This is a genomic window from Streptococcus sp. 23.2 (genome assembly GCF_016648665.1).
GTDB classification, from domain to species: Bacteria; Bacillota; Bacilli; order Lactobacillales; family Streptococcaceae; genus Streptococcus; species Streptococcus salivarius_E.
Genome location: NZ_JACLQJ010000010.1, coordinates 1 through 57,671, shown reverse-complemented (window position 1 = coordinate 57,671; position 57,671 = coordinate 1). Strand labels below are relative to the sequence as shown.

The window sequence follows — 57,671 nt, the reverse complement described above, 5'->3', positions numbered from 1 at the left end:
GAGTGGAAGCATGGCCAAGTTGGTGGCTAACTAAAACTTGAGACTTGGTAGCATCATAAAGACGTGTTGCCAGAGTGTGTCGTAGTTTATGGGGAGTCACACGTATCTTGAAATCCTGAGAATATTTGGCAACCATTTTTTCGATACTTGAAGCATCAATACGGTTTGGAACCCCTCGATATTCCGTTAAAAATAGGGCAAGGTCTTGCTTTTCAGCCTTATAGCGTTTATCACGGATACTAAGATAATTTTCAAGATAAGGTTTTGCAAAACTTGCTACATTAACTGAGTCTCGTTTGCCACCTTTTCGAGTAACATCAATGACCATCATTTTCAGATTGATATCTTTAAGGTCCAGGTTAACAGCCTCAGAAAGTCGAACCCCTGAAGCCAGTAGCAAGGCTATTATCGCTAAATCACGTTCTTTATTCTTGTAAAACGAAGATTTTGCGCGATTTGAGAGCTTAACTTCGTATTCATTTTCGACATAATCAAGAAATTCCATGGTTTCATCGCCTAGAAAGAGTTTCTGCTTGATATTCTCAGCACGTGCAGCTAGAGTTTCTTTCTTTTTCTTAGTAGAAACTTTTTTCATGACGTTACGATAGAAATATGGCTCACCGTCAGGACCCTCGACCTCCTCAGTTAAATACTTATAGAGACTAGATAGAGCTGAAAGCGTACGGTTAATGGTTGTTTGAGAAACTCCCTGTTTCTTGGAATAGGTATTTAAGGACGGACGTTCACGTAGAAAGAGCACAAATGACTCCATGTCTTTTTTAGTTAGATTTTCCAGGGTTTTGATGTCAATTGAGGCAATATCATGAGCATCTGAAATACCTGAGTCAATCAACCAGTCAAAAAAGCGTTTATATTCCTTTAGGTATTCGTATAAGGTCGTAAAAGAATATGGAACCGATAGTTTAGACTGATAATACTCCAAGACAAACCAAGGCATAAGAGATTTGTATTCTTCAATTTTTTCGAGTAAGAGTTCACGTTTCATTTGTTTTTTTCTCCAATATTACTTAATAGAAGTATATCACACCCTTATCTTTCTTTCAAGAAAATTACAGTTTTTCGGAAAGATGTTATAAGATGTTTTTCACTTAGCGGCTTTATAGGTTTACTATTCAGATATACACAATACCACACTAAATCAATCATAAACCAATTTTTGAAAATATCTTTATTGTTCTTTGACTTTGAAAAATCTTTATAACGTATTTTTTACTTATAGAATTTTTCCCAAGAAAAAACAACCTGGAGTCTTCCAGATTGTTCAAACAATGAATTAAGCTACGATAGCTTTTGCAACCTCCTCGGTTGTCATACGTGAGAAATAATGTGTTGTGTCAATGGTTTTAAGTTTAGCCAAGACATCTTCGTACTCGTAAGGTACACCGACCAGCAACTCTTCAATATCAGATACATCCCCGATACCAAAGAAATCTCCGTAAATCTTAACAGATTTAATAATTGAATTCTCAACATTGGCGTAAGTTGAGATCTTACCAGCTGGGTAACGAACGTTACGCTCTACTGTGTATTCTGGTGATTGACCGTATGTCCAGTCCCAAGTATTGAATTGCTTCTCATAAGACTCTTGGATTTTAGCTAATTCATCCTCAGAAAGGACGTATTCAGTCATATCAGGGTAAAATTCCTTCATTTTTTCCAAGATCTTATCTGAGAATTCATTTACAGTGATTTTTTCTGGCAATTCGTCTACGATGTTTGTCACACGAGCACGTACAGATTTAACACCTTTTGATTCAATTTTGTCTTTGCTGACTTTGAGGGCTTGGCCAAGAACTGACATATCAACGTCAAAGAGCAAGCAACCATGGTGCATCATACGACCTTTATAGTATGCTTGAGCATTTCCACAGAACTTTTTACCATCGATTTCAAGGTCATTACGGCCAGTAAACTCAGCCTTAACTCCCAAATCAGCAAGTGTTGCGATTACAGGTTGAGAGAAAGTCTTAAAGTCAAATGCCCCTTCATCTGCCTTATTAGAGATGATAGTATAGTTGAGGTTATTCAAATCGTGATAAACAGCGCCACCACCAGACAAACGACGAACGACCTTAATACCATGAGCATCTGTATATTCTTTGTTAATCTCTTGAATGGTATTTTGGTGTTTACCAACAATGATAGCTGGACGGTTAATCCAAAGAATGAACAGTTCATCTTCATTCACCAATTCACGAAAGGCATAGGCTTCCAAAGCAATATTATAGGCAGGATCATTTGATGTGTTTACAATATATTTCATGAGGTCTCCTCTTGTAATGTGATACTTATATTATAAAGGAAAACGGTGACAAAGTACACGAAGACGCCTTAGGTATAAGGATTTTCATGATATAATAGTAAAAAATATATGGGGAGTTTTGGAATGATACAAAATCCTAGTAAATTAAGTCTCTTTTTCTCGAGGGTAACCAGTAAAATAAATAAAAAGGTCAAAATAGCATTTGCTCTGCTTCTTTTTGTTGCTCTTGGAATGTTTCTCTATAATGCCTACCAAAGAGCTTATAAGCCTTATCTCTACGATAAAAACAATTACTATTACAAAGCCTATAATTACAGCGTCAAGAAGATAATACCTCGAAGAAAAGTTGTCAAAGATATTGAGATTGAGGTCCTACACTTCGGAAAAGACGATTTCCCTGATAATCTGTCTACATATAAGGTCGGCCATTATATTGATAAAGGAATTGATCCCCGCAGACTTTTATTGCATATCACTTTTACTGATAAGACCAAAATCATTTTACCATTTGGACAGGTGACTTCTACTGAAAACTTTTTCGACCGTTATGAACGCTATTTTGACCGTAAAGTTTTTGAGGTTGGTCCGGGTTTTGATGAAGAATGGTTTTCGAATGCAGAGAATTACAGACAAATGATTCGACGTTTCCCTGGATTACATGATAAAACAATGGATGCCGACTTCGAGTTATATCTAAGGGACTTCCTGTTTATGATAGTTCCTGGCGATACCCTTTATCAAACTGGGGCTGTGAAAGATGGTGTCAGTGAATACCACTTTCAGTTGAAAAATCCTAAATCAGGAAAAATGCAAAGCTATATTATCTACGGAAATGAAGGAGACATCCCACTCTGGGATTGGCAGGCTCCCTTTGTTACCTTTGATAAGGATTTTGCTAACAAAGAAAGAATTCAGGAATTCTTCGATGACTACGAAATTAGAGAGTATGGAAATTATTGGAATGGCATCTACCATATACAATTCCCTCACTTAAATTCATTTAGAGGTGACAGGTACAACTTTTATAAAATGGCCTTTTACTCAGATGAATTTACAAATTTCCCGCTAAGCCTTGATCTAACAGGTAAGAGCGAGGATTTTAAGATTACCATTACAGATTCTTACTTACAAGAAGAATCCAGAAATGCAAAAAATGAAATCCATTATCTAAAATACTCAACATCTAAAACTTATGATTCATCAAATAAAGAAGCCTATATGAATGATATACTGAATTATCACTCATAGGTAACATAACATTATTTATGTAAATACAGCTAATTTATCTATTGGCTGTTTTTTTCATACAAAAAAACAAGACCATTTCTGATCTTGTTTTCCTTCTATGCAACTAGAATATTATTTTGTGTGCCAGATGTCTTTGTCATACTGTTCGATTGTACGGTCAGATGAGAAGAATCCTGCTTCAGCAATGTTGTAAACAACTTTTTTGTTCCATGCATCTTGATCTTCGTAAGCTGCGTATACTTCTTCTTTCTTGTCGATGTATTCAGCCAAGTCAATCAACGTCATGAACCAGTCTTTAGAGATAAGTTCTTTGTGGAGACGTTCCAAGCGTTCTTTATCTCCAACTTTAACGAGGTCTTCGCTTACGATAAAGTCAACAGCTGCTTTGATGTTAGCATCTTTTTCGTAGTAATCACGTGGTACATAACCTTCTTTTTCATAAAGGTCGATGATTGTATCAGAATCTTTACCAAATGTGAAGATGTTTTCTGGTCCTACCAATTCAGCAATCTCAACGTTGGCACCGTCCATTGTACCAAGTGTAAGGGCACCGTTAAGCATGAATTTCATGTTACCTGTACCTGAAGCTTCTTTAGAAGCCAATGAGATTTGTTCTGAGATATCTGTTGCTGGGATGAGGTGTTCAGCAACTGTTACGTTGTAGTTTTCAACCAAGTGAACGTTGAGGTATTTGCTTACTTCTGGATCATTGTTGATGAGTTCAGAAAGTGACAAGATCAAGTGGATGATGTCTTGAGCAATAACGTAGGCAGGAGCTGCTTTACCACCAAAGATGATAGTGATTTTACGTTTTGGAAGGTTTCCTTTTTTGATTTCCAAGTATTTGTGGATGACATACAAAGCGTTCATTTGTTGACGTTTGTATTCGTGGAAACGTTTGATTTGTGTATCAACGATTGAGTTTTCATCAAGCTCAATACCTTTGTTGGCTTTAAGATAACGTTTAAGTGACAACTTGTTATCATATTTGATTTCAGCCAAACGTTTGTGAACTGCTGGATCATCAGCAAAGGCAGCTAATTTTTCCAATTGAGTTGCGTCAGTAAGGTAACCATCACCAATCAATTCTTTGATGTAGTCAGCAAGTTCTTGGTTTGAGAATTCCAACCAACGACGGAATGTAATACCGTTTGTTTTGTTGTTGAAGCGTTCTGGGTAAAGGTCGTAGAATGGTTTCAACTCAGAAGCTTTAAGGATTTCTGTGTGAAGTGCTGCTACACCGTTAACGCTTGTAGAGAAGTGGATGTCCATGTGAGCCATGTGAACACGGTTGTGTTCGTCAATGATTTGAACACGTGGATCTTCGTATTTTTCACGAATGATAGCATCCAATTTCTTGATGATAACAACAAGGTGTGGAACGACTTCTTCAAGGTAGTCAAGAGGCCATTTTTCAAGGGCTTCAGCCAAGATAGTGTGGTTTGTGTAACCAACCATTTTGCTTACGATAGCTACTGCTTCATCAAATTCAAATCCATGTTTTTCTGTCAAAAGACGGATCAATTCTGGAATTACCATTGATGGGTGAGTATCGTTGATTTGTACATAAGCGTAATCTGGAAGGTCGTGAAGGTTAGAACCACGTTCGATAGCTTCGTCAATCAAAAGTTGAGCAGCGTTTGATACCATGAAGTATTGTTGGTAAATACGCAAGAGCTCACCTTTACGAGTTGAGTCGTCTGGGTAAAGGAAAAGTGTCAAGTTCTTTTGGATTTCGTCTTGATCAAAAGTGATTCCTTTTTCAATCAAATCATAATCCAAACCGTTGATATCGAAGAGGTTAAGGTAGTTCTTAGTTTCTTTCTTGTAACCCAAGATATCCAAGCGGTCCAAACGTGATTTCAATGTGAAGTTTTTGAATGGAACATCATAAGAGATATCAGTTGGTACCAACCATGATTGATCTTCAATCCAGTAGTTTGGTTCTGCATCTTGTTTGTTATCTTTGAAGACTTGTTTGAAAAGACCACAGTGGTAGTTAAGCCCAACACCTTCACCGTTGATGCCAAGTGTTGCCATAGAGTCGATGAAACATGAAGCCAAACGACCCAAACCACCGTTACCAAGAGATGGTTCTGGTTCAACGTCTTCAACTTCGCTGATTGATTTACCAGCAGCAGCCAATTCAGCTTTAACATCTTTGTAGATGCCAAGGTTGATCAAGTTGTTAGACAAAAGTTTACCAATCAAGAACTCAGCTGAGATGTAGTAAACTTTACGTTTGCTATCGTTTTTAGGTTTTGGAGCAGCTGCTTCTTTTACGAATTCCAACAAAAGATAGTAGATTTCTTCGTTTGAAAGGTCCTTAAGATTTTTGTTTTTTGCTTCAACATATTGTGTAAATGTAGCCATTTTAGTTATTACCTCGATTATATCTTTCTGTAATGTCTGTCAAAAATTCTTTCTTGTCGACAGTGATTTCACCTGGAAGCATACGCCATTTCCAGTTTTCACCAACTGTGTTAGGGAAGTTTGTACGGCTATTTTCAGGTTTATCAAGGATATCCTGCATAGTCGCAATAGCTGTGTTGCTTACTGTAGCAAAGAGTGTGCGAAGGAGAGCACGTGTAATTGGTTCACCTTGACGACGGTTAATGTAAGCATCAGTGTAATCACGTTGCTCTTGCGTCAAGTTGTCGTACCAACCGTTGATTACTTCGTTATCGTGTGTACCTGTGTAAGCAACTGAATGTTGTGTGTATACGTGAGGAATGTCAATGCTGTTTCCAGTAGTATCGTAGAAACCAAATTGAACAATCTTCATTCCAGGGTAACCACAGTCTGCAAGAAGTTTACGTGTCTTATCATCAATGTTACCAAGATCTTCAGCAATGATTTTAAGATCACCCAATTCTTCTTTAACAACTTTGAAAAGGTCGTAACCAGGTCCTGGAACCCATTTACCATTTTCAGCTGTTTCATCTCCGCCAGGAATTTCCCAGAAGTCAGAGAAACCTTTGAAGTGGTCAATACGCAAGTAATCATAAAGTTTGAATGATTCTTGAATACGGAATACCCACCAAGAATAATTTTCAGCTTTATGTTTATCCCAAGCGTAGATTGGGTTACCCCAAAGTTGACCAGTAGCTGAGAAGTTATCTGGTGGAACTCCGGCAATGTAACGTGGTTTACATTCGGCATCTAGTTTGAAGAGGTGTGGTTGAGTCCAAACTTCAACACTATCAGCTGAGATGTAAATTGGCATGTCACCAATGATTTGAATACCATTTTTGTTAGCATAGGCTTTAAGTTCTGCCCATTGGCTAAAGAAGAGGTATTGCACTACTTGGTGGTAAGTGATGACATCAGCAAGTTCTTTCCGAAGTTTTTCAAGAGTTGCCTCATCGCGTTTAACTGCTTTTTTGTCATCCCAATCTTGAAGCGCTTTGTTATCAAAGTGTTCTTTGATAGCCATGAAATCAGCATAATCTGCTAACCAGTTAGCATTTTTAGTTTTAAAAGCTTCGAATTTTTTAGCTTCTTTTTTATCTGCCAAGATAGCTTTTACTGCTTTTTCAAGGATTGGGCGACGTGCTTCATAAACTTTAGCATAGTCGATAAACTCTGGATCTGATCCAAAGTCAGCGCCTTTAACATCAGCTTTAGTTAGAAACTTGTCACGAATAAGGAAATCCAAATCGATGAAGTGTGTATTCCCCGCTACCGCAGAGAATGATTGATAAGGTGAGTCCCCATAACTTGTTGTAGTAAGTGGCAAGATCTGCCAGTAAGTTTGTTTTGTTTCTTTCAAGAAATCAACAAAGTCATAGGCTGCTTGACCGAAAGATCCGATCCCGTAGTCACCTGGAAGTGATGTGATGTGCATCAATACACCGCTTGCTCGTTTGTTCATAAAGTTTACCTCAAATTATTTTTTACACTTATGATTATAATGCAAGCGTTTGCATTAGTCAAGAATTTTTAGCAAAAAAATAGAAATTTTTTTATTTTTTTTTGAATAATTGTTCGCAAAACAAACGCTTACAATTTGAGAGAGTGTTTTTAAGCCGAGGCTTCTAGTGAATTCCGGAAAATAGTCATCTTACATAAAATAAAAAAGTAGCCGGCTAATTTACTAACCAACTACTTAGATTCTCCTTAAGATATTATGAATGCGTTAAGACGCTTTCTCTTTCTATAAGTTTAAATGGAATGATGACTTTCTGTGACTTGTTCTTAGTTGACTTAAGGAGTCCATTAAGACTTTGTACACTTTCTTTAGCAAGTTCTTGGATATTAATATCAAAAGTGGTCAAGAACGGATGCATGATTTCTGCAAAAGTAGAATTATTGAAGGAAATGATAGCATAATCTTCAGGTACTCTAATTCCTTGATTGTTTAGCCATTGAATGAGACGAAGGGCGATAAGGTCATCCTTGACAATCAAAGCTGTCGGAGAAAATCTATCTAATTCCTTCTTTAGCTTATCGATTGTTTTAGATGAAAATACAAGTTCAGGTAAGATTTCTAATTCTAGTTCATCTGCTGCTTCTTTATAACCTCGATAACGTTCCTGTCCTACTTGACCAAAAAGGTCATCCGTAATAAAACCTATTTTTTTATGACCATGAGATGATAAATAAGTCACTGCTTCCTTACCTAAGGCCTTATTGTCATTATCGATGTAGGTAACCTTATCTTTTGTATCACCTGCAGCTCCAATGACGACAAAAGGAACTTTTTCTTTTAGGAGATAGGATTTAACAGGATCATTCTTCTCAGAGTAGAGAATAATGAAACCATCAGCTCGTTTTTGGCGATGCATGAGTTCGACTTGTTTAACTAATTCATCCAAACTAGCACCTGTGGCAATACTGACGACCTGAGAATTGCGACTTGCTTCTTCATTAATTGCTGTTAGAATTTCCATATAGAAGGGTTGACTGATATTTTCTCTATGCGCCAAAGGAGGAAGAATCACACCTAAACTATGAGTTAAGCCAGTTGCCAACATCTGAGCTGCAAGATTGGGGACATAACCTAATTCATCCATAGCCGCCCGCACCTTGTTTTTTGTTTCTTCAGAAATGGCTGGATTATCTTTTAAGGTCCTACTAACCGTTGAAGGACTTACTCCTGCTTTTTGGGCAACATCCTTAATTGTAGCCATTATTTTCCTCTCATTCTCATAAATATTTATAGTCGTAAAATACAAGAACAATTATAACCGAAACAATTTAGTTTTGCAATCGTTTGCACAAAGTTAAAAATTTTTTTATAAAATACTTGACAAATGATGAAAGCGATTGCATAATGGTTATCGTAAACTAAATTTCTGGAGGAAATAGAAATGAAAAAATGGCAAAAGGTATTACTTGGTAGTGCTGGACTTCTCGTGGCTGGGTCGCTCTTGGTGGCTTGTGGGTCAAACTCAAGCAAGAGCTCAAGTTCAGATAGCAAGACCTTGAAACTTTGGGTACCAACTGGAGCTAAGAAATCTTACTCAGACACAGTAGCACAGTTTGAAAAGAAATCTGGTTACAAAGTTGATATGGTAGAAATGGAAGATCCAAATGCCCAAGAAAACTTGACTAAGGATGCTTCTACTGCTGCAGATGTCTTCTCACTTCCACATGACCAACTCGGTAAATTGGTAGACGCTGGGGCTATCCAAGAAATCCCAGAGCAATACTCAAAAGAAATTGCTGAACAAGATACTGAACAAGCTGCTGTAGGTGCTCAATACAAAGGTAAAACTTACGCCTTCCCATACGGTATCGAAACTCAAGTTACATACTACAACAAATCTAAACTTAATGAAGAAGATGTGAAATCATATGAAACAATCACTTCTAAAGCTAAATTTGGTAGCAACTTGAAAGAAGTTAACGCTTATGTAACTGCTCCTCTCTTCCTTTCAGTTGGTGACACACTCTTTGGTCCTAACGGTGAAGATGTGAAAGGTACTAACTGGGGTAACGAAGCTGGTGTGAATGTTCTTAAGTTTATCGCAGCTCAAAAAGACAACAAAGGATTTGTTAATGTTGATTCAGCTAACATGATGGCTAAATTCGAAGATGGTTCTGTTGATGCTTTCCAATCAGGACCATGGGACTACGCTGCAGCTGCTAAAGCTGTCGGTAAAGACAATCTTGGTATTGCTGTTTACCCAACAGTTAATATCGGTGGTCAAGACGTTCAACAAAAAGCCTTCATGGGTGTAAAACTTTACGCAGTTAACCAAACACCATCTAAAGGTAACGCTGAACGTATTGCTGCTTCTTACCAATTGGCACAAGCTTTGACAAGCAAAGACAGTCAAAATAACCAATTCACTAATGAAGACCGTCACATCATCCCAGCCAACAAAGAAGTTCAAGCTTCTGAAGCTGTTCAAAAGGATGCACTTGCACAAGCTGTAATTACTATGGGTTCATCTGAGCAGTACACAACTGTTATGCCTAAACTTAGCCAAATGTCAGTCTTCTGGACTGAAAGTGCTGCTCTTATGAGTGACGCTTATAACGGTAAAATCAAGGAAGACCAATTCCTTACTAAATTACAACAATTTGATAAAGATTTGGCAGCGGCTAAATAAGAATCCTAACAATGACAAGGTAAAGAGGTGGGTCAAGTTCCTATCCTCTTTATCTTTTATTGTAGACAAAATAGAAACCATCACTAATCACACATTTATCTGAGGAGATATCTATGTCACAAACAATCTACGACACAACTCCTATGCGCCAAGTCTTCAAAGAAGGAACATGGGATGTCAAATTATCCTTTCTGGTAATGGGATTTGCAAACTTGGTTAACAAACAGTTTACCAAGGGATTGCTTTTCCTCCTTTCTGAGATTGCCTTCTTAGTAGCATTCGTTATCCAAATTGTCCCAGCTCTTCAAGGAATGCTTACTTTGGGAACTCAAGAACAAGGTGAGGCCGTTAAAGAAGTTAATGGCGTTAAACTTACAGTTCAGGTTGCTGGAGATAATTCAATGCTTATGTTGATTTTTGGACTTGCCTCATTAATCTTCTGTGCAGTCTTCGCTTATATTTACTGGTGTAATCTTAAGAGTGCTCGTCATCTCATGGCTCTCAAACAGTCTGGACGTAAAGTTCCTAACTTTATCGAAGACTTCAAGACCTTGGCTGATGGCCGTTTCCACATGGGTCTTATGACTGTCCCACTGATTGGAGTTTTGCTCTTCACAATCTTGCCTCTGATCTACATGATCTGTTTGGCCTTTACTAACTTTGACCACAATCACCCAGCACCTAAATCACTCTTTGACTGGGTTGGTTTCTCAAGTTTTGGTGAAGTTTTACAAGGTCGAATGGCTGGTACTTTCTTCCCACTTTTGACTTGGACCTTGATTTGGGCCGTTGCTGCAACAGCAACTACTTTCTTCTTCGGTATTGTCCTTGCCCTCTTGCTCAACACTAAGGGCCTTAAATTCAAGAAAGTATGGCGTACACTCTTTGTTATCACTATCGCCGTTCCTCAGTTTGTATCACTTCTTTTGATGCGTAACTTCCTTAATGACCATGGACCTTTGAATGGTTTGCTTCAAACCTTGCATATCACTAATGGACCTATTCCATTCTTAACTGATCCTCTCTGGGCGAAGTTATCTATTATCTTTGTTAATATGTGGATTGGTATTCCATTTACAATGTTGGTCGCAACTGGTATCATCATGAACTTGCCAACTGAGCAGATTGAAGCAGCTGAAATTGATGGAGCAAGTAAATTCCAAATTTTCAAGAGTATCACTTTCCCACAAATTCTCTTGATTATGGCACCATCATTGATTCAACAATTCATCGGTAATATCAATAACTTCAACGTTATCTACTTCCTTACTGGTGGTGGACCTAAAAATTCTGAATACTATCAAGCGGGTTCAACTGACCTCTTGGTAACTTGGCTCTACAAACTGACTGTTAGCGCTAAAGACTATAACTTGGCATCTGTTATCGGTATCTTGATTTTCGCCATCTCTGCAACATTCAGTCTCTTGGCCTACACAAGATCATCTTCATTCAAGGAAGGGGCTGCTAAATAATGAAACGTAAGAAAAATCTTTACCTAACTGGTACTTATATTCTATTGACAGTTCTAGCTGTTATCTGGTTGATTCCTATTATCTGGATCTTCCTTACAAGTTTCCGTGGTGAAGGAGCCAATGCGGTGCCTTACTTCTTCCCTAAGACTTACACATTTAATAACTACATCAAACTGTTTACCAGCGATGCTTATCCATTTGGAAAATGGTTCATCAATACCTTCATCGTTGCCACATGTACATGTATCCTCTCAACTTTGATTACCGTTGGGATGGCCTACTCACTTAGCCGTATTAAATTCAAGCACAGAAATGGCTTCTTGAAATTGGCACTTGTACTTAACATGTTCCCTGGTTTCATGTCTATGATTGCGGTCTACTATATTTTGAAGGCCCTTAATTTGACACAAACCTTGACATCTTTGGTTTTGGTTTATTCTGCTGGGGCAGCACTTGGTTTCTACATTGCGAAAGGTTTCTTTGATACCATTCCTTACTCATTGGATGAATCAGCAATGATTGATGGGGCAACTCGTCTTCAAATCTTTACCAAGATTACCTTGCCACTTTCTAAACCAATCATCGTCTACACTGCCCTCATGGCCTTCATGGGACCTTGGGTAGACTTCATCTTTGCATCTGTTATCCTCGGTGACGTTAAAGATAAATATACCGTTGCCCTTGGACTCTTCCAAATGCTTAACCAAGACGCTATCAATGAATGGTTCCTTCCATTTACCGCAGGTGCTATTATCATCGCCATCCCAATCACTCTTCTCTTTATCTTCATGCAGAAATACTATGTTGAAGGTGTAACCGGCGGATCAGTTAAATAATAAAGGATAAAGGATAAATGATATGACAACTCTTAAACTGGATAAAATTTACAAAAAATACCCAAATGCAACTCACTACTCTGTTGAAGATTTCAGTATCGACATCAAAGACAAGGAATTCATCGTTTTCGTAGGTCCTTCAGGATGTGGTAAATCAACAACTCTCCGTATGGTTGCTGGACTTGAAGAAATCACTGAAGGTAAACTCTATATTGATGGTGAAGTAGTTAATGACAAATCACCAAAAGACCGTGACATTGCCATGGTATTCCAAAACTACGCACTTTACCCTCATATGACTGTTTATGAAAATATGGCCTTTGGTCTTAAACTTCGTAAATATAAAAAAGACGATATCGACAAACGTGTGCGTGAAGCTGCTGCTAGCCTTGGATTGACTGAGTTCTTAGATCGTAAGCCGGCAGACCTTTCTGGTGGTCAACGTCAGCGTGTAGCTATGGGACGTGCCATCGTTCGTGATGCTAAAGTCTTCCTCATGGATGAACCTCTCTCAAACTTGGATGCTAAACTTCGTGTCACTATGCGTGCTGAAATTGCTAAAATTACTCGTAATATTGGCGCAACAACCATCTATGTTACTCACGACCAAACAGAAGCCATGACTCTTGCTGACCGTATCGTTATCATGAGTTCTACTAAAAATCCTGATGGTTCTGGTACTATCGGTCGTATCGAACAAATTGGTACACCTCAGGAACTTTACAATGAACCAGCCAACAAATTTGTTGCTGGATTTATCGGAAGTCCTGCTATGAACTTCTTCAATGTTAAGGTTGATGGCAACCGTATCACTAACTCTGAAGGCTTGGATATTGCAATTTCTGAAGGTCAAGCTAAAATCTTGAAAGAAACAGGTTATCAAGGCAAAGAAGTTATCTTTGGTATCCGTCCTGAAGATGTTTCAAGCCGTCCAATCGTTCAAGAAGTATATCCAGATGCCAATATAGATGCTGAAGTCGTCGTTTCAGAGCTTCTTGGTGCAGAAACAATGCTTTACCTAAAACTTGGAGGAACTGAATTTGCTGCCCGTGTTGATGCGCGTGACTTCCACAATCCAGGTGAAAAAGTAAACCTTACTTTCAGCGTTGCAAAAGGTCATTTCTTCGACGCTGAAACAGAAAGACGTATCAGTTTGTAAGATAAAAAAATCAGCTCAAGAGGGCTGTTTTTTTGTATGGCATGATCAAACTACCTTTTAACATTTACTTCCTGACACTCACTAAACAACTCTCTCAATCTATGATATAATATCCCTTGGCACCTCGACACCGCCTACGAAGGGAGGTGAGTTTGCCTATGATGGATTTACTATTCAAAACTATCATCGGACCTATTGTGGTCGGTGTTATCCTTCGTCTGATCGACAAGTGGTTAAACAAGGATAGATAGTGCTAAAAAAGACCCCGAGCTTATGTGGATGTTAGCTTGGGGTCTTTTCTTGCCTATGATATAGACTTACTATTCAATACAGGTGTATTATGTCATAAAAGCTTAGAATTGTCAAGAAAATAGAGTATCTAGGAACTAGTCTTTCTTCCCAGTCTCTTGATCCTTTTTATCTTCATCAGTCTTATTTACAGCTGCTTTAAATTCGGCTAGCATTTTACCGATGGATTGGCCGAGTTCTGGCAAGCGTTTAGGACCAAATATGAGGAGGGCTCCTAGGACAATAATGATAAGTCCTGGGGCTCCGATATCACGTAGAATTCCCATGAGATTTCCTTTCTATTTATCTTTATATTTTCTTTGTTTACGTTTATAAATGAGCTTACTTAGAGTTACGCTAACTTCATAAAGCAAGATTAAGGGTGCCGTCATGGCCAGGTCACTGATAAAGTCAGCTGGTGTTAGAATGACTGCCAAAACCAAGAGAATAAAGTAAGCATAGCGTCTATAGTGTGTCAGAAAAACTGGTGTTATTATGCCGATAGATGTCAAAAAACTCACAACTATGGGAAGTTCAAAGAGAACAGCCAAAGGCACTGTCGTATGCAGTAAGAAACTAAGGTAGTTCTGTGCTGTAATTTGTGTATTAAAGAGCCCTTCGCCTAGTTTTAAAAGTACTTCTAAGATAGCTGGACTAACAAAATAATAACCAAAAGCCAAACCCAATACAAAACAGACAAAAGTTGCTGGGATATAAGCAAAGATAGCACGCGCTTCATTGTCCCTCAAACCTGGTTTCACAAACTGCCAAATCTGGTAGGTGGTGAAAGGCAAAGTGACCGTAAAAGCCATGAGACTAGCCAAGTTAATGTAAATCCAAAGAATATCGTTAGGCCCTAGAACTAATAAAGGCTTGTCAAATCCTCTGGTTAGATAAGCATAGAGTTGCCCAGCAAACAACAGAGTAATACAAAAAACTAGGAAAAAGCACAACACTACTGCAATGAAACGTCTCCGAAATTCCACCAGATGCTCAACAATAGTCATCTCATCTTTATTTCTTGCCATGCTGTTTCACCGTCACAAAGACAACAATAGCAATAAAGATAAGTTGTGGAATCAAGACTTCCCAGCTTGGATAGATACCAGCCCAATCAATGGTTGGGAAACCACTAATCAAATGATTAGACATCATATTAGTCAACTGAAGGGCATGAAGACTGACACCGAGCATCTTGAAGGCCAAGGCATAAATCAACCAAGTCAAAATAAAGAAAATGCGGTGTGGTTTAATATAGTGACTCGCTTTAGTCATAGCCACAGCAATGATAACAAGAACTGCAATGGCTGAAGCAATACCAATCAAGAAATTAGCTGTCGTGATACGTGGGACAATACCGACATAGAAAAGTATAGTCTCGGCACCCTCACGAAAGACAGCCAAGAAACTGAGTGCAAACATGGACACAAAGCTTCCAGTAGCCGTCACCGTCTTCATCTGGCGGTCCATAAAGTCATTCCACTGTTTGACTGAAGACTTGCGATGGAGCCAAATTCCAATCAGAATCATCATCGCAACTGCAAAGATACCAACGCCACCTTCAATAATTTCACGGTTAGCCCCCGAGGTCACAGCTGGAAAGACAACTTGTAAGATAACAGCTATAACTGCGCTGGCAAGAACACCAGCAATGGCTCCGCCATAAACCCATTTGAGTCCCTTACGCATCTTGGCTGCCTTAAGAGTTGTCACAAGGGCCATAACAATGAGGAGGGCTTCAACCCCTTCACGTAAGAGAATCAACATGGCATCAAAGGCATTATAAGAAGCACTTGTATCAATAGCAGATAGGTCTGTGATCAAGGCTTGCAGTTTGTCCTGATAAGCTTTTTCTTTTCCCTTAACCATGATAACAGGTGTTTCACTTTCCACGCGCGTATAAAGGCTTGGATTAGTTGTGCTTACATCGCCTTCAATGGTTGGCCAGATAGTGATGAACTTCTTCATAGTTGCCGCAGCCGTTTTGTCATCACCTGCTTGGAATTGACCTAGAGCCTTTTCCAAGAGCTTAATACCATCTTTTAGGGTTAAACTTGAGCTTGTGCTATCAAGAGGGACACCCTTGATAAAGTCATCAATCCCACCCTTGAGATCATCATAAGATGACTGGATGCTGGTGAAATCAGTAGGCTCCGTCTCAATGCTACTTCGCAAAAGTGAAATGGCCGTCTCAATCTTGCCGTAGTAGGCAGTACTGTGGTCACGGACAACAGCTTCATTTCGCGTCCAAGCATTATTTAATTCACTGTAAGTTTTGCGTGTTGCAGTCAGGTCTTTGGCCGTAATGGCATCCTGTAAGTTTTTGAAATAAGGCTCTAAGCGTGTTTCAAGTTTTTCCTTTTCGGCATCTAAATCAACAGGATTTTGCTCTTTCTCAAATTTAAGAAGGGCTGACGAAATGGAGGTTAGGTCCTCTTCTGTCACGTCACCTTTAATATCAAGAGCCTTGCTAACTTTTTTACCAGCCTTGGAATCGTGATTTTCTTTTGTTTCGAAATCAGTCTTAATCTCAGCAACCAATTCCTTAGCTTTTGTTTGATCTTTATTTTGAACAGCTGTTGTGGCATCTGTAATTTTGATATAGAGGTCACTATATGATTCAGCAGCTACTGGATAGGTCCAGAATAAGGCTAAAAGCCCAAGTAAAACGAGGAGTTTATTCAAAGAGTGCTTGACCAAGGTAGCCTCCTTTCTCCACGCCAGCAAAGCAAGCAAAGAGCCCACTTCCGATATGGGTGATGTACTCGTTCATCTTGTCTACAGCACCAAGATTAGTCTGAATTTTAACAAAACGGTCTGGATCCTTCTGGTAGGCAATGAAAATCAAACCTGAATCAAACTGGCCAGTTCTCTCATCAATGCCATCTGAATAAGAATATGAACGACGTAAGATAGGAAGGTCTACTTCTTTAGCCAAACGGACATGCGAATCTACAGGAAGTTTAGATAAATCTACTTCATCAAACTCATCTTTCTTACCAAAGGGAGCGCCTGATTCCTTGTAACGACCAAAGGTGTTTTCCTGCTCTTGCAAATTAGTACGATCCCAAGTTTCAAGGTGCATCTGTACCAGACGAAGAGCCATATAAGAACCACCCTTCATCCAATCTTTACTATCAGTCCAGACAACCTTATCGAATTCCTTTTCTGTCGTAACATTGGCAGTACCGTCCTTGAAACCAAAAAGATTTCGAGGCGTTTCCTTGCGGTCTCCGATAGCTGCAAACCCTGATTTGCTCCACTTCATGGTGATTTTATTACGACCTTTACGAATCAGATTGCGGACAGCGTGGAAAGCTACTTGTTCATCGTCCGCACAGGCTTGAATCACGATATCACCACCCATATACTTGTCCTGCAACTGCTCCTTAGGAAATGGAGGCAAATCGCGGAAGAGCTTAGGACGTTTGGATTCTAAACCAAGTTTTTTAAGAAAATCAGCCGAAACTCCAAAAGTCAGACTCAGGCGATAGGGGTTGAGTCCCACCGTTTCGCCTGTATCCGTAGGAGGCAAGAGGGCATTAGAACCGTCTTTTTTGACTAACTCTCCTTCGACCAATTTACTACTATAATCGGTCCAGTCTTTAAAAAGCTGGATGACTTCTTTTTTATCGGTTGTATGAAGATCTAGCACCACCAAGTAGCAAGCCTTCTGCATAGGAGTCGTAATCCCAGCCTGGTGCTTGCCAAAGAAGCTAATATCTTCATCACCATCATAAGCCTTTTTACTTGAACTATCCTGATTAGCGAAAAAAGCAGATGCACCAGAAAGACCAAGCGCAAGCCCTGCCCCTCCAATACCTGCTTTTTTAAGAAATTCACGACGGTCCATTTTTTGATCTAAAAATTTTTCGTCAGTCATTTTTCTTATTTCCCATCTAGGATAACACCCATTTGTGATAATGGTTCACCAAGTTTAGTTACAGCTTCGGCCAATTCCTTAGTATCTGCCTCACTCAAATCTGTATAAGACTTATAGTTTTTCTCATCAGTCATGTGTTTGTCCAAAAGACCATTCACATTCTTGAATTCAGTTTCCAGAGTCTTAACAAGTTTAGCATCTTTCTTTTGGATCAACGGCTTGAAAAGTTCAAAGATTTTTTCTGCCCCTTCAATATTGGCACGGAAGTCGTAAAGATCAGTGTGTGAGAAGACCTCTTCTTCACCTGTAATCTTTTGAGTGGCTACTTCGTTCAAAAGGTCAACAGCACCCGTCAGCATGATATCTGGAGTAACTTTAACAGTTGCAATTTTAGCTTTGAGTTCCTTAATATCGTTAACCAATTGATCTACATAGGCAGCCGTACCCTCTGTCGTGTTATCTTGCCACATGATACATTCGATACGGTGGAACCCTGACCAACCGTCTTCTGATTTATTTTCGTCCATGTAATCAACCAAACGGTAGTCGATTTTCACGTCAGACTCACCAAAGCTTTCTGCAATCGGTTCTGAACGCTCGTAAGCCATACGAATCAATGGGTATTGTTTCTTAGCTTCTTCAAGATTTCCTGACTTGAGGGTTTCACTGAATCCTTCAGTATCTTTCAAAAGCTGATCAATTTCGCCTTCTACGAAAGTCTTATAATCACTTGTGGCCTGCTTCAATTGCTTTTGCTCACTGGCTGTGAGTTTTGAGCTAGTTGAACTTGAATGACTTGAATTACCAGATTTGGCACAAGCCGTCAATAAAAGTCCTGATGCCAAAAGAACAACACCAAGTTTGCTAAGTTTTTTCATGAATGTCTCCTATTTTCAAGATAGTGTTCGACATTTGTCGTTATATATGTGAATCGTCGTTTTAACATTAATAAAGAACGAACGATGATAAGTCAATAATGATCTCTCGTATGTAAGAGAACATATCTAAACTAACAGAAGAAACCAGCACTGTCAACGGTTTTAGGCTATTTAAGAACTATTCTAAAGAGCAGATAAGAATGATTCTAAATAAGAAAACAACAGGAAATAACCTGTTGCTACTTATTATTTTGTACGACGTTTTCGAAGGAATCCTAGGCTAAGAATGCTTAGAAGACCTGCTAAAAAGAGTCCACGATTTGTCTTTTCACCAGTGGATGGCAGTTGTTTATCAGTCTGACGACTAGCTTCAGTCTTAGCCTGACCATTGTCACGATTAACAAGTTCAGCATCTCCAACAAGGTCCTCTTTACCTGAAGCCTTGACATTTGCTTTAGTTGCCTCAGTATCTTTACCACCAAATGACCCGGTCTTTTCAGAAGGCTGATCTACTGCCTCAGTTGGCGTCTGAGCATTAGTCAAACGAATAATAGTCGCTGTTAGTGGATCCAAGGTCAAGATATGATTGTTGATTGCAACACCTGATAACTCACTAATTCCAGATAAATTGACTTGACTGCCATCTGCCAAAACCAGATAAGATAGGCCATTTGTAATCTTGCTCAAATCAAACTGACGAGCCTTGCTATCAGCATTGACATAGACAAGGTAACGGTCTCCATTCGAAGCAACAGTTTGGTATCCCAATACCAAATCTTCTTGAGCGACATTGTCCTGACCAGGAACTGTCAATAGCGTTAGACGTGCATCTACATCTGCTTTTGATTTGAAATTGAAGGCATCTGTCGACTTACGTAAGGCGATCAAACCTTTGGTAAAGGCGCGAGTTTTCGTATTTTCTGGGAAGGCCTGGCTATCAGTTGCTTTAGTCCAATCAAAATGATTGACGGCATCACTAGAATCATAAGAATCATGGATAAAGTAAGGATAGTCAAATGGATTGCCCTTTTCATCCACTAAGAGATGTGACTTATTCGGCACCTTGTCCTCAGACACAGGATAACGGTAGGCAGGATCACGGAACTGTTTGGTGCGGCCGTATTCCTGACCAGAGTGAATAAATGGTGTTCCCTGAGCAGTCAATACCATGAGGTTTCCTAGACGCAAGCGACGATGAATTTCAGCATTATTCTCAGGCTTGCTTGGATCCTTCTTGATTGATTGGGCGATGATATCAAAAAGGGTCAAATTATCGTGAGCAGCAATATATTGAATCACATCACCTGGAGAATCAGCCTCGAAGTTAGTTGGTTGTGCCTTGATATTGTCAAAGACCTTATTAATATCACGTTTGCCACCTGTGATAAAGGCAGGTGTCCCCTCGTTTGGATAACCTGATTTGAGGGTGTTTCGAATATCGTCTGAAAATACAGCTACGGTATCTGTGTCTTTCATCCAAGACTGATCGGCAGGCTGAACAGGGCTATTTTCATCGCCAGTATAAGTCACCCAGCCCTCACCAAGCATAATAAGGTTTGGATTAAGGGCACGTGCAGCATGGTAAGCTTGCTCGATACTTTCAGCATCATGGTCACCCATCATATCAAAACGGAAACCATCCACCTTGTACTCCTTAGTAAGATAAGCAATCGAATCAACCAAGACACGACGACTCATATAGTGAGTCGTGCCTAGACGACCCCCTCCAAAACTCGAACGAGGAGTACCATCAGCATCCATAAAGTGATAATAATTTGGCTCAAGGTCTTCAAAAATAGCTGTCTTGGCTGTATGATTATAGACTACATCCAAGATAACGCCCATACCGTGGGCATGAATAGCAGCAACTAAATTCTTGAATTCTTCGATACGTTTAGCTGGTTCATTTGGGTTTTCAGAATACATGCCCGTCAAAGAGAAATAGTTTTGTGGATCATAGCCCCAGTTGTAGTTACTATCACTTGATGCATAGGCATCCAAACGCTTCCCATTTTGCATTTCATTGACAAAATAGTAGCTTAATACTGGTAAAAGCTGAATATGAGTAACACCGAGATCCTTAAGATAATCCAAACGCTCTGCAAAGGCTGCGAAAGTCCCAAACTGGTGTTTCAATTCAGCTGAGATAGCCTTATCAGAGGTGAAATCTCGTACATGAGCCTCATAAATGATGGCATCTTCTCGAGATTTAAAGTTTGGAATCTTAGCGTAGTCAAGATCTTTTGGTCCATAATTAGTAGGATCTATAAAGGCAGCCTTGGCAATCTTGTGCTCAGGTCCCTTGCTGGCATCGTCACTATTCCAAGCAGCCAAAGACTTAGCATAAGGATCCAAAACGATTACAGACTGATCACCACGTTTAATGCGGTACTGATAGAAATAACCTGTTAAGTTTTCCAAACCAAGATCAGTCGCAAGCAAGTCAGCTTGCCAAGTCCCTCGAGGTCCTTTGCTTAGGGCATGTTCAGCAAGAACCATGTCTTGATTATTCTTATCATAGACAATGATATCTACTTGATCAGCACTTGGTGACCAAAGTGTCACATGTGCCTTAGTACCATTCTCTTGAAGACGGGCACCCAATTCACCATCGTAACTGTAGAGCGCATCCTTCAATTGCCAACTCTCAGACGTTTTAAAACTATCATTGCCCAAAGTGACCTTGTAAGGCAGATTTTCCGCAGCAAAATCACCTGTTAATGTAGCTTTTTTGAGTTTAGCATCCAACTCAAGCTGTTTAAGAGTTGCACTGTTACCATCCTTGTCTGTCACCTTTAGGTCTTTGAGAATGTCCTCAGATGAGACCTCGTCTAAGTTGGTGAAGCTAAGTTCGATTTGGCTTGGACTAAGCTGCTGAGCTCCAGTCAAACGCACATCCTTAACAAAATAAGGGTTGGTGTAGACTGTCGTATCAGTATCTCGTACGAAAAGCTGACGAGTTTTTTTCAAGTCACTAAATTTATAATCATTTGGTTGAATTTTCACATCATCTCCTGTTTTGCTCTCATCTAAGAGTAAAAATCCGATAGATTTAGCAGCCTCGGTTAGCGGAATGTCTAAATAAGCACCATACTTACCATTTGGTTGGAAATTGACACCATCAGGCCAATTACTTGGGGCATCCTTTACATCTCCCCAATACCATACAGACTTATTGCCATAGTCGCCATCCGTACGGAAATAATTGATACGAACGTGATCTTGAGGGATAGGTTGATAACTGTAAACTTGAAAATCCTTGTCAATCCAGGCCTCATTCATTTGAGGACTTAGAATTTCAACAGTTTTATCTCCTGAAAGGTTCGTTCCAGCGGCATTATTAATCAAGAAACTAAGCTTTTTAGGTGTTGAAGACAGCTTCACATCCGAGTAGACACCATAATCATCCTGTTTGGCTTCTGCAAATGAGGTTGCCCCTGTTGGCCAAGCACCTTTCTGAGATGATGGCGTCTCCACATCATCCCAAGTCCAAAGCCCAAGTGATGCCTTATCTGGACTTGGTAACTCTTGGAAATGCAAGCGAATAGACCCGTCAGCAATAGGTTCCTCAGATGCATTCGTAAGAGGTTGACTATTGTTAGTACTTACAGTTTTTGGCGTGTTTTCGCTAGTTTCAGTTAGCTTGGTAGTCTCAGTAGGACTAGTATTTTCTTCTGAAAGAGAGACTGGCTCATTTGCCTTGGACACTGTGGCATTCTCAGCTGCTACAGGAGCTGTTGGCGTTTCAGTTACTAGACCACTGGTGGTAAGACTAGAATCAGCTGATTCTACCTGTGTACTTGAGGCAGGTGTTGACACTACTTCTTCTGCCTTGACTCCATGAGTAGCAGCAAAGCTCAAAAAAACAGCTCCAATGGTTACAGAAGCCAACCCTAACTTGTACTTGCGAAGACTATAACGAAGGACTTTTTCGTCATTAGTTTGAGTATTCCTTTTCATACTAACTCCTTTTTGTTAACGTTTTCATGTTTTTTAATATACCATTTAGATTAGATTTATGCAAGCGTTTTCTCTGCGAGATTATTAAAAAGAGAGAACCATCAGATTCCCTCGATTTATTAATTATATATCAGATTAAGCAAAGATTGAGAAGAATGGTGCACCAAGTTTAGTATCCATTACATCTCGACTCTGAACACCGTGAATGTAATCCAAAGAATACCAACCATTGTTATTGGCGTTAGTTAAATTGAATAAATTTGTATTTTAGTATAAGAAAGCTAATATGTAAATTAGTTTCCTTCATATCTATAGAGGACATGACTTGAAGAAGACAACTTGATAAATTCATTTTTTAGCACCATATCACTTATAAATCCATCGAAGTTTATGTTTTGAATAAAAAGCGGTTCAGGCTTATAAACGACGATTACGTGGAGCAAGAGCTGTCTCACCAAGGTTGAATCCGTCTACAGTATTGTCTACATAGTCTACATAAACGTGAGTCGTATAGTTACCAATGAGATTCTTATGGTTAACAGTCGATACATTGATTTCAGTATGTGTTCCAGTAGGTGCCGTATTGTACCAAGAAAGGTTTCCTTGGTTGCTTTCTGACCATACAGCTACACGGATATTCTTAATCTGACGTCCTTGTGGCGCTTGATCAACAACAACTGTAAAACTACCTGCTTCTGAGTTAACATTAGTGATATAGGTTTGCGTTTTAGTCTTAGCATTACGGAATTCAAGAGTTGTCGTTGTCCCTCCTACACCAACTTGTGACCCATCATTTAAAATGTAGTACAAATGAATATTGTACAAGCCTGTTGAGTTTTTATGGTTAGTAGCTTGAACATTTACTGTATAAGTGCCATTTGCTTGGCGTGTCGCTTCATACCAACGAATGTCATCTTGACCATCTTTTTCAGACCAAATAGGCACTTGAACAGTACGAACACCTTTAGGACTATAAACATCACTGATAATGACATCAAAAGTACCAGTATCTTTATTGTTATTGACTACTGAAATGGTACCGACTGGTTTATTATGTTTCACATCCACAATTGTTTCAGTGACATAATGACGTTGGTTGGCATTATCTACGATATAAAGGTCAGCACGGTAATTTCCTAGAGAATTCTTATGCTCACTAGTCTTAATAGTAACACGGTAGCTACCATCAGATTGGCGACTAGCTTTTTGCCAAACAAGATCATCTTGTCCGTTAACTAGACTCCATGATGGAACTAAGACTTCCTTAACCCCATTTGGTGCAACGATATTGCGAATAACAGCATCAAAAGTACCTAAATCAGCATTATTATTTTCAATAGCGAGACTTGCGCTAGGGCGAGTTTGAGTAACTTCTACCACTTTTTCAGTGAGATAGAAACGTTTGTTAGAGTCATCTACAATGTAGGCATCAGCACGATATTTACCAGTTGAATTCTTATGATCCGTTGCCTTGATGGTCACTCGGTAAGAACCGTCGGCTTGACGAGTTGCCTTATGCCAGATAAGGTCATCTTGACCACCAGCTAAACTCCATGAAGGAACAAGAACCTCTTTCAAACCTGTAGGAGCAACAATATTACGAACAACGGCATCAAAAGTACCTGCTGCAGTATTGTTGTTTTCAATTGTAAGGACACCACTTGGTCGAGCATAATCAACAGACACTACTTTTTCGGCAATATAATGACGATTGTTAGCGTTGTCCACGATGTAGGCATCAGCACGGTAATTTCCTTTAGTGCCCTTATGCTCACTTGCCTTAATGGTTACACGATAGCTGCCATCAGTTTGCTTAGTCGCCTTATGCCAAATAAGGTCGTCTTGACCATTTTCAAGACTCCATGATGGCACTAAAACTTCTTTAACACCTAGTGGTGCTGAGATATTAGTGATAACGGCGTCAAAAGTTCCAGCCTTAGCATTATTGTTTTCAATAGCAAAACTTGCTTTAGGTTTCAACTGCTCAGGTGTCTTACCAATGAAGACTTGCGTAGTTGTTCCACCAACACCCGTCAATTGACCATCTTTTTGAACATAATAAAGGTGAATATTATAAAGCCCTGTCGAGTTTTTATGAGTTGAAGCCTTAACGTTTACTGTATAAGTTCCATTATTTTGACGGTTAGCCGTATACCAGATAATGTCATCTTGACCATTAATTTCTGACCAAATTGGAACAGAGACTGTTTCAACACCATTTGGTGCTTTGACATTAGAGATGACTACATCAAAGCTACCAACAGTTGGATTAGTGTTGACAATAGCAATGGTTCCACTCAAATTGCCTTGAGTTGCATCAACCTCAGCACTAGCATTAGCTGTGAAACGTCCTGTATAATCCACGCTGTGGTCGAAGACATGTTTACCTGACAAGAGATTAGCCGTAGCTGTAAACTGCCAAGCACCAGTTTTAGCATTGTAACGCATGTTTTTAGCGCTTGTAGCTGTAAGAGTTGATGATGGGTACTGTGCGACCCAGAAATTTTCAATACCAAATTGAGAGGTTGAGACAGGTCCACGATAGCCTAGATTGTTCTCATCCAACCAGCTAGCACTTGTATAGAACATCAAGTTGTTGTATCCATGCTTACGCATTTCGTTAACCCAAGCTTGAGTGTTACGGTTGATATTTGGAAGCATCTTAGAGTCTTCGAAATCATTAACCATAACAGTGCTCTTTGGAAGGTTAAGATTTTGTGCAGCTTGAATGTAGAAACGAGCCTCGGCACGTGCTTCTTCCTCTGTTGTGTATCGAGAAAAATGATAGGTAGATACTTGAAGACCGGCAATTTGAGCATTGCGAACTTGTGACGTTGCCTTAGGATTATTGTACCAAGTATCCTCAGTCAACTTGACAACGACACCACCAACACCTTGGCGTGCAAGAGCACGATAGTCATCTACACTGATTTCACCATTATGGCTGCTGACATCGATAAAAGTTTTCGGTTGCACCTTAAGAGTTGGCGAAGGAACATCCGTAGAATTCGTTAATTTAGCAGGTGTGGCAACAGCGCTGTTAGGGGCTTCAGAAGCTGTTGAATGTGCAGAAGCGGTCACACTCTCAGAGCTAGCGTTTGAAGTCACTGCTGATGTAGACGTAACAATCGTTGTTGAGTTAGCTACAGATGTTGATGCAGTTGCCGTTGCAGCCTCGGAACTCTGTGAAGCAGGAGACGTAGATACCACTGGAGCACTAGCTTTTGCCACTTCACTCGAAGCTGCGGGTGCTGAAACCGTTGAACTAGGAGTTACAGGTAAGGCTGCTTCACCACCAAAAATCTCAGCCGCTGTCGCAGGTTGATACTGATTCCCTTCAGTAATAGAAGGCGTTTGTGTTACCACTTCGTCTGCTTGAGCAACCTGAGTAGTTACAGCCAAGAGAACAGCCGCACTAGCATAGTAGATAAAATCTTTTGTTCGCATTTAACTTTCCTTTTGCATTTGTAATACTTGAACCATTTTACCACAGAAAAACTCTCGTGGAAAGGGCGTTATTAAAAATTTTCTAAATAAAATAGAAATATTATAAAATTATAAACGCTACTAAAATAGCGACTTATCTTATTTGAAAACCCTTTAACTAACTATTCGTACTTAACACAAAAAATGCAAAGAAATTTACGAGATTTATCTAAAGATGAAAATTTGCGACAAAAGAAAAATCCTCGAACATCTGTCCGAGAATTTTATCCGTATTATTTACGCTTTGGTGGGTTATGGATTGCTTCTCCAAGTACGTCAGCAAAGGCTTCGTACATGTTTTCAGAGAAGGTTGGGTGACCGTGGATAGATTGCAAGAGCTCATCTACAGTCAATTCATTTTCCATAATTGTTGACGCTTCGTTAATCAATTCAGCTGCAGCCGGTCCAATGATATGAACACCAAGGATTTCATGGTACTTCGCATCTGCAACGACTTTAACAAAACCTTGAGCTTCGTTTGAAGCAATAGCACGTCCATTACCAGCAAAGCTTGATTTACCAATGAGGACATCACCATATTTAGCGCGTGCATCTTCTTCAGTAAGACCACACATTGCGACTTCTGGGTGTGTGTATACAGCAGCTGGTGTGTAGTCAAGGTGAGCCTTACGAACGTTACCATGCATAGCATTTTCAGCTGCAACTTCACCCATACGGTAAGCAGCGTGAGCAAGCATCTTAGTTCCGTTTACATCACCCGGTGCATAGATACCAGGGATTGATGTTTCTTGATAAGCATTCACTTTGATACGACCACGGTCTAATTCAAGGTTAAGATTTTCAAGACCATCCAACTGAGGAACACGACCGATTGAAAGAAGGGCGCGATCAGCTACAATCTCTTCACCATTATTAAGTTTAAGGGTCAATTGGTTGTTGGCTTCAACAATTTCAGAAACACCAACAGAAGTCATGATCTTCATACCCTTCTTAGCAAGGATTTTTTGAAGTTCAAGTGACACTTCTTTATCCATAGCAGGAATAATGCGGTCAGCCATCTCAACAACAGTTACTTCTACACCGTATGAAGCATAAACAAGACCAAGTTCGATACCAACGACACCACCACCCATAACAGCAAGTGATTTAGGCAATTCACGCAAGTCAAGGATATCATCTGATGTCATCACAAGTTGTGACTCAATTCCAGGGATATTGATACGTGAAACTTTTGATCCAGTCGCAAGGATAATATTACGTCCCTTGATTGTTTCTGAACCAATAGTAACTGTCTTATCTGGGTTAACTTGACCAAGACCATTGAAAATAGTAACCTTGTTAGCCTTCAAAAGACCTTGAACACCACCAGTAAGAGTCTTAACAACAGAGTTCTTAAAGTCAACAGTCTTATCCATATCGATAGTGTAGTTTGTTGACGCTAAGTTGATACCACGACCTGCAGCAATCTTAAGCCCATCAAGGATTTCTGCATTTTTAAGGTAGGTCTTAGTTGGAATACATCCTTTATTCAAACATGTTCCACCAAATTCAGATTTTTCAATGATAGCAACCTTACCACCAAGTTGTGCCCCACGAATGGCAGAATAGTAACCAGCAGGACCACCACCGACAACAATAATATCGTACTCATTATCAGCAAGTGGTGCTTTTTCTGCAGTAGCTGCTGGAGCAGCTGTGGCAGGAGCTTTAGGAACTTCAAGACCAGCAGATTCTAATTGAGCAGTTGCTTCTGCAACAGGTGCACTGGCTGCATTATCAGCCACAACTTCACCCTCTGCTCCAATATAACCAATAACCTCAGTAACTGGTACAGTTTCACCAGCCTGACGGGTAATCTTCAAAAGAACACCAGAATCTTCTGCTTCAAGTTCCATGTTCGTTTTATCTGACATGATTTCAAGAAGGATATCTCCCTCATTAACCACATCACCCTCTTGTTTCTTCCACTCGATGATTTCGCCTTCCTGCATGTCCACACCAAGCTTAGGCATAATAATCTCAAAAGCCATATTTTATGATACTAAGAACGCTAAAATGCGACAGAATTTTAGGAGTTTTACGTTAGTGTGCTTGCACACAAGTAAAACTATCTAAATTCCGAAGCATTTCGTTCGAGTTCAAATCAACTCAAACGCTTTAACGCCCTCTCCTTTCTATTTAAAACTTCAGTTTTCAGATATTTTTTTACTTAAATCAACAATTCCATTGGATTTTCAATCAAATGTTTTAAATCAACCATGAATTTGGCACCATTCATACCATCTACAATACGGTGGTCAATAGTCAAGCATAGACCCATGATTGGACGTACGACAACTTCACCATCAACAACAACCGGTGTCTGAATAGTTGCTGAAATACCAAGGATAGCTGAGTTTGGTTGGTTGATGATTGGATTGAATGACTTGGTTCCGAACATTCCCAAGTTAGTGATAGAGAAAGTAGAACCTGACATTTCTGCCGCCTTCAATTTACCAGCCTGAGCTTTCTTGATGACATCCTTAGAGGCCACCACAAAGTCAGACAAACTCATCTTATCTGCACCATGAACGACCGGTACAATCAAGCCATCATCGAGACCAACGGCAATACCGAGATTAACAAATTTGTGTAATTCGATATTTTGCGCATCATCAATCAAGGATGCATTGAGGTAACGGTGTTCCTCTTTCATAAGGGTACGCACAACTGCCAAACCAATCAAATCAGTGAAGGTCACCTTCATGCCAGTCTTATTCATGATTGGATCAAGGACTTGCTTACGAAGAGCCATAAGGTTAGTCATGTCCACATCGTAGTTAAGGGTAAAGGTTGGCGCAGTTAAGTAAGAGTGCGTCATTCCCTTAGAGATAGCCTTACGCATAGCAGACATTGGGATAACTTCCACACCTTCTGGCAAGACTTTTTCTGGCTTAGCTTCAACCACAGGTGCAGCTGCAGCTTCCTTAACTTGGGCTGGGGCACTGATTGCAAGGACATCTTCCTTGGTAATTTTACCACCAAAGCCTGTTCCAGATACGCTAGCTAAATCAATACCAAGGTCCGCTGCAATCTTACGTGCCAACGGAGTTGCCTTAGGTTGAGCACCCTTAAAGTTCTCAACGTCATCAGCATGAACACGACCTTTTGCTCCAGTTCCTGGAACTTGAGCGAGGTCAATCCCCAACTCACGCGCTACTTTACGTGCTTTAGGTGTTGCACGTACTTTGCCACCTTCGTGTACGACAGGGGCTTGGGCTTGTGCTGCCACTACAGGTGCTTCCACAGTAGCAACTTCTTCAACTTGCGGAGCAGCTTCTGCTGCCGGTGCGCTCGCAGCATTATCAGCCACAACTTCACCTTCTGCTCCAATATAACCGATAACTTCAGTAACTGGTACTGTTTCACCAGCTTGACGGGTAATCTTCAAAAGAACACCAGAATCTTCTGCTTCAAGTTCCATGTTCGTTTTATCTGACATGATTTCAAGAAGGATATCCCCCTCATTAACCACATCACCCTCTTGTTTCTTCCACTCGATGATTTCGCCTTCCTGCATGTCCACACCAAGCTTTGGCATAATAATCTCAAAAGCCATATTTTATGATACTAAGAACGCTAAAATGCGACAGAGTTTTAGGAGTTTTACATTTAGTGTGCTTGCACACAAATAAAACTATCTAAATTCCGAAGCATTTCGTTTGAGTTCAAATCAACTCAAACGCTTTAACGCCCCCTCCTTTCTACTTTAAATTATATTTTCCGATACTCTCACAGTTAAATCAAGAAACACATTTTACTAGCGAGACATATCACTTAACCGTCGCTAGAAAGTTAGTTTCCTTTATTGGCCATCTTGATAATAGCAGCCTTAATCTTTTCAACATCTGGAAGAACCGCTTGTTCCAAGACACGCGCATAAGGTACAGGCACATCTTCACTTGCTAAACGTACAATTGGGTGGTCAAGGTAATCAAATGCTTCACTTTCAGTAACCATAGCAGCAATCTCACCGATGAACCCACCAGTCTTATATGCATCATTGACCAGCATCAGTTTACCAGTCTTCTTAACTGACTCGAAAATCAATTCCTTATCAAGTGGGATAAGCGTACGTGGGTCAACGACCTCAACGTTAATACCTTGTTCAGCCACTTCTTCAGCAGCCTTAAGAACACGTTCCAACATACGACCATATGTGACAATAGTAAGGTCAGTCCCTTCACGCTTGATTTCACCTTTTCCAAGTGGAATGTAGAAATCAGGATCTTGAGTCACTTCCTCTTTCTTACCGTAAAGTGCTTTTGGTTCCATGAAGATAACAATGTTATTGTCCTGAATAGCAGATTTCAAAAGACCTTTAGCGTCGTTAGCATTACCTGGAGCAACGACTTTAATCCCTGGAATGTGAGTCAACCATGACTCAAGAGATTGTGAGTGCTGTGCCGCAGAACCAATCCCTGAACCGGAAGCTACACGGAAAGTTACAGGAGTCTTCAAACCACCACCAAACATGTAGTTGTTTTTTGCACCATTATTAACGATAGCATCAAGCGCAATCGTGATGAAGTCCATGAAAGTCAAGTCAACGATTGGACGAAGACCTGTGATGGCAGATCCAACAGCTGCACCAGCGATAGCTGCCTCTGAAATTGGTGTATCTTTAACACGTTTTTCACCAAATTCTGCCAACATCCCAACTGATGTACCGAAGTCACCACCATAGATACCAACATCTTCACCCATAAGGAAGATGTTTTCGTCTTTACGCATCTCCTCGCTCATAGCAAGGTTTACTGCCTCACGCAAGGCCATCAATTTTGTTTCACTCATACTTGTATTCCTCAACCTTTCTCTTTAGTCTACCCATACATCTTCAAAGGCAACTGAAAGTTCTGGATCTGGGCTATTTTGGGCGAACTCATAAGCTGCATCAACCTCTGCCTTGACTTGGCTTTGGATAGCACCTAACTCTTCAGCGCTTGCGATATTTTCAGAAACGAGATAGTCACGGTATTTAATAATTGGGTCGTTATTGTTCTTCCACTCGTCAACTTCTTCCTTAGTACGGTAAACACCTGCATCAGCAGTTGAGTGACCAAACCAACGGTAAGATTCTACCTCAACGATAGCGGGACCATTGCCACCACGGACATGCTCAACAGCCTTGCCCATTGTTTCGTATACAGCCAAGACATCGTTACCATCTTCACAGTAGAAACCAGGAATACCATAAGCTTCCGCACGTGTATAAAGGTGAGGTGTGTTTGTAGCTTTATGAATATCCATTGAGATACCATAACGGTTATTGATGATAAAGAAGATAACCGGCAATTTCCAAGTAGCTGCCATATTGACTGACTCATGGAATGAGCCTTCATTAGTTGCACCATCTCCTGAAAAGGCCACAACAATGTTTCCTGTTTCTTTGTATTGCTGAGTGAGAGCTGCACCTACGGCAAGAGCATAACCACCACCAACAATACCGTTAGTTCCGTAGTTACCTTTTTCAAAGTCAGCCAAGTGCATAGAACCACCACGGCCCTTAGAAACACCTGTCGCCTTACCTGCAAGCTCCGCCATCATTTTATTCAAATCCATGTCTTGGGCAATAGATTGTCCGTGACCACGGTGATTTGAAAAGAAGATATCGTCATAGCTCAAGTGTTGAACAGCCCCAACGTTGGCTGCTTCCTCACCAACTGAAAAGTGAGTCATTCCTTGAACAAAACCACGACGAACCAATTTATTAATACGTGAATCAAATTCACGGATACGTTCCATTTTAGTGAACATCTCAAGATGTGTCTCTTTAGAAAGTTTTACCATATCGATCTCCTCTATCGAAATTTTACTATACATCTAGGATAGGTTAAAAAAACTTAATGGGCAAGAAATATGCTTGAAAAATGAAAAGCCTTACATCTTTATCACTTATAGGCAATTCGTATGCTCTTTTTGTTTGTGATATGGTATAATAGCATGATTGTATAGATTTTACCCGAATAGGAGAATATTTGATATTGAGTGATGTCATAATTCACGGGCTTACGGCATGTATAGCTTTTATTTTACAAATTATTATCTTCAAGGTGACCACGCAAAGGCCGCTTAGATACTGGATTATTATTTTAGCTGGTATAGCAATTTTTGCCTCTAGTTATTTGGGCATGTTGTATCCAAAATCCGGTTTTATTGCACTTGTACTCTTTCTAGCTGCCAAATCCTACAAAAATCTAAGACATACCATTTTGGAGACTTTCTTCATACCTTTCACCTTTGCCTTAACGGTAAGATTGGTCATTTTCCTGATTATTCCAATTTTTTTCCCTGCAGTCTTGGATTACTATTTTGCTGGTCCCTTTATTCTCTTTCTTGCTTTTTTACTTTGGTTTGCACAAAGTGCCCTTCTTCAGGTGGACTACTCTCGAATGATGCAAATTGATAAAGCAAGACCATGGTACAGGTCAACGTCTGTCGCTCTTTGTAGCTTAGCCTTTATTTACTTTGCTTCTGAACTCGTTTCAACAGACATTCACTTTACCATTGCCTTTCTTATCATTACGGCTCTGATTCTATCTAAGCAGGTTAAACTCTATAGAAAAGACCTCAATGCTCAAACACAAGCAGCCCAAGAGGAACATTCTCATCTTCTTCAAAAATCAAGCCAGAACATCAATACCTGGTATCAGAAAAAGACTAGCCAAGAGCTCTTCATCAAAGACGAAGCTGAAAACCTCTACGATATCATTCGTTTTCAACAAAATGAGGAAGCTCAGGAGTTAATTGACTACTTACTGACACCGAATCCGCTAGATAAGAAGATTGATCATTTTTATCGAGACAAACTAGATAATATTAAACTGCCAGATTTACAGGTACTCTTTGAAGCTAAATTTCTAAAGGCAAAAGAACTGGATGTTTGGGTTAGTATGGAGGTCCCAGAACCTATTACCGTCTATCCTATTTATCCTTTAGACTGGGTATATGTCCTATCAACTATCTTGGATCATGTCATTGACCAAGCACAAGATAGTGAACAGAAATACCTTAGCTATGCTTATTTTAAGGATGAGGATAGTCAACACTTTGTCGTTGAAAGTTCAAGCACTAAAGAAGATTCAGCTATTACATCTGATTTCTCTGATCCTGAACTAAAACGCGTCAATACTATTCTATCTACTTATTCAAACGTTAACATTGTTTCAAATACACGTGCTGGGATTTATCGCTTACAAATTGAGATTGACATGACTAAAGGAGGTTACAATGATTACTAATATTATCAATCCCCTCTTACAGGCTGTTAGTTTCATTTCTATTTGGTACCTCTACCAGACTATGTCTAAGATTAAGCCATTACGAGGACACCTTTTACTTCTATTTTTGTCCTATGTAGCTGCAGCGTCCTATTTTAGTCTCGTAAAAATCGTTGTGGACCCGCTTTTCTTCCTTGTTGCCGATTTGGCCCTTGTCAAAGAGCGTTCTTTCTATCATCGATTGCTTTACGCTTTTTATCCAACTATCCTTTTTGATATGGCAACACGACTACTTTCAATTGTCATTATCCCTCACGTCTTACATATCAAAGGTGATATTACCCTCAACACTAACTTACATATCTTGACCTACATCTTAGCACCATTAATCATTTACCTAATGCTTAAAATCTTCGCCGTAGACCTAAATCAGATGAGTAGTCTTGACGAAGCTTGGACTAGACGTAACTGGTTGCGAAGCACTGCCTTCCTAGCTGTCTATTATGTCTTCTTTACTGTTATCCATGGTCTTAACAGTATTCTTCCAACAGCAAATGACCCTAAAAATTTATTTGAAATAGTTTTTAAGGTCAGTCCTAATAGTTCTGTTATCTTAGTTCTCTATATTGCCCTACTACTATGGGATTTTTACAATTGGAACCAGGCTGTCCACCAACAATCTATCGATAGACTGAACAAAGAACGTCATAAATTGTTGGGTACTATGACTAACTATAGCAAATCCTTTATCCAGATTATTATGCAAAAGCAAACGTCCTTCGACTTATTCAAGAAAAATCTCAAGGAGGTTTCTCTTGCCTTGGAAAATGAAGATACTGCCAAAGCTACTAGTCTACTTGAGATTTATAAAACGGACAATGCTAGCATTGGTAATCCAGAGACTCAAGAAAACTTAGATAGGCTTAGCAATCCAATAATATCTAGTTTCCTCTCTAACCGCATTTTAGAAATGCGAGCTGCTCATATTGATATTGCTATAAACATCAGTCCTCAGTTTGGTGAGATCCCTTTATCTGACCTCGATTTATATCAACTGCTCCAAGCTTCGGAAAGAGCGATATTTAAACTACTTCGTCCTGATGTCAAGGTCAATAGTAGTTACCTTCAACTAGATCACTCACAACTCCTTGTTGTTGAATTACCAGTTTTGGCTGATAAGGTTAGCAAAGATAAAGAACTGAATGATTTAGTAAAGAGTTTGCCAAATGTTGACTATCGTATCGGTCTACATGCAGGTTATCTGACTCAAATTATTGAAATCTTTGAACCTGGTTATTAAGACGATAAAAAAAGAGCCAATGGCTCTTTTTTTGTTACTTTATATCTCTTCACACTAAAAATTCCTAACAGTTTAGAATGAAAGGAATTATTCGCCAAACAAAAAGACACCCAAAATCATATAGACTGAGTGTCTCTATTGAGAGTAAACTCCGACTAGCGTAGCTTAGAAGGCGCCACCACCGCCTCCTCCGCCACCACCAGAGAAGCCACCACCTCCAAAGCCGCCACTACCACTATTTGAATTGATAGAAAAGCTACTTACGGTATCTGAGGCAGAAACATAAGATTCTAGATAATTAACATTATTCAGCATAATAAATGGTGTCGCAGAATAAGTAAACTCATCTAGAGATGGATTACTGAGGTGAATGTTGTATCGTTTTAGCACATCACTAACTTTTTTCGCCTGTCCATAGAGTGTCGCATAAACCAAGATACGATTCCATAGGATGACAGATTCTAATTCTGACTCTTTAAAGCTAGGAATACTCTGAATCATATTTTTAAAGCTATGCCACTGGTAATACGTTGAAATTTGAGTTGAATCAAGACATCTCTGACGACGTCTTTTCACCAAGAACCAGAATAAAACGGTAAGTCCTGCTATAGGTAGTAGTCCGAGAATATAGTAAAAACCAACTCCTGATCCAAATGCACCAAATAAGAACAAAGTTGAAAGCATACAAATCATCATTGAAAGTACCAAAGCTGCTACTCCCAATATGTTAAATGTCTTTTCTTTCGCACTAAAATCTCTATAAATTTTAGGAAGTCCTAGCGCAAACTCCTCTTTTTCAACGCCTTTGGCTACTTGATAGCCGTCATTAGAGAATTGATATTTGACACGTTTTCCCTGAGAACGAATAGTTTCTCGCTCATAGCTTGTTCTAGCACTCTTGAATTGTTTTTCTAGAGAATCTTTATCAAGATAATAGCGCGAGAACATTTCACTATCTCTAATTTCCATGCGACCATCAAACAACATATCCAAGAATGACACTTCAAACGAAGAGAGACCTTCCTTTTCAATACGTGTCAGAATATTACTATCACCTTCTCGCCTAAAAGTGAGATAACCTCTATCAATCAAATCGAGGATGGTAGCTTGCACCATATATTTGAACTTCAAAAGACCCGTTTCTTCTTTTAGCCCTGTTTTATCGAAAGACTGATTATAAACATTCTTAGCTAAGACCAAAGGTGCTAAATCTTGAGGGGCTTCATAAAGACGTGCATCTCGAGGGAAAGAAGGTGTCCTCGTACTATAAAAAACAATGAGGTAACAGAAAATACCAATAAGAACAAAGCTTAAAATTACAAGTGGCACAATGACATAAAAAATGCGTCGGTAGTTTTCTTTAGACTTTTTGATATCTCTTTCTTTTTTAAAAAACTCTGCCTCATTTGTCTTATGTAATAAATAAGCCTGATTATTTTCCCGTAAAGCACTGGTCATTGGCCAGTAGGCATGTAATTCCAATTTACCTGATGATGGTAAATTGTCTACATGAACCTGATAACCTGTAGCAGTACGTTTAACCTGTGGGTCTTTTCCAAAATAGCCAGTGTGGGCATAAAGCTCTCCTTGACTTGCATCTAGACCATCAACTGTGAAATCAACCTGTCCAAATCCTTTATCCCAATCAGAGATTGGAAACCAATTTAAAACTGCAATATCTGAATATAGATTCAACAACTGTTGGATTTGCCAAGTAACTTTGAGGACAACCCTATCACCATCTGAACCTGAATTATAAACTTTGAGTTTAACACCATCATAAGAGTCTGTTTTTTCAACTGTAATATCTGTTTTTTCTTTCCCATTTACGGTTGCTGAAACCTTGGGATCATCCATAATAGAATAACCACCAATTTTCCCCAAGGTTACATACTGACCTTTATAGTCACTATCAAAATCATAAGTCACTTCCTGAGTAAACGTCGCATTACCATCATCATGTATAGAAAGGTGACCAACATAGGAAGGTAGACTATACTCTACCTCATCCTCGTCAGCTTGGACGTGTTGCAAAGAAAGTGGCAGAAAACAGGCTAACAAAACAGTTAAAGCAAGGTATTTAACAAGACCTTTCAGTATCTTTTTCATCATTTTGCTCCTTTAAGGACTAAAAAAGCAGGTGCAAAACCAAGTGTCTCGATGTGCCCTGCTCTGATCTGCTATTTAGGCTTGATAGACAATCTCACCGTCACAGATAGTGTATTTAACACTGCCCGTAAGTTCTTCGCCTACAAATGGTGAATTGGATGCTTTAGACTTAAAGTCTGCTGTGACCTGACGTTTTTCCTTGTCTGCAAAAATCACAAGGTCAGATGGTCCATTTTCAGCCAAATAACCAGCATCGAAGCCATAAAGATCAGATGGGTTGCTAGTCATTACTTTCAAGAGTTCCGTCAAGCTTAAGTGTCCTGCTTCAACCAAGTAGGTCAATCCAAGAGATAGAGATGTTTCAAGACCAGTCATTCCTGATGGTGCTTTAGTCACATCATCGACATTCTTTTCATCGGCATGGTGTGGCGCGTGGTCTGTGGCAATGACTGAGATGACTCCAGATTTCAACCCTTCGATGACGGCCTGACGGTCAGATTCCAAACGAAGTGGTGGGTTCATCTTGGCATTAGCACCTTTTGAGAGCAAGAGGTCTTCTGTCTTAGAGAAATGTTGTGGTGCCACTTCGGCTGTAACTTGTGCTCCAAGTTTTTGAGCAAATTCAACCACTTTTACAGATTCAGCTTTTGACAAGTGTTGAATATGAACATGGGCTTGTGTATCATAAGAAATCATGACATCACGCGCAATCATACTGTACTCAGCTACACCTGTTGCCCCACAAATATGGAATTCTTTTTTAGCAATATTTTCATTGAAACCGAGAATACCATTTAGATCAGGATCCTCCTCGTGAAGGCTGATAAAGGTATTATTCTCCTTAGCTAGCTCCATGGCTTTTTTGACAATACCAGCATTGGTCAATGGAATACCATCATCTGAGAATCCGACAGCACCGGCTTCAAGTAAACCCTTGAAATCAGTGAGGTTTTCACCATCAAAATTCTTAGTAATAGTCGCAACAGACTTAACATGGATATTTTCCTTAGCTGCCGAAGTCAAGACCTCCTCCAAGGTTTCCTTATCTGAAATCGTTGGATTAGTGTTAGCCATCATTACAACCGTTGTAAAACCACCAGCAGCTGCTGCCAAGGCACCAGTATGAATGTCTTCCTTATGAGTTTGACCCGGCTCACGGAAGTGAACATGGATATCCACCAAGCCAGGAGCAACCACAAGACCAGTCGCATCGATGACTTGAGCATCTCCAGCTTCGATATTTTCAGCAATCTTAACTACTTTTTTACCATCAACAAGAACATCAGCTTGCGTATCCAAACCAGACTTAGGGTCTACAACACGACCATTTTTAATCAGTAACATAATCTTCCAACTTTCTATTTTACTTCAACCAATCAATTGGAGATTGGCCTTGAGATACAAGGTAGGCATCGGCTTTTGAAAATGGCTTGCTGCCAAAAAAACCACGATAGGCCGACAAGGGACTCGGATGGGCACTCTCAATAATGGCATGTTTAGAGTTAGTCACTAGTGCCTTCTTCTTACGAGCATAGCCACCCCAAAGTATAAAGACAACAGGAGTATCCTTTTGATTGAGAACCTTAATCACAGCATCTGTAAAAGGTTCCCAAACCTGACCAGCATGCCCATTTGCTTGACCTGCTGGAACTGTTAGACAGGCATTAAGCAAAAGCACCCCCTGCTCGGCCCATGACGTTAAATCATGAAAGGATCTAGGACCTAAATCTTCCTCTAATTCCTTGAGAATATTTTTCAAAGACGGGGGGGCTGGAAGGCTATCAGGTACCGAGAAGGAAAGTCCCTGTGCTTGATGAGGCCCATGATAAGGGTCCTGACCAAGGATTACCACCCGCACTTCTTCAAACGGAGTCTCTAACAAAGCATTAAAAACCTTGTCACGCGGCGGATAAACCGTCCCCTGGCTATAAACCTGGTCCATAAACTGATTTATCTTTGAAAAATAATGGTCAGGCAGTTCCTCTTTCAGAAGCTTGTGCCATGTCGAATGTTCCATAAAAACCTCTTTTTAGACTGTTTTACACCCTAAATTATACCATAATTTGTAGGGAATATTCGGAAAATACTGAAAAAACAGCATGATTACGAAGCATTTTCTATCAAGTTTTAAAAATACATTACTCCACAAGTTTAAAGGGCTTACAACCTTTAACTCGTTATAGTTTTATGCTATAATTAGACTTGTATTTTAACAGAAAAGGTAACCCTATGACTACGTATGAAAATTTAAGAGCAGCCAGACGAGGTCCCATTGTCAGCATCGCTGCCTACCTTCTTCTTACCATTGCAAAACTTCTAGCTGGACACTTTTTAAATTCTAGCTCTTTGATTGCCGATGGTTTCAATAACTTGTCAGATATTTTAGGGAACGTGGCCCTACTCATTGGATTGCACCTAGCTAGTCAACCTGCTGATGCAGATCATAGGTTTGGTCATTGGAAGATTGAAGACTTATCAAGCCTAGTCACTTCCTTTATCATGTTCGTGGTAGGCTTCCAAGTCCTAATTCAAACAGTTCGAAAGATTTTTCTAAGAGAGGAAACTGTAGTCGATCCCCTTGGTGCAACCGTCGGAGTTCTTTCTGCTATCGTCATGTGTGGCGTTTACTTATACAATAAAGGACTTGCCAAAAAGCTGAAATCTAGCGCTTTGATTGCGGCAGCTAAGGATAATCTCTCCGATGCCGTAACTTCTATTGGAACGTCAATCGCCATTGTTGCAGCATCCTTCAACCTCACGATTATTGACTATATTACAGCCATTATCATTACCTCCTTCATTCTAAAGACAGCCTATGATATCTTCATGGAAGCAACCTTTAGTTTATCAGACGGTTTCGATGAGAGAAACCTCAAAGCCTATGAGAAAGCGATTCTTGAGATTCCAAAAGTCACTAAGGTTAAGAAGCAGCGTGGCCGTTCTTATGGTAGCAACGTCTATCTTGATATTGTGGTTGAAATGAATCCTGACCTCTCTGTTTACGAGAGTCATTCCATTACTGAACAAATTGAAGAGGTTCTCAGCAAGCGTTTCTCTGTCTATGACACTGATGTCCATGTAGAACCAGCTGCTATTCCCGAAGATGAAATTTATGGTAATGTCCTTCACAAACTCTCTCGCAATGAAAAGATTATTCTGTCAAAAATTCCTGACTATGAAAATCTCTTAGCACCAGACTTCTACTTAATCGATGAAAATGGTCACCACCACAATCGTGAAGAAGTTATTGCCAATCACCAACCACTTCTCAACAATTTTGACAGCTTCAAGATGACATCTGTTAGTCAAAAAACGAAATTAATTAGTTATGAGTTGGGAGGAAATTTCCACACTAGTATCTGGCGTCGAAATGAAACCTGGTTCATGATTTACCACCAAGTCACAAGGATAAAAAATGAAAAGTAACGAGCAAGCAAGCTCGTTTTTTTCTGCTTTCAAATAGATTTTGTGTAACATTCAATCGATTCTAAAAATTACATTAAAATACTAAATGTTAGGAAAACTCTAACTTTTATATGTTATAATGAAGATGTTTGTCACTACCGAATTTAGGGTTTTGACAGGCAAATGATACTAATAGATAAAAATAGGTTCTGGCAGCTACAGAACCCCATATATATTAAAGGAGACACATTGTGAAAAAGAAAATTGTTGCCGTCCTTTTAGCAGCTTGTCTAGCCCTAGCACCGAGTTTGTCTAGTGCAGACGAATTGATGGATATTACACGCGCTGCTGGTTATACTGAAGCCACTGAGGCTTATCGCCCCAAATCAACCCTCTTAATCGATGGAAATACCGGAGATGTCCTCTGGGAAGAAAATGCTGATGAGGTGCGTGACCCAGCTTCTATGTCTAAGGCCATGACACTTTATTTGGTCTTTGAAGCTATGTCTAAAGGAGAGATTTCTGAAGATACTGTTATTACAGCTACTCCAACCGACCAAGCTATTGCCGACATTTACGAAATTTCAAACAACAAGATTGTTGCGGGTGTTGATTATACCGTTTCAGAACTCATCACTATGACAGCGGTGCCTTCCTCTAACGTTACAACCGTGATGCTAGCCAACTACTTGACCAATAATGATCCTGATAAATGGCTAGACATGATGAATGAGAAATCTAAAGAGCTAGGGATGACCAATACCAAATGGTTCAACGCTTCTGGTGCTGTTGCTGTTGCCTTCAAAGGTTACTACAGTCCTCAACGTTACGATAACAACCAAACCAACCAAACTACTGCGCGTGATTTGGCTATCATGACCTATAACTTCATCAAGAAATACCCAGAAATTCTCAAGTACACTAGCAAACCTGTTGTCACAGTTAAAAAAGGAACACCTTACGAGGAAACCTTCGAGACTTACAACTACTCTATTCCAGGTGCCAAATACGGAATTGATGGGGTTGATGGGTTGAAGACAGGATCTAGCCCAGAAGGTGCTTTCAACTATATTGATACCATCAAGCGTGGTGATCAACGTATGATTGCTGTCATCATGGGTTCTGGTGATTGGTCTGACCAAACAGGTGAAGAGATTCGTCATACCTTTGGTAATGCTCTCGTTGAGAAGATGTACAAAGACTTCTCATACAAGAAAGTTCTTAGCAAGGGTGAACAAGAAATCGACGGTAAAAAATACAATGTCGAAAAAGACGTCTATGCCACCGTTAAAAAAGGTAAAGACCCTAAAATCTCTGTTAAAGATGATCACATTGTCATTGATAATGGTCTGAAGACAGTGTCACCTAATATCAAAGCTACTTCTGTTAAGGCAACTAAAGTTAAGGGATGGTTCGATTTTGGAAGTAACCAGAAAGATAAAAAGGCTACTAAAACAACAGATAAGAGCCAACTCCCAGTTTATTTCTGGTTGCTATGTCTTGTCCCTGTTGGACTCCTCTACTTGATTTACCATAATGAAAAAGGACGTCGTCAAAAAGTTAAAGAACGTCGTCAAGCAAGACAAATGAATAACTAAAAGAACGTGCTCAACTGAGCACGTTTTTAGTTGTCTCCAAGAAATGTTTTGAGATTAGACATATCATTACGCATTTGATCCAATCCTTCTTGATAAATGGCTTCAAACTTTTCAGGATCCTTCTCCAAACGACTAACTTCAAGTGCGTGTTCTGGACGGATAGCATAAAGATTTCCAGTTTTTTCCAAAGCCTCTATCTTTTCAATACTCTTATTGTAGTGGATGTGGCGATTCGAAGCCACTTGGACAAATTCAGGATACTTGCGGTAAAAGAGCTTGTAGATTCGCTTACTCGTTTTAGATGGCTGTTTACGGTAGCCTTTAGGACGTGTCAAAACTACAATGAGTTTGTCAAAACCCAAATTTTCCATAAAATCAATAGGGAGACTATCAGACAGACCACCATCCATGTAGCGTTTACTCTTGTACTCGACAATTTCAGAAACCAGAGGTAGGGCGGAACTTGCACGAAGGGCTTCCATTTGCTCAAAGACATGGTCAATCTTGATATAGTCTGGTTTTCCGGTCTCAATATCTGTAGTGACCACATAGAAGGGAACACCTGAATCAGCAAAGGCCTCCTGATCAAAAACATCCAACTCCATGGGAACCTTATAATAGGAGAATTCCTTATTAACGAAGTTACCTGTTGTCAGCCATGACCAGAAACTCATATAACGACGGTCTCCCATAAAACGCTTGTTGTAGCGAAGGGCTCTTTGGGGCTGGTTAGAAAGGTAATTAACACCAAAAAGTGCTCCAGCCGATACCGAAACAACGCCATCCACCTTAATTCCAGCTTCTAAAAAGGCATCTAATACACCAGCCGTATATAAGCCACGCATCCCCCCGCCTTCGAGGACTAAGCCAACTTTCATTCTAAAATCTCCTTTATGATTGGTTCCGCAAGGACTTGATAACCTTGTGGACTCAAGTGCAAACCATCCGTTGTATAGTTGTCATTTAACTGTCCCATGTTATCAGTAAGGTAATCAAAAAGATCGACATAGGTCACACCGGGGAGGACAGCTAATTGTTGATTTAGCTCACGTACAGTCGTATTATTTCGAATCTTAACCTTAGAAGCATACTGTGATTCTTCACTAACTGGAAAGACACTCAGCAAATAGACCTCAGTAAAGAGGGATTCCTGACGAACTGTCATGATAATATCGGAAATACGAGTGACAATATCTCGAATAGGGTAACCTCTTCCGATGTCGTTAATGCCAATCAAGAGCACCAATTTACTTGGTTCCAAATCTAAGACCTGCTCTTTAAGATGTTCTAAAAGCCAAACCGAGTCTGTTCCTGCAATCCCACGGTTAACAAGGGGAAACTCTCGACCCAGATATTTTTTCAATGCAAAAAACTCCGTGATGGAGTCCCCTGCAAAAACGATTTGGCCTTTGTCTAACTTTTGATTCTCATTCACAAATTTGGCTAAACGCTCTTCTTGATAGGCCACAAGCTCAGGCCTAGTTGTTTCAATCATACTTTATCCTTTTTTCTTAAATATTATACGCACTACTGTGATTAAAGCTAGAAAAGTTCCAAGTCCAAGAAATAGCCAGGCAAGATTTTCAAAACCTGATTTATTAGCCAAAAGGGCACCGGAAAGTAGAAATCCTAATGACAATAAGGCTAAAACCAGATTATTTAATACTTTCTCAAAAACTTTAATTCGACCCGAAAAGTTAATAAAATCATGGTTCACCACAATTCGTCCGTTTAAAATTTGCTCCAAGAGCTGATGCAGACGACGTGGAATGTTCTTCCCATTGCGAATCAGATAAAAGAGTTCAATCAAGATACTCTCTTTATTCAGGGCCTGCTTAAGCATGTCAGGTCCCATATTTTCTAGGAAGTAATCCTTGGCCAGGGTCATAAGATCCATATTTGGTGCTAACTCTCGGAAAATCCCCTCAATTTGAAGCGAAGCTTTCTCCAAAATGGTAATTTGAGAGGAGGCTTTAAGATGATTTTTCTGGAAAATAGCCATCAAATCCTGCAGCAAATCTGTTATAGAGAGACTTCCCAAGTCAATACCAGAATAACGACCTAACATTTGCTCTACATCTTGACTTAGGACTGCACGATTAAGACCATTATCAAATTGTGTAACGGACAAGATGGCCTTGGTCATACCATCAACATCTTGTGCGGTAAAACTGTACAGGATGTCATTTAAGGACGCACGCATCCCCACTTCCAACTCACCCATAATTCCAAAATCAATGAAATAAATCTTGCCATCACGTACCAACAGATTTCCAGGATGGGGGTCACCATGAAAATAGCCATCTTTGAAGACTTGCTTGATAAATGACAGCATAAGTTTCTTACCCACATCTTCTAAGTCATAGCCAGCCTCAATCAGTTGGCTGTAGTGATTAAGCGGAATCCCATTGATATACTCTTCAACTATGAGGTGAGGTGTCGTGAAGGTATCATAGACCTCGGGGACACCTAGACAAGCAACAGCCCTGTTATTGGCCTTAAAGCACTTCATGGCCTCTGCTTCATTCCTGAAATCTAGTTCCTTAATTAAGGTTTCACGCAGATTTTCCAAAACCTCCTGAACATCGACCATGGGGATAAAATGCTTTGGTATGTGCCGTGCAAGCTTAATGAGAAGCTGAATATCTTCCTTAACGACCTCATCAATACCAGGTCTCTGGATTTTTACAATCACTTCCTGACCAAACAATAATCTAGCTCTATGGGTCTGAGCGACAGAACCAGAAGCTAAGGGCTCTTCCGAAAAATCAAGGAAACTGTCAGAAAGCTCATTAGGTAATTCTCGCCTAATGGCAGTCATGACTTCCTCTTTATTCAAGGGAGGAACTGAGCTCTGGAGCTTTGATAATTCTTTGATATAGTTTTCTGGCAAAAGATCAGAGCGCGTGGATAGGATTTGACCAATTTTAACAAAACTAGGTCCTAATTGCTCAAAGGCTTGGCGTAGCTTGACAGGTGTTGTCTGTTGGTCTTGAGGAAGGTGTTTTTCACGATAAGAAAGGAGACCAACTGACGAGAAAACCTTCAACACATGTCTCAATCGTTTACTAGCCATTTTAGACTCCTTACATTTTATTTATTTTGACTGAGCAAAGCGTCAAGTTTTTCTTCAAGACGTTTCACATCATCCTTAGTCGCATACTCAACTGAAGATTTCTTAGCATCAAGTTTCGCTAAAAATTCTTGAGCTTCTTCCTTACTTTGACGTTTGAGCTCTTGTTCCAGTTCCTTACCTTCTTCAACAGTCAAACGCCCCTTTTCAACCAACTCTTTAACAAAGCTATCGGCCTTATCAACTGTCATAGCAGTCAACCCGATTCCAGCTAAGAGAACTTTTTTCAAATCATTCATTATCGTTACCTCCATCTAAGTAGGAAAAGCAAAGAGATAGACTCGCTACTTCTTCGGAAAATATAAGAACGCTTTCACACTTTTATTCTACCACTTTTTCAGAAAATATGTGGAATAACATAAACAAAGTTATTGTGTATTAAAATACTCTCTTTTTACTCATGTCAACAGTAATCCAGATATATCAAAGTTGTACTTTAATACTAAAAAAGAATCTCGAATATTTTTGAGATTCTTAGCCATATTCTATTTGTAAAGGGCTTTACCATTACTTTCGATAACAGACTTATACCAAACAAATGATTTTTTCTTATAACGAGCCAAGCTACCACTACCATCATCATTGCGATCAACGTAGATGAAGCCATAACGTTTACTGAGTTCAGCCGTTGAAGCTGATACCAAATCAATTGGCCCCCATGTCGTATAGCCCCAAAGTTCTACACCGTCTTGAAGGGCTTCGCCAACTTGAATCAAGTGTTTTTGAAGGTAATCAATACGATAATCATCTTCAACTGTTGGACCATCTGGGCCATCAACAAGAACATCCTTAGCACCTAGACCATTTTCGACGATAAACAATGGCAACTGATATCGATCATAAAAGTCATTCAAAACTAGTCGAAGACCGATTGGATCAATAGCCCAACCCCATTCAGATTTTTCAAGGTAGGGATTTTCGACACCACCTAAGATGTTGCCTTTTCCAACCTTATAGTCTTGCGGATTGTGTGCTGTTGCCACAGACATATAATATGAGAATGAAATAAAATCAATGGTATTCTTCAAGATTTCTTCATCACCTGGAGCAAATTGTATTTCAATACCATTCTCTTTGAAATAGCGTTTAATATAGTTTGGATATTTCCCACGCGCATGGATATCTGAGAAAAGATAGTTTTGATTTTCAAACTCGTGAACAGCCAACTGATCCAAAGGATTAGCTGTCATTCCATAAGCTGGCATGGCAAGAACCATACAACCAATCTTAAAGTCAGGGTTGATTTCATGACCAATCTTGGTTGCTGAAGCCGAAGCGACTAACTCATTGTGAACTGCTTGGTAAAGATCCTGTTTAGAGAGCTCTTCCATTGGCGTTGCAATCCCACCTGACATGAACGGTGCGTGTAAAACAGAGTTCACTTCATTAAAGGTCAACCAATATTTGACCTTATCTTTATAACGTGTGAAGACGGTACGTACATAGTTTTCATAAAAACTAATTAATTTACGATTAGTCCATCCATTGTACCGACGCGCCAAGTTGAGTGGTGTTTCATAGTGGGACAAGGTTACAAGTGGTTCGATGCTATACTTGGCCAATTCATCAAAGACTTTATCATAGAAGGCTAGGCCAGCTTCATTTGGCTCAGCATCATCACCATTTGGGAAAATACGAGTCCATGCAATTGACATGCGGAAGACCTTAAAGCCCATCTCTGCAAAAAGTGCTATGTCTTCTTTATAACGGTGATAGAAATCTATACCTTCTAGTTTTAGATTATCTGGTGTTGATTGGTCAGTAATCAAAGGATTCAAGGCCCCGGGTTCAAAGGGAACACCGCCTTTTGGCGTTACATCCTGTACAGACAAGCCTTTGCCATCTAGGTTGTAAGCACCCTCAAACTGGTTGGCAGCTGTTGCACCACCCCAGAGAAAATCTTTTGGAAATGTATATGTCATCTTTTATCTCCTTGCATTGTTCAATTTACTAATAGTATAACACTTAGAAAACGATTACACTTATACTATCTTCTTGAAATCTGATACTATAGCACGAAAAAAACAGACCGAAGTCTGTTTTAATTAGTCATTACTTTCAAGAGTATTTGCTGCTTTGGCTTCTTCTCGCCTAACAACATTATCTTTAACAATCTGATATAGGGTTGCGGCTACTGGCACAGAAACCAACATACCCAAGATACCACCCAAGGCAGAACCTATGGTGATTGCGAAGATAACCCAAATACCAGGAAGTCCGGTAGATCCACCGACCACATAAGGATAGATGAGATTCCCTTCAAATTGCTGCAAAATAACCACATAAGCGACAAACAAAAGCGCCAAGGTCACAGAGTGCGTCATAATCAAGATGGTACCAATCGTCACACCAATATAAGCCCCCACAACTGGAATCATTGCTGAAAAACCAATCAGGATAGAGATAGTCGCTGCGTAAGGGAAGTTAAAGATACGCATCCCAATATAACACAAGGTCCCCAAAATACAAGCCTCAAGCGACTGATAGACGAAGAAATTACGGAATCGATTATTGAGAATAGCAACTACATAGTGGAAAGTCTTACCATAACTACCTAAATAGACGTCTACCAAACGATTGACCTGATTCCCAAGTTTCTCTTTTCCAGCTAAGACATAACAAGAAAAGACAATACTGATAAAAAGATTAATCAAGGTTGATGGCAGACTCGTTAAAGAAGTCAAGAAACTGGTCAAACCATTCATGATTTGTTGAAGCAACTGAGCACTGTAGCTATTGATTAGCTCTCTAACCTGTGTCACACCACCAAAATCTTGAATAATTTTTTGCAAGGATTTGTTCTTAAGCAACCAATTAATCAAATTATTAATAGCTGAGCGATCTTGACTAATCAAGGTATTGATACTGTCAATCAAATCAGGAAGGACAGTGAATACTACCCAAGTAAAGACCAAGCCGATGGTCGCAAAAGCCAAGAGCAGAGCAATAGGACGCTTGATTTTAGCGATAAAACCAAATGGAATAAACTTGACCAGCAGCTTCTCATAAAAAGACATCAGGATATTTACCACAAAGGCAATCCCTGCTCCAACCAGGAAGGGCTGACTAGCAACGTAAATGGTGTTACAAATTGAAACAACTGTTTCCCAGTAAGTATAGATCAAGAAACAGCTGAAAAAGAGGACAGCCAACCAAATGAACTGATTTTTTGTAAATTTCATAGGCACTCCATAATTTAAAATACCCTTCCATTATACACTAAGAAAGGGTTTCTTACTATCTTTGATCATGAAAGCCACTAAAATTCCACCAACTCTTGATCCGTTAAAGGATCAATCAGTTTGACAAAGTGAAAGTTCGATCCATCGTAATCAAAGACTAAGATGGCGCAATTGCCTGGACAAGACTGAAAGGTACGCTCCGGCTCCACAGCATGAAGAAAAGTCATCAAAGCTCCTGCGTGACTGACAGCCAAAATAGATTGGTTAGGATGTTTATCCACTATCTCTCTTGCACCATTTACCACTCGTTCTACAAACTGATCTTGACTTTCCCCACCAAACTGAGCATAATGGTCACCGAAATGCCCCTGAATTTGAATTTTAGGATGAAGATACTCCGGTTGCCCCTCAAAGATACCGAAGTGCATCTCTTTAAGTCCCTTAACACGTTTATAATCAGTACCCCCAGTAGCCAATTCAAGCGTATCAGAAGCTCTTTCAGTAGTCGTGCAGTAATACTGATCAAAAGTCAAACCATGTTTTTCAAAATAGGCACGCACCTGACGAGCCTGGTCCTGACCTTTTTCAGTCAAAGGGGAATCACACCAACCTTGAATTCGATTGAGTGTGTTAAAAAGTGTTTGTCCATGTCGCATTAAATAGAATCGTGTCATTCTTCACCTCCATAGATATACTCTTCTTCTACTGGATTATAAACTGAGACCAGTCCAAATTGACCTTGGTCATAAGTAAAGTGTAAAATACAACAATTTTTAAGACCACGAATATCTGGAACAGGATCTAAAACACGTCTACAGAATTGCAAAATAGATGGACCATGACTAACCAGCAAGGACTTAGAACCATCGGCCACACTCTCCATGATGGCCCTAATCGTCAACTCCATACGATCCCGGACCTGGCTCGTACTCTCGCCACCAAATTGAACAAAGTAATCACCAAAGCCTTGTCCATCAGGTAAGGTTTTAGGAGTAAGATACTCTGGCTGCCCTTCAAAAGCACCAAAATCCTGTCCTTTAAGCCCTTTAAGTCTTTCATAGTCTGTTCGTCCAGTCACAATTTCTAGAGTATCGCTAGCTCTCTCAGAGGTTGACGTAAAGACATGATCAAAAATTGGCTCTTGCTTGGCTAGATACTGACCAGCCTTTTTAGCCTGTTCAATCCCGACTTCCGTCAAAGGGGCATCGCAGACCCCCTGAAGCCTATGATGAACATTAAATCGTGTTTCTCCATGCCTCATTAAATAAAATTCTTTCATAATGTTACCTCTAAACCAGAAATCGGATCAATCACCTGAAGAAGCTCCAATTGACCTTGGTTATAATCATAAACACAAATATTGCAATTCCCAAAACGCACTCCTTCAGGAAAGGCTAAGTCTATGGTAATGATTAATCCCCATAAAGCCGCCCCATGACTGACAAATAGGAGATTCTCAGCACCATCTTTAGTATGTTCTTCTGCTTTCTCTACGACAGTCTTTAAAACCCTCTGTCCAACCTTGCGAATATCTTCGCCACCGTATGGGACCAAGAGATCTTCAAAGGATCGTGAACCTGGACGATGTTTGGGTAGGAGATGCTCTGGTTGAGCTTCAAAAGACCCAAAATTCATTTCTTTAATTCCCTTGAGCTGGGTTACAGTGTACTCAGGCGCCACAATCTTTGCCGTGTCAGTTGCTCTCTCTTGCGTAGATGAATAGACAGCATCAAAGGAAATACCTTTCTTCGCAAAGTACTGCTTAGCTTGTTCTGCCTGACAGATTCCATTTTCAGTTAGGGGAGAGTCACACCATCCCTGAACACGCTTTTGTGTATTAAATAATGTCTCACCATGTCGCATTAAATATAATTTCATTTCTTTACCACCCTTTTTTAATATAAACCTAAATAATCTTCTAAGATAGTCAAGACACCTTGATCCTTATGATGCGGTGCTACTTGGTCTGCCACTTGCAAAAGAGCAGGGCTGGCATTTTCCATCGCATAAGAGCGGCCAGCCATTTGCAGGAGCTCAAGATCATTGTCACCATCACCGAAGGCCATGACATTGGACTCAGACAAGTCCCAGTGGTTAAGAAGCTGCTTGAGTCCCCAAGCCTTGTGCATGCCTTTTTGAATGAAGTCAATAGCACCAAAACCACTGGGAACAGCAACTAGATTGCCATCAAAATCACGATTAAAAGCCTGTGACACACGATTAGCCTCTTCAGGACTCAGCAACATGGTAATCTTGATGAAATCATCCTCTAAATCCTCCAGCCCATTCAAACGTTGAATGGATGCTTCCATGGCGGCTTGCTCTTCTTCTGTTATCATCTCAGCAAAATTAACCCTAGTCCCTTTTAACATATAGGAGCCTTGAGCACCATTAAATATAGTCGGCCTATCTAACAAATCATAATTAAAATAGCTTAGCAAGTTTTCAACATCATTTGATGCCATGAACTCCTGACACAGAAGCTTGCCATAGCTAACCACCTGACCACCATTTTCAGCTACAAAATGCAGGCGATTAAAAGTCTCCGCAAACATGGGTTTAAGACGGCTCATACTATTACCTGATGCAACGACAAAGTGCATATCACGCGCATCCATAGCATCTAAAATCTGACTAAAACGCTCCTTGTCATAGCTCCCTTTATCGTCTAAAAATGTTCCATCCATATCTGTTGCAATCACCTTAATGGTCATAAAGCACCTCCTTGACTAACTCACTCTTATTATAACCCTTTTAGAAAACGCTTACCAGTACCATACTAAGAAAAACTGATACTATTCTTGGATATTTAATGGTCTTAGGATTGTTTTGTAAGCCTAGATTGTTTATAATGATAGTATGAAATTGAAGAATATTTTAAGAATACTATTTTCTCTTCTAATGATTGGTGCCATCGTTGGGGGACTGCTCTACCTCACCATCTACTTCAACAACCGAGATATTAAGAAGCTTTCTATGCCATCAAATAAGGGCGGATTGAACTTTACCATAAAAAATAAAGAGCTCTTAGATCAGTCTGTCCTACTTGAAAAAGGCACTATTAAAAATGTAGACATGCAGATTCTATCCTTCAAGAAGGACGGAAAATATGTTCTACAAAAAGGAAGAACCGAAGATGATAATCCTGAACTCACAGAGCAAAGTATTAAGTACGAAGCTAAGCGACGAGATGCTCTTGCTCTCATTAACGCAGGTTTTTGGTCTTACGAAGGACTAGATCGTCCCTTCGCTCAAAAGGAAATCGAATTGGGCAAAACAGGCCTTCTATATGGAGATGATCAAAATAATATCACTGCCGGAACTTACCCAAATATAGACACAGCTAAAATGTTTACCCACATGGGAAGCAACGGTTGGGATACAGGTGCCTTTGGTATTCTCATTAAGGATAAAAAGGTAGATAAAACCTGGGAGAAAGGTGACCCCGACCAACCAAATGCCCGTTCTATTTACGTAGAGACCTATGACGGTATTATCCGTATTATACAAACCTATGGTCACAACTCCCTCAATAAGGGCTTGAATCACCAAGACGTATATAAACTTTTAAAAAATATAGGCTACTCAAATATTCGCCTTGCCTTCCTACTAGATGGTGGAGGAACGACTCGTATGTATACACGATCTGATAATGGTAAGGAAAAGGTTGCTGGGGCCTTTGTCGACAATAGAACCTATATTGAGTACCTCTATCTCACCAAGCGAGATAGCAATGCTACTGACCCAAATGTATGGCGAGATCCTGAACTCGTAAAAGCAGGTAAGTCCAAGTCAATTACTTATGACGACTATATTAAAGCAATCTACTCAAACGGAAAAGTTTCAGGAACCCAATACCAGTTTAAAATCTTCAAATAATGCAAAAAATCCTCATCTTAGTGAGGATTTTTTATCTTATTTCAAATTGTTCAATGCGGTAAGTAGGTAGTGACCATCACGAATACCTTTACCGACACGCTTAGTATTTTCAAGCAAATCTTGGTAATCAGTATCTGAAAGATTGTCAATGGTAGCCTTCAAATCATGAAGCGACTCTACTGCAATCCCACAGCCATTCTCAAGCACAAAGTGAGACAAGGCTGACTGTTTCCAAACAACAAGCGGGAATCCTGAGGCCAAGTAAAGTGATGCCTTATGAGAGTTGTTATAGCGAAGGTACTCGCCAAAGACACCACTACATGTCTCAGCACTATCACCATCCCAGACAAGCCCAAAACCACCCTCAAGGGCTGCAGGAAGCTCATCAGGTAGGAATGAGCCAAAGTAGGTCTCATTCGCAAGAGCTCTGCTCTCGTCGAAGCCAACACCATAAAGGTTATAAGCAGGTTTCGCAGGAAGTGAGTAAAGATAACCAGCTTTTTCTTGTGCCAGATTACCAGCCACAATAATTGGCTGATTCTTACTTAGACCTGTCTTCTCTTGGAAATTTGGAATCAAATAGTCGAAAATGCCAAGGCTAACAATCTTATCTTCTGCAACCCCTTTATCCACTAAAACAGATTTCATGATTGGATTGTGAGCAATGATACCTGTAACGTTACGGAACGTATCGCTTTCAGTTAATTTCATCCGTAACTTCATCCTAAAGGGTAAAGTTTTATCATTCACAAAACGAAGTGTTTCTAAATCATGAATTAGAAAATAGACTTTAACACCTTTGTTTTTTAGTTTTCTTAACAAATTGCTAAGAAATAAAGTATGATGTAACAAAGGAAATTGAATCACGATTTCATCATTTTTGTTTAAGAATTTAAAGGCTTTAGAATGTGCTCTATATTTATGAATCTGAGCATTTAGCACATTCATTTGATACCAGTCTTTAACCAAAACTTTTAATGGAGAATAACCCAATTTATTTAAAATTACTTCAACATCATTCCGTGCCTTATTTCCAGCATTTTTGACATTGTTATCGTGTAAAAATTCTTCTTTTAAATAGTATTTCATCTCTTATTTCTCATTTTTCAAAAGCTGATTTTTCAGGATAGTATTCATTCAAGATTTCCTTAAAACGAATGATATTCTCCTCTTTAAAGTCAACATCATCATTCACACAAAGTAGTTTTTTACGTCTATCTTTAAAGATAGATTCCAGCTTATCCACCTGATTCAAACCGATTGTCTCTCCGAAACTTTTAGACATAGGGTAAAACTGGTTACTTTCAATTTGCCAATGCTGACAGATGTATTGATTAACATCTACTCCATAGTCTCTAATTGGATTTCGCGATGTTTTATCTAAAGTTTCACCTTCAATTTCCCATAAATGTGCCAAGGTACTCTTCTTCATCGGAACAGGTAAATGCTGGTTCACGTATCCCGTAGGACCCCAAGGCAAGAGTAACAAGTTTTTCAAAACCAAGGAACCATAACGGAAATTAAAGAATTTCCATGGCGAAGACTTCAAAGCCTTCTTATTAGGAAAATGGCGATAAATTAATTCAACATTGTTGTGATAAGTATTCGTAAATGGTGACCAAGGAACTAAGGCATCATAAACAGCTAAAAGCTTAGGCTGACCATTTTTATAAAAATCTGAAGGTTGACTGTCTCTAATCAAGTACATATCATCATTGAAATACAAGTAGTTCTCCGACAATCCTTCAATACGATGAAGATTAAGCTCAATAGCTGCTGAATTATAGGTCGGTAGGTATTCTTTAGGCATAAATTCCCTATGAGTAACCAATTTGAGTTTTGGATGTTCCAAATTCAACCAGTCTGGCTTTTGCCCATTGGTAATCAAATAGACATTATTTACCCAAGGAGCATGCTTTTCAATCATTCGGAACCAGTAATTAAAAATACCATAATCACGATAACGTTGCTCACCATCAATATCTTGGTTCAAATCAGAAACATTCTCAGTAACTGCTTGTTTCTCACGGATAAACTCTGGGGCACTTCCATCTACCCAAAGAACAACGATATCAATTTTTTCTTGTGTCATATAGTAAATTCTTTCTCAACGACTTCTAGAGCACGCTCAATGACCACGTGCATGTCGTAGTATTTATAATCTGCAAGACGTCCACAGAAGATTACCTTGTCATTTTTCTCAGCTTCTTCTTGGTACTTAGCAAACATGGCATTGTTCTTTTCATCATTGATTGGGTAGTATGGTTCATCTCCACGTTTCCAATCAGCTGGGTATTCACGTGTGATAACTGTCTTAGGTTGTGTATTATACTCGAAATGCTTATGCTCAATAATACGAGTATAAGGAATCTCACGCTCTGTGTAGTTGACCACGGCATTTCCTTGATGATTTTCTTCATCCAAGACTTCGTGTTCAAAACGAAGACTGCGATACTCCAACTCACCATGTTTATAATCAAAGTACTGGTCAATCATTCCTGTAAAGACAACTTTTTCAGCTGAAGCTTCAAGCTCTTCACGATTGGCAAAGAAGTCAACTCCAAGCTCTACTTCTACATCTCCAAGCATATTTTCAATGATGACATTGTAACCACCAATCGGAATTCCTTGGTAACGGTCATTAAAGTAGTTGTTATCAAAAGTCAGACGAACAGGGAGACGTTTGATAATAAATGGTGGAAGGTCTGTGGCAGAACGTCCCCATTGTTTTTCAGTGTATCCCTTAATCAACTTTTCGTAGATATCTGGACCAATCAACTTGATGGCTTGTTCTTCCAAGTTTTTAGGATCAACATCTTTCATATCAGCCGTTTGCTCAGCAATCTTGTCCTTAACTTCTTGAGGAGTCTTAGTGCCCCACATAGCATAAAAGGTATTCATGTTAAATGGAAGGTTGTAAAGACTGCCCTTGTAGTTAGCAATCGGTGAGTTGATATAGTTATTAAACTCAGCAAATTGGTTGACATAATCCCAAACTTTTTTATTTGAGGTATGGAAAATGTGGGCACCGTACTTGTGAACGTTGATACCTTCAACATCTTCACAGTAGATATTGCCACCGATGTGATCACGCTTGTCAATCACTTTTACTTTTTTGCCACGTTTTGTAGCTTCATGTGCGAAGATTGCTCCAGACAAACCAGCACCAACGATAAGATAATCGTACATATTTTTCTCCTTAGTTTTTCATTAACTGTTGCTTCAAGTCTTTCATATCAACGACACGTAAGACAATAATCAAGACGATATAAATGATAGCACCGACAAGACCATCTACTGCTACATTTAGCATTGGTTTCAATTGCACAAACATCTTAAAGACAAAGAGTCCAAAATACATGACAACTGATGCTAAGATAATTTTTGACATGGCTGGAAGGATTGACACATCTTTGATGAATTTCCTTGAAAAATTCAATTGAATAACCCATACCAAAGCCTCTGTTAAAACTGATACAATTGAGGCCCCGACAAAGCCAAATGGAGGAATTAACAAGAGATTAAGTCCAACACTGACAACAGCCGGAATAGTCGTAGAGAGCATAAACTCACGATGTTTATTGTGTGGAATCAAAATCTGGATTCCCATAATATTTGTCCAACCGATAAAGAACATCCTAAAGACCATAATAGCAATGGCAAGATAAGCCTCTTGGAAATCTTTCCCTAGGAAGAAACTCACAAAGTCCTTATTAACAATCAAGAGACCCGCTATTATCGGGAAAATCACAAGATTATAAATCAAGAAAGACAACTCATGCATCTTGTTAACGGCCTTATGGTCTCCGCTAGATAAAAGACCAGATACCCTAGGAAGCATTACACTACCTAAAGAGGTCACTAGTGTTAAGAGGATATTGATAATCTTCAATGCCTGGTCATAAATACCGACGTCATTGGTAGATGACAAGGCACCCAACATCGTACGATCCAAAGTCACGTATAGTGAAATGGCAACCTGAGGGAGAAACAGCAAAATAACAGGTTTAAGATGTTTCTTAGCATAAGATAAATCAAATTGCGGTTCTTCAATGTAAGGTCTCGCTGGTAACCACATACTTAATTGCCCAAGCAATTCAAAGAAGGTCAATAGGAAAACATAGAGATACAAATCACCAGGTGTTTTCACAAATAGGAAGATAGAAATAACTCCTAAAACCTTTACCGTTGTATTCCTAGCGGTAATACGACGAAAATCCTCCAAACCTTGGAATAACCAAGAAATATCCATTCCTTTCGATATCAAGCTTAATCCTAAGATATAAGCCACCATATTTTGCATACCAGGAAAGAACAAACATAATGATGTATACAAGACAAGAGACAAAATAGTCGCAATCAATTGGAGGGTATAAATACCCCAGAAATTTTTACGAATATCCTTTCGATGTCCTGAAATCTCTTTAGTACCATAGTTAGCAACACCTAAAGTCGCCAAAAGAATAAAGTAGGTCACAATCGAATTAAAGTAACCATAAGTACCTAAATCCTTAGAACTAAAAATCCTAGTAACATAAGGTGTCGTAATGATTGGTAAAACAATGACCAGTAATTGATAGGAAAGATTGTAGGCGTAATTTTTTAAAACTTTCATTTATTATCTCTACTTAAATTCTTTTATCTTTTATTTCATTAACAGAAACAAGACTTGCAAATAATGTAAACATAAAAATATTATATCCTGGTCTAATCCAAAATGCCTCAATCATACAATTGATTGTTATTAAGGAGAGTAACATAAGAAGTAATACTTTACCTTCTTTATAAATTTTTATGGATGCCAAAACATAAACTAATACAAGCAAGACTACAGGAACAATTCCATAGTAGAATAACATTTGAATATAAGAGGAATCAACATAATTATAACTGAGTACTGACTCTGTAGTACCACCATAACCAATAAATTTCACATTATTAGTTCCAAAAAGGTGTAACTTGTATGTATCAAGGGCATTTTTACCCAAAAAAAGTCTCATACTGAAGAAGTCGTTCAACTTAACAAAAAATGGTGAAGAGAAAGAAAAATGGTAAGACAAATAAAACATCAATGATGAAAAAATTGCCGCAAAGTAGGGTAGTATGTAATAAACTTTAAATTTCTTTTCTTTAGTATAGTACATTACTAAAAAAATAATTACAGCTATTAAAACAGACATAGAATTCAATCTAGCATCACAAAATTTGATAATAAAGGCTGACAAAGCTACTCCAACAGCCACCCTTAGCCAAATATACTTTTCTCTAAGTAAATATCCCCAAGCAATAAATAAATAAAAACAGTGGGAGGCAAAATCTGTAGGATAAATAAAGCCAAATGAATTTCTTATAACTAATCCAGAAGATCTAACTTGAGCAAATTGTAAATTTGGTAGAAGACCGATTAATGAAAGTAAGAATATACCTATGACAATTGAACCAGCAACAAACACATAAGTTTTTAAAATAACATCTACATCAACATCGTATAGTAGTAAAATCAATAATGAGTATAGGAGAAAATTGGTAGCACCAGTTTGTAAAAAAACACATAAACTTGTTACGATTAAAAGAATTCCTGAAACAATGAATAATATACTGAAATTTTTAATAAATAAAAACCTTAGTGACAACACTAATACAACACCAATCAAGAGAATAGTTGGTAACTGAGGGAGAGTTTTATTAAGAACCGAAGTCATAATAACATCGTACCCAACAATTAACGATAAGACCAAAATAACCAAAAGGTTCTCAAACTTAATTTTTAACATAATACACTTTTACCTTA

The 57,671-nt window shown here is 39.4% G+C and carries 45 protein-coding genes (1 of these 45 running past the window's edge); 11 read left to right on the top strand and 34 right to left on the bottom strand.

What is annotated here, in order from left to right; genetic code table 11:
* Positions 1–1,006, bottom strand: the 5' portion of a protein-coding gene (gene xerS / locus H7T98_RS06585) for a tyrosine recombinase XerS (RefSeq protein ID WP_155213113.1). Its footprint begins 65 nt before the window's first position; only the first 1,006 of its 1,071 coding nucleotides appear in the window; it begins with the start codon at positions 1,004–1,006; the stop codon falls past the left edge of the window.
* A 288-nt stretch (positions 1,007–1,294) separates the two neighbouring features.
* Positions 1,295–2,284, bottom strand: coding sequence for a lipoate--protein ligase (locus H7T98_RS06580; protein ID WP_048675812.1), 990 nt, complete (start codon positions 2,282–2,284; stop codon positions 1,295–1,297).
* Between the two features lie 108 nt (positions 2,285–2,392).
* Between H7T98_RS06580 and H7T98_RS06575 the strand changes: the two genes are divergently transcribed.
* Positions 2,393–3,532 (top strand): hypothetical protein, encoded by a 1,140-nt coding sequence (locus H7T98_RS06575; RefSeq protein ID WP_229103920.1) that lies wholly within the window; start codon positions 2,393–2,395, stop codon positions 3,530–3,532.
* A 111-nt stretch (positions 3,533–3,643) separates the two neighbouring features.
* On the opposite strand, the gene glgP is transcribed toward H7T98_RS06575, so the two are convergent.
* The 3 genes from glgP to H7T98_RS06560 all read right to left on the bottom strand — a co-directional run bounded on the left by glgP (position 3,644) and on the right by H7T98_RS06560 (position 8,664).
* Positions 3,644–5,905, bottom strand: a complete 2,262-nt coding sequence (gene glgP, locus H7T98_RS06570) for a glycogen/starch/alpha-glucan family phosphorylase (protein ID WP_022496654.1) — start codon at positions 5,903–5,905, stop codon at positions 3,644–3,646.
* 1 nt (position 5,906) lies between these two features.
* Entirely contained in the window at positions 5,907–7,406 is a 1,500-nt protein-coding gene (gene malQ / locus H7T98_RS06565; protein ID WP_195519873.1) for a 4-alpha-glucanotransferase, read from the bottom strand.
* 253 nt (positions 7,407–7,659) lie between these two features.
* On the bottom strand, positions 7,660–8,664 hold the full coding sequence (locus H7T98_RS06560) for a LacI family DNA-binding transcriptional regulator (protein WP_195519874.1): 1,005 nt from the start codon (positions 8,662–8,664) through the stop codon (positions 7,660–7,662).
* A 180-nt stretch (positions 8,665–8,844) separates the two neighbouring features.
* Here H7T98_RS06560 and H7T98_RS06555 point away from each other — a divergent pair, with 180 nt between their 5' ends.
* The 5 genes from H7T98_RS06555 (at position 8,845) to H7T98_RS06535 (ending at position 13,810) form a co-directional block, all read left to right on the top strand.
* A complete protein-coding gene (locus tag H7T98_RS06555; protein WP_064520790.1) occupies positions 8,845–10,092 on the top strand; it encodes an extracellular solute-binding protein in 1,248 nt (415 codons plus the stop codon).
* A 113-nt stretch (positions 10,093–10,205) separates the two neighbouring features.
* Positions 10,206–11,564, top strand: a complete 1,359-nt coding sequence (locus tag H7T98_RS06550; protein ID WP_195519875.1) for a carbohydrate ABC transporter permease — start codon at positions 10,206–10,208, stop codon at positions 11,562–11,564.
* On the top strand, positions 11,564–12,400 hold the full coding sequence (locus tag H7T98_RS06545; protein WP_060971766.1) for a sugar ABC transporter permease: 837 nt from the start codon (positions 11,564–11,566) through the stop codon (positions 12,398–12,400). Before H7T98_RS06550 ends, H7T98_RS06545 begins: the two co-directional genes overlap by 1 nt.
* 22 nt (positions 12,401–12,422) lie before the next feature.
* Positions 12,423–13,559, top strand: coding sequence for an ABC transporter ATP-binding protein (locus H7T98_RS06540; protein ID WP_175057147.1), 1,137 nt, complete (start codon positions 12,423–12,425; stop codon positions 13,557–13,559).
* A 158-nt stretch (positions 13,560–13,717) separates the two neighbouring features.
* The gene (locus H7T98_RS06535) at positions 13,718–13,810 is read left to right on the top strand and encodes a type I toxin-antitoxin system Fst family toxin (RefSeq protein ID WP_004182539.1); all 93 of its coding nucleotides are present in this window, start codon (positions 13,718–13,720) and stop codon (positions 13,808–13,810) included.
* A 135-nt stretch (positions 13,811–13,945) separates the two neighbouring features.
* On the opposite strand, the gene H7T98_RS06530 is transcribed toward H7T98_RS06535, so the two are convergent.
* From H7T98_RS06530 to H7T98_RS06480, 11 genes are all read right to left on the bottom strand, one after another.
* On the bottom strand, positions 13,946–14,134 hold the full coding sequence (locus tag H7T98_RS06530) for a twin-arginine translocase TatA/TatE family subunit (RefSeq protein WP_002890941.1): 189 nt from the start codon (positions 14,132–14,134) through the stop codon (positions 13,946–13,948).
* Positions 14,135–14,146: 12 nt separating this feature from the next.
* The gene (gene tatC / locus H7T98_RS06525) at positions 14,147–14,875 is read right to left on the bottom strand and encodes a twin-arginine translocase subunit TatC (protein WP_201061534.1); all 729 of its coding nucleotides are present in this window, start codon (positions 14,873–14,875) and stop codon (positions 14,147–14,149) included.
* The gene (locus H7T98_RS06520; RefSeq protein ID WP_201061532.1) at positions 14,862–16,547 is read right to left on the bottom strand and encodes an FTR1 family iron permease; all 1,686 of its coding nucleotides are present in this window, start codon (positions 16,545–16,547) and stop codon (positions 14,862–14,864) included. Before H7T98_RS06520 ends, tatC begins: the two co-directional genes overlap by 14 nt.
* Positions 16,525–17,730 carry an iron uptake transporter deferrochelatase/peroxidase subunit gene (gene efeB, locus H7T98_RS06515; protein WP_201061530.1) on the bottom strand — a complete coding sequence of 402 codons (1,206 nt, stop codon included), beginning with the start codon at positions 17,728–17,730 and terminating at the stop codon, positions 16,525–16,527. Before efeB ends, H7T98_RS06520 begins: the two co-directional genes overlap by 23 nt.
* A gap of 5 nt (positions 17,731–17,735) precedes the next feature.
* Positions 17,736–18,608, bottom strand: coding sequence for an iron uptake system protein EfeO (efeO, locus tag H7T98_RS06510; protein ID WP_049546001.1), 873 nt, complete (start codon positions 18,606–18,608; stop codon positions 17,736–17,738).
* Positions 18,609–18,854: 246 nt separating this feature from the next.
* Positions 18,855–22,568 (bottom strand): pullulanase, encoded by a 3,714-nt coding sequence (locus tag H7T98_RS06505; protein WP_201061528.1) that lies wholly within the window; start codon positions 22,566–22,568, stop codon positions 18,855–18,857.
* Between the two features lie 417 nt (positions 22,569–22,985).
* Positions 22,986–26,015: a GBS Bsp-like repeat-containing protein gene (locus H7T98_RS06500; protein ID WP_201061525.1), complete on the bottom strand. Its 3,030-nt coding sequence runs from the start codon at positions 26,013–26,015 to the stop codon at positions 22,986–22,988.
* Positions 26,016–26,287: 272 nt separating this feature from the next.
* Positions 26,288–28,045 carry a dihydrolipoyl dehydrogenase gene (lpdA, locus tag H7T98_RS06495; protein WP_049546003.1) on the bottom strand — a complete coding sequence of 586 codons (1,758 nt, stop codon included), beginning with the start codon at positions 28,043–28,045 and terminating at the stop codon, positions 26,288–26,290.
* 179 nt (positions 28,046–28,224) lie between these two features.
* Entirely contained in the window at positions 28,225–29,613 is a 1,389-nt protein-coding gene (locus H7T98_RS06490; protein ID WP_049545883.1) for a dihydrolipoamide acetyltransferase, read from the bottom strand.
* 236 nt (positions 29,614–29,849) lie between these two features.
* Entirely contained in the window at positions 29,850–30,848 is a 999-nt protein-coding gene (locus H7T98_RS06485; protein WP_013990622.1) for an alpha-ketoacid dehydrogenase subunit beta, read from the bottom strand.
* A 24-nt stretch (positions 30,849–30,872) separates the two neighbouring features.
* Entirely contained in the window at positions 30,873–31,844 is a 972-nt protein-coding gene (locus H7T98_RS06480) for a thiamine pyrophosphate-dependent dehydrogenase E1 component subunit alpha (protein WP_049545846.1), read from the bottom strand.
* Positions 31,845–32,185: 341 nt separating this feature from the next.
* Here H7T98_RS06480 and H7T98_RS06475 point away from each other — a divergent pair, with 341 nt between their 5' ends.
* Both H7T98_RS06475 and H7T98_RS06470 read left to right on the top strand, forming a co-directional pair.
* Positions 32,186–33,295 carry a hypothetical protein gene (locus H7T98_RS06475; protein WP_239667990.1) on the top strand — a complete coding sequence of 370 codons (1,110 nt, stop codon included), beginning with the start codon at positions 32,186–32,188 and terminating at the stop codon, positions 33,293–33,295.
* The gene (locus H7T98_RS06470) at positions 33,285–34,574 is read left to right on the top strand and encodes a hypothetical protein (RefSeq protein ID WP_201061523.1); all 1,290 of its coding nucleotides are present in this window, start codon (positions 33,285–33,287) and stop codon (positions 34,572–34,574) included. Before H7T98_RS06475 ends, H7T98_RS06470 begins: the two co-directional genes overlap by 11 nt.
* 165 nt (positions 34,575–34,739) lie before the next feature.
* Here H7T98_RS06470 and H7T98_RS06465 read toward each other — a convergent pair whose 3' ends face one another.
* From H7T98_RS06465 to H7T98_RS06455, 3 genes are all read right to left on the bottom strand, one after another.
* Positions 34,740–36,683, bottom strand: coding sequence for a DUF2207 domain-containing protein (locus tag H7T98_RS06465; protein WP_201061521.1), 1,944 nt, complete (start codon positions 36,681–36,683; stop codon positions 34,740–34,742).
* A gap of 75 nt (positions 36,684–36,758) precedes the next feature.
* Positions 36,759–38,027, bottom strand: coding sequence for a dihydroorotase (locus H7T98_RS06460; protein WP_201061519.1), 1,269 nt, complete (start codon positions 38,025–38,027; stop codon positions 36,759–36,761).
* 19 nt (positions 38,028–38,046) lie between these two features.
* Positions 38,047–38,700: a uracil-DNA glycosylase gene (locus H7T98_RS06455; protein WP_201061518.1), complete on the bottom strand. Its 654-nt coding sequence runs from the start codon at positions 38,698–38,700 to the stop codon at positions 38,047–38,049.
* Between the two features lie 212 nt (positions 38,701–38,912).
* On the opposite strand from H7T98_RS06455, the gene H7T98_RS06450 reads away from it, so the two are divergent.
* Positions 38,913–40,109 (top strand): cation diffusion facilitator family transporter, encoded by a 1,197-nt coding sequence (locus H7T98_RS06450; RefSeq protein ID WP_201061516.1) that lies wholly within the window; start codon positions 38,913–38,915, stop codon positions 40,107–40,109.
* A gap of 230 nt (positions 40,110–40,339) precedes the next feature.
* On the top strand, positions 40,340–41,686 hold the full coding sequence (locus H7T98_RS06445; protein WP_201061514.1) for a D-alanyl-D-alanine carboxypeptidase: 1,347 nt from the start codon (positions 40,340–40,342) through the stop codon (positions 41,684–41,686).
* A gap of 26 nt (positions 41,687–41,712) precedes the next feature.
* On the opposite strand, the gene H7T98_RS06440 is transcribed toward H7T98_RS06445, so the two are convergent.
* The 10 genes from H7T98_RS06440 to H7T98_RS06395 form a co-directional block, all read right to left on the bottom strand.
* Positions 41,713–42,564, bottom strand: a complete 852-nt coding sequence (locus tag H7T98_RS06440; protein WP_201061512.1) for a patatin family protein — start codon at positions 42,562–42,564, stop codon at positions 41,713–41,715.
* Entirely contained in the window at positions 42,561–43,181 is a 621-nt protein-coding gene (locus H7T98_RS06435; protein ID WP_037600606.1) for an SGNH/GDSL hydrolase family protein, read from the bottom strand. The genes H7T98_RS06440 and H7T98_RS06435 overlap by 4 nt, the downstream gene beginning before the upstream one ends.
* Positions 43,182–43,184: 3 nt before the next feature.
* Positions 43,185–44,762, bottom strand: coding sequence for an ABC1 kinase family protein (locus H7T98_RS06430; RefSeq protein ID WP_049545854.1), 1,578 nt, complete (start codon positions 44,760–44,762; stop codon positions 43,185–43,187).
* A 17-nt stretch (positions 44,763–44,779) separates the two neighbouring features.
* Entirely contained in the window at positions 44,780–45,058 is a 279-nt protein-coding gene (locus H7T98_RS06425; protein ID WP_013990645.1) for a phasin family protein, read from the bottom strand.
* A 246-nt stretch (positions 45,059–45,304) separates the two neighbouring features.
* Entirely contained in the window at positions 45,305–46,741 is a 1,437-nt protein-coding gene (locus H7T98_RS06420) for a glycoside hydrolase family 1 protein (protein ID WP_145516901.1), read from the bottom strand.
* 123 nt (positions 46,742–46,864) lie between these two features.
* Positions 46,865–48,001, bottom strand: coding sequence for an AI-2E family transporter (locus tag H7T98_RS06415; protein ID WP_201061510.1), 1,137 nt, complete (start codon positions 47,999–48,001; stop codon positions 46,865–46,867).
* 77 nt (positions 48,002–48,078) lie between these two features.
* Positions 48,079–48,675 (bottom strand): histidine phosphatase family protein, encoded by a 597-nt coding sequence (locus tag H7T98_RS06410; protein ID WP_037600597.1) that lies wholly within the window; start codon positions 48,673–48,675, stop codon positions 48,079–48,081.
* The gene (locus H7T98_RS06405) at positions 48,672–49,280 is read right to left on the bottom strand and encodes a histidine phosphatase family protein (protein ID WP_037600594.1); all 609 of its coding nucleotides are present in this window, start codon (positions 49,278–49,280) and stop codon (positions 48,672–48,674) included. Before H7T98_RS06405 ends, H7T98_RS06410 begins: the two co-directional genes overlap by 4 nt.
* Positions 49,277–49,879 (bottom strand): histidine phosphatase family protein, encoded by a 603-nt coding sequence (locus H7T98_RS06400; RefSeq protein WP_037600592.1) that lies wholly within the window; start codon positions 49,877–49,879, stop codon positions 49,277–49,279. The genes H7T98_RS06405 and H7T98_RS06400 overlap by 4 nt, the downstream gene beginning before the upstream one ends.
* Before the next feature lie 17 nt (positions 49,880–49,896).
* A complete protein-coding gene (locus H7T98_RS06395) occupies positions 49,897–50,715 on the bottom strand; it encodes a Cof-type HAD-IIB family hydrolase (RefSeq protein ID WP_155213303.1) in 819 nt (272 codons plus the stop codon).
* A gap of 145 nt (positions 50,716–50,860) precedes the next feature.
* Here H7T98_RS06395 and H7T98_RS06390 point away from each other — a divergent pair, with 145 nt between their 5' ends.
* A complete protein-coding gene (locus H7T98_RS06390) occupies positions 50,861–51,880 on the top strand; it encodes a phosphodiester glycosidase family protein (RefSeq protein ID WP_173018421.1) in 1,020 nt (339 codons plus the stop codon).
* A gap of 36 nt (positions 51,881–51,916) precedes the next feature.
* Here the strand turns inward: H7T98_RS06390 and H7T98_RS06385 are convergent, their stop codons facing one another.
* From H7T98_RS06385 to H7T98_RS06365, 5 genes are read right to left on the bottom strand one after another with little or no spacing between them, the layout of a single operon-like run.
* Positions 51,917–52,969: a galactofuranosyltransferase gene (locus H7T98_RS06385; RefSeq protein WP_037600584.1), complete on the bottom strand. Its 1,053-nt coding sequence runs from the start codon at positions 52,967–52,969 to the stop codon at positions 51,917–51,919.
* 10 nt (positions 52,970–52,979) lie between these two features.
* The gene (locus H7T98_RS06380; RefSeq protein ID WP_021144211.1) at positions 52,980–53,972 is read right to left on the bottom strand and encodes a stealth family protein; all 993 of its coding nucleotides are present in this window, start codon (positions 53,970–53,972) and stop codon (positions 52,980–52,982) included.
* Positions 53,969–55,069 (bottom strand): UDP-galactopyranose mutase, encoded by a 1,101-nt coding sequence (gene glf, locus H7T98_RS06375; RefSeq protein ID WP_037600581.1) that lies wholly within the window; start codon positions 55,067–55,069, stop codon positions 53,969–53,971. The genes H7T98_RS06380 and glf overlap by 4 nt, the downstream gene beginning before the upstream one ends.
* A 10-nt stretch (positions 55,070–55,079) precedes the next feature.
* On the bottom strand, positions 55,080–56,495 hold the full coding sequence (locus tag H7T98_RS06370; RefSeq protein ID WP_021144213.1) for a flippase: 1,416 nt from the start codon (positions 56,493–56,495) through the stop codon (positions 55,080–55,082).
* A gap of 13 nt (positions 56,496–56,508) precedes the next feature.
* The gene (locus H7T98_RS06365; protein ID WP_201061508.1) at positions 56,509–57,654 is read right to left on the bottom strand and encodes a polysaccharide polymerase; all 1,146 of its coding nucleotides are present in this window, start codon (positions 57,652–57,654) and stop codon (positions 56,509–56,511) included.
* Positions 57,655–57,671 lie beyond the last annotated feature (17 nt).

Bases quoted from the DNA above. Each gene is read 5' to 3' on its own strand.
- H7T98_RS06580 (WP_048675812.1), bottom strand. From the start codon at position 2,284: ATGAAATATATTGTAAACACATCAAATGATCCTGCCTATAATATTGCT.
- H7T98_RS06575 (WP_229103920.1), top strand. From the start codon at position 2,393: ATGGGGAGTTTTGGAATGATACAAAATCCTAGTAAATTAAGTCTCTTT.
- glgP (WP_022496654.1), bottom strand. From the start codon at position 5,905: ATGGCTACATTTACACAATATGTTGAAGCAAAAAACAAAAATCTTAAG.
- malQ (WP_195519873.1), bottom strand. From the start codon at position 7,406: ATGAACAAACGAGCAAGCGGTGTATTGATGCACATCACATCACTTCCA.
- H7T98_RS06560 (WP_195519874.1), bottom strand. From the start codon at position 8,664: ATGGCTACAATTAAGGATGTTGCCCAAAAAGCAGGAGTAAGTCCTTCA.
- H7T98_RS06555 (WP_064520790.1), top strand. From the start codon at position 8,845: ATGAAAAAATGGCAAAAGGTATTACTTGGTAGTGCTGGACTTCTCGTG.
- H7T98_RS06550 (WP_195519875.1), top strand. From the start codon at position 10,206: ATGTCACAAACAATCTACGACACAACTCCTATGCGCCAAGTCTTCAAA.
- H7T98_RS06545 (WP_060971766.1), top strand. From the start codon at position 11,564: ATGAAACGTAAGAAAAATCTTTACCTAACTGGTACTTATATTCTATTG.
- H7T98_RS06540 (WP_175057147.1), top strand. From the start codon at position 12,423: ATGACAACTCTTAAACTGGATAAAATTTACAAAAAATACCCAAATGCA.
- H7T98_RS06535 (WP_004182539.1), top strand. From the start codon at position 13,718: ATGATGGATTTACTATTCAAAACTATCATCGGACCTATTGTGGTCGGT.
- H7T98_RS06530 (WP_002890941.1), bottom strand. From the start codon at position 14,134: ATGGGAATTCTACGTGATATCGGAGCCCCAGGACTTATCATTATTGTC.
- tatC (WP_201061534.1), bottom strand. From the start codon at position 14,875: ATGGCAAGAAATAAAGATGAGATGACTATTGTTGAGCATCTGGTGGAA.
- efeB (WP_201061530.1), bottom strand. From the start codon at position 17,730: ATGACTGACGAAAAATTTTTAGATCAAAAAATGGACCGTCGTGAATTT.
- efeO (WP_049546001.1), bottom strand. From the start codon at position 18,608: ATGAAAAAACTTAGCAAACTTGGTGTTGTTCTTTTGGCATCAGGACTT.
- H7T98_RS06505 (WP_201061528.1), bottom strand. From the start codon at position 22,568: ATGAAAAGGAATACTCAAACTAATGACGAAAAAGTCCTTCGTTATAGT.
- H7T98_RS06500 (WP_201061525.1), bottom strand. From the start codon at position 26,015: ATGCGAACAAAAGATTTTATCTACTATGCTAGTGCGGCTGTTCTCTTG.
- lpdA (WP_049546003.1), bottom strand. From the start codon at position 28,045: ATGGCTTTTGAGATTATTATGCCTAAGCTTGGTGTGGACATGCAGGAA.
- H7T98_RS06490 (WP_049545883.1), bottom strand. From the start codon at position 29,613: ATGGCTTTTGAGATTATTATGCCAAAGCTTGGTGTGGACATGCAGGAA.
- H7T98_RS06485 (WP_013990622.1), bottom strand. From the start codon at position 30,848: ATGAGTGAAACAAAATTGATGGCCTTGCGTGAGGCAGTAAACCTTGCT.
- H7T98_RS06480 (WP_049545846.1), bottom strand. From the start codon at position 31,844: ATGGTAAAACTTTCTAAAGAGACACATCTTGAGATGTTCACTAAAATG.
- H7T98_RS06475 (WP_239667990.1), top strand. From the start codon at position 32,186: ATGTTGTATCCAAAATCCGGTTTTATTGCACTTGTACTCTTTCTAGCT.
- H7T98_RS06470 (WP_201061523.1), top strand. From the start codon at position 33,285: ATGATTACTAATATTATCAATCCCCTCTTACAGGCTGTTAGTTTCATT.
- H7T98_RS06465 (WP_201061521.1), bottom strand. From the start codon at position 36,683: ATGAAAAAGATACTGAAAGGTCTTGTTAAATACCTTGCTTTAACTGTT.
- H7T98_RS06460 (WP_201061519.1), bottom strand. From the start codon at position 38,027: ATGTTACTGATTAAAAATGGTCGTGTTGTAGACCCTAAGTCTGGTTTG.
- H7T98_RS06455 (WP_201061518.1), bottom strand. From the start codon at position 38,700: ATGGAACATTCGACATGGCACAAGCTTCTGAAAGAGGAACTGCCTGAC.
- H7T98_RS06450 (WP_201061516.1), top strand. From the start codon at position 38,913: ATGACTACGTATGAAAATTTAAGAGCAGCCAGACGAGGTCCCATTGTC.
- H7T98_RS06440 (WP_201061512.1), bottom strand. From the start codon at position 42,564: ATGAAAGTTGGCTTAGTCCTCGAAGGCGGGGGGATGCGTGGCTTATAT.
- H7T98_RS06435 (WP_037600606.1), bottom strand. From the start codon at position 43,181: ATGATTGAAACAACTAGGCCTGAGCTTGTGGCCTATCAAGAAGAGCGT.
- H7T98_RS06430 (WP_049545854.1), bottom strand. From the start codon at position 44,762: ATGGCTAGTAAACGATTGAGACATGTGTTGAAGGTTTTCTCGTCAGTT.
- H7T98_RS06425 (WP_013990645.1), bottom strand. From the start codon at position 45,058: ATGAATGATTTGAAAAAAGTTCTCTTAGCTGGAATCGGGTTGACTGCT.
- H7T98_RS06420 (WP_145516901.1), bottom strand. From the start codon at position 46,741: ATGACATATACATTTCCAAAAGATTTTCTCTGGGGTGGTGCAACAGCT.
- H7T98_RS06415 (WP_201061510.1), bottom strand. From the start codon at position 48,001: ATGAAATTTACAAAAAATCAGTTCATTTGGTTGGCTGTCCTCTTTTTC.
- H7T98_RS06410 (WP_037600597.1), bottom strand. From the start codon at position 48,675: ATGACACGATTCTATTTAATGCGACATGGACAAACACTTTTTAACACA.
- H7T98_RS06405 (WP_037600594.1), bottom strand. From the start codon at position 49,280: ATGAAAGAATTTTATTTAATGAGGCATGGAGAAACACGATTTAATGTT.
- H7T98_RS06400 (WP_037600592.1), bottom strand. From the start codon at position 49,879: ATGAAATTATATTTAATGCGACATGGTGAGACATTATTTAATACACAA.
- H7T98_RS06395 (WP_155213303.1), bottom strand. From the start codon at position 50,715: ATGACCATTAAGGTGATTGCAACAGATATGGATGGAACATTTTTAGAC.
- H7T98_RS06390 (WP_173018421.1), top strand. From the start codon at position 50,861: ATGAAATTGAAGAATATTTTAAGAATACTATTTTCTCTTCTAATGATT.
- H7T98_RS06385 (WP_037600584.1), bottom strand. From the start codon at position 52,969: ATGAAATACTATTTAAAAGAAGAATTTTTACACGATAACAATGTCAAA.
- H7T98_RS06380 (WP_021144211.1), bottom strand. From the start codon at position 53,972: ATGACACAAGAAAAAATTGATATCGTTGTTCTTTGGGTAGATGGAAGT.
- glf (WP_037600581.1), bottom strand. From the start codon at position 55,069: ATGTACGATTATCTTATCGTTGGTGCTGGTTTGTCTGGAGCAATCTTC.
- H7T98_RS06370 (WP_021144213.1), bottom strand. From the start codon at position 56,495: ATGAAAGTTTTAAAAAATTACGCCTACAATCTTTCCTATCAATTACTG.
- H7T98_RS06365 (WP_201061508.1), bottom strand. From the start codon at position 57,654: ATGTTAAAAATTAAGTTTGAGAACCTTTTGGTTATTTTGGTCTTATCG.